At 75.7% G+C, this 52,978-nt stretch carries 12 protein-coding genes and 1 pseudogene; 4 read left to right on the top strand and 9 right to left on the bottom strand.

Features of this window, described 5'->3' with window-relative positions; genetic code table 11:
- From UW392_RS01730 to UW392_RS01690, 9 genes are all read right to left on the bottom strand, one after another.
- A partial coding sequence (locus UW392_RS01730) for a right-handed parallel beta-helix repeat-containing protein (RefSeq protein ID WP_320773024.1) occupies nt 1-2,556 on the bottom strand: 2,556 nt, incomplete at its 3' end.
- 83 nt (nt 2,557-2,639) lie between these two features.
- Nucleotides 2,640-5,570 carry a hypothetical protein gene (locus UW392_RS01725; RefSeq protein ID WP_320773023.1) on the bottom strand — a complete coding sequence of 977 codons (2,931 nt, stop codon included), beginning with the start codon at nt 5,568-5,570 and terminating at the stop codon, nt 2,640-2,642.
- 1 nt (nt 5,571) lies between these two features.
- Nucleotides 5,572-6,939: a type VII secretion protein EccB gene (gene eccB / locus UW392_RS01720; protein ID WP_320773022.1), complete on the bottom strand. Its 1,368-nt coding sequence runs from the start codon at nt 6,937-6,939 to the stop codon at nt 5,572-5,574.
- 11 nt (nt 6,940-6,950) lie between these two features.
- On the bottom strand, nt 6,951-8,351 hold the full coding sequence (gene eccD, locus UW392_RS01715) for a type VII secretion integral membrane protein EccD (protein WP_320773021.1): 1,401 nt from the start codon (nt 8,349-8,351) through the stop codon (nt 6,951-6,953).
- Nucleotides 8,352-8,487: 136 nt separating this feature from the next.
- A complete protein-coding gene (eccCa, locus tag UW392_RS01710) occupies nt 8,488-12,444 on the bottom strand; it encodes a type VII secretion protein EccCa (RefSeq protein ID WP_320773020.1) in 3,957 nt (1,318 codons plus the stop codon).
- A 133-nt stretch (nt 12,445-12,577) separates the two neighbouring features.
- Nucleotides 12,578-13,420 (bottom strand): hypothetical protein, encoded by an 843-nt coding sequence (locus tag UW392_RS01705; RefSeq protein WP_320773019.1) that lies wholly within the window; start codon nt 13,418-13,420, stop codon nt 12,578-12,580.
- A gap of 172 nt (nt 13,421-13,592) precedes the next feature.
- The gene (locus UW392_RS01700; protein ID WP_320773018.1) at nt 13,593-46,574 is read right to left on the bottom strand and encodes a hypothetical protein; all 32,982 of its coding nucleotides are present in this window, start codon (nt 46,572-46,574) and stop codon (nt 13,593-13,595) included.
- The gene (locus UW392_RS01695) at nt 46,574-46,933 is read right to left on the bottom strand and encodes a hypothetical protein (protein WP_320773017.1); all 360 of its coding nucleotides are present in this window, start codon (nt 46,931-46,933) and stop codon (nt 46,574-46,576) included. Before UW392_RS01695 ends, UW392_RS01700 begins: the two co-directional genes overlap by 1 nt.
- Nucleotides 46,934-46,965: 32 nt before the next feature.
- The gene (locus tag UW392_RS01690; protein ID WP_320773016.1) at nt 46,966-47,421 is read right to left on the bottom strand and encodes a YbaB/EbfC family nucleoid-associated protein; all 456 of its coding nucleotides are present in this window, start codon (nt 47,419-47,421) and stop codon (nt 46,966-46,968) included.
- Between the two features lie 228 nt (nt 47,422-47,649).
- Between UW392_RS01690 and UW392_RS01685 the strand changes: the two genes are divergently transcribed.
- The 4 genes and pseudogenes from UW392_RS01685 to UW392_RS01670 form a co-directional block, all read left to right on the top strand.
- The gene (locus tag UW392_RS01685) at nt 47,650-49,269 is read left to right on the top strand and encodes a glycosyltransferase family 2 protein (RefSeq protein WP_414495410.1); all 1,620 of its coding nucleotides are present in this window, start codon (nt 47,650-47,652) and stop codon (nt 49,267-49,269) included.
- The gene (locus tag UW392_RS01680) at nt 49,266-50,267 is read left to right on the top strand and encodes a glycoside hydrolase family 26 protein (protein ID WP_320773015.1); all 1,002 of its coding nucleotides are present in this window, start codon (nt 49,266-49,268) and stop codon (nt 50,265-50,267) included. Before UW392_RS01685 ends, UW392_RS01680 begins: the two co-directional genes overlap by 4 nt.
- On the top strand, nt 50,264-52,075 hold the full coding sequence (locus tag UW392_RS01675; protein WP_320773014.1) for a glycosyltransferase family 39 protein: 1,812 nt from the start codon (nt 50,264-50,266) through the stop codon (nt 52,073-52,075). Before UW392_RS01680 ends, UW392_RS01675 begins: the two co-directional genes overlap by 4 nt.
- Before the next feature lie 173 nt (nt 52,076-52,248).
- Nucleotides 52,249-52,978: pseudogene (locus UW392_RS01670) on the top strand (hypothetical protein); the annotation flags it as partial.

Raw genomic sequence — 52,978 nt, 5'->3', positions numbered from 1 at the left:
CGGGGGTCCGCCGGCCGCCGGGCCGGTGCCCGCCGCCGCGTCGTCCGGGGCGGCTCCGGCGGCGGCCGACGGAGGCTCCGGTGCCGGTTCGGGTACGGTCTCGACGTCCGCCTCGGTGAGCCGGCTCAGCTCGGAGTTGTTGTCCGGCGCGGACATGGCGAGCCGCGACGCCTGCTTGCTGATCATCGTCTCGAAGAGCTGGCGGGCGACCCGGCCGTTGCCGAAGGTGGGGCCCTTGGGGATGTGCTCGAAGTACCGGGCGACCCCTTCGAGGGCTTCGTCCGTCAGCTCGTAGTAGTGCTTGCCGCACAGGCCGCGCACGATGGTGACCAGCTCGTCCACCGTGTAGTTGGGGAACTCCACGGTGCGCGAGAAGCGGGAGGCCATGCCCGGGTTGGAGGCGAGGAACTGGTCCATCTGCGCGGAGTAGCCCGCGACGATGACCACGATCTCGTCGCGGTGGTCCTCCATCAGCTTCATCAGCGTCTCGACGGCCTCCTGGCCGAAGTCCGGGCCGGTGCCCTTGGACTGGTTGGTCAGGGTGTACGCCTCGTCGATGAAGAGGACGCCGCCGAGCGCCCGGTTGAACACCTCGGTGGTCTTGATGGCGGTGCCGCCGATGATCTGCGCCACCAGGTCGGCGCGGGACACCTCGACGATGTGTCCCTGGCTGAGGATGCCGAGTTCGGCGAGGACCGCGCCGTAGAGCCGGGCCACGGTGGTCTTGCCGGTGCCCGGGGGCCCGGCGAAGACCAGGTGCCGGCTCATCGGGGGCATGGGCAGGCCCATCTCCTCGCGCAGCCGGGTCATCTTGTTGAGGTTGATGAGGCCGGTGACCTCCTGCTTGACGCTCTCCAGGCCGACCAGGGCGTCCATCTCGGCGAGCGGTCCGGTACCGGTGTGCCGGGCGGCGGGCGGCTGTCCGGGCGGCGCGGTCCCGCCCTGATGGGCGGCCGCGGGGGTCCGGGTGCCGGAGCCGCCCGTACGGTCCGGGGCCGCGGGGGTGTCGGCGCCGGTCACGTCGAGGACGGTGAGCCGGGCGTCGGAGCGCATCCGGTGCAGGGCCTGGCCGCCGTTGTCGCGGATCTCGCAGCTCTGGACGCGGACGGGTTCCTCGGTGTTGACGCGGATGCCGTCACCCGCGTTGTCGAAGACGACGCAGTGGTCCAGTTCGGCCCGGGAGGTCGCCTGGAGGTGGACGCCGTGGCCGCGGGCGCCGTGCACCCGGCAGCCCATCGCGGTGAGCCGGCCGCCGCCCGCCACCCGGACGCCGTCGGTGTCGGAGCCGCCCGCCTCGGTGTCCTTCAGGTCGAGGTGGGCGTCGGCGCCGACGAGCACACCGGAGTCGGTGAGGACGCAGGACTCGGCGAGGGCCGTCGCCCCGGTCAGTGCCAGGGCGGGTCCGTCGGCGGCGCGCAGCCGCAGTTCGTGCAGGCGGCCGGTGGCGCCTTCGGTCAACTCGACTGCCGTGCCCGGCCGTTCGGTGGACACCGTCGACTCGCGCAGGGTGAGCGTGGCCCCTCCCCTGGCGAGGACACCGGCGGAACCGGCGGTCACCGTAAGCCGTTCCCCCTCGACGACGGAGCCGTCGGCGGCCAGCAGCCCGCGGTCGGTGTCGCCGACCGTCAGCCCGCGCAGCACGGGCCGGCTGCCGCCGTCCGCCAGGACACCGACCGGGGTGCCGCTGACCGTGCACTCCTCCAGGAGCGGCTCGGACGCCTCGGTGATCCGCACCCCGTCCCGGGCGGCGCCGGACAGGGCGCAGCCGCGGAGCACGGGGGACGCGCCGCCCGCCACGAGCACCGACTCGCCGCCCGAGCCGGTGAAGGAACAGTCCGTCAGGGTGGTGTCGGCGGCGCTGGTCAGGTAGGCGTCGAGTGCGGCGCTGCCGGAGACGGCGACCCGGAGCAGTTCCAGCCGGCCGTTCTGCTCGGCCACGACCGCGGGCTGGCCGCTGCCGGTGACCGAGGTGTCCACTACGGTGCCGTGGGCCTGCCCGTTGACGCAGACGCCGTTGCCGCCCGCGCCGTCGAGGCGGCAGTGCCGGACCGTCAGGCGGCCGCGTTCGGTCACCACGATCGCCGAGGAACGGGTCTGCTCGACGGTCGTCCCCTCCACGACGTTGGGCCCGGCGGAGGTCACCACGATGCCCGCGCCACCGGGTCCGGTGACCCGGCACGAACGGGCGATGAGCGTGCCCTGGTGCCAGGCGAGGACAGCCGCCCACGCGTCACCGGAGACCGCGCACTCCTCCAGCGACGCCTCGCCGCGGCGGACCTCCACGACCGGGGTCTGCTCGCCGCCGCCGGTCAGGGTGAGCCCGGAGAGCCGGGCCGCCTCGGCGTCGATCACGACGGCACTCTCACCGGCACCGTCGATCACCACGCCGGCCGCGCCGGCGGCCAGGGTGACCACCCGGTTCACCACCAGTGCCTCCCGGTAGGTGCCCGGGGAGACGGTGATGAGCGCGCCGTCGACGGCCGCGGCCAGGGCCGCGCCGATGGTGCGGTGCGGCGCGGAACCGTCCTGGGAGACCAGCAAGACCTGCCGGCTCATGAGTCGTCCTCGATTCGGGAAGGGCCGAGGGCCAGAGGGAGTGAGGGAGTGAGGGAGTGAGGGGGTGATGGAGTGAGGGGGTGTCACGGGGTGCGGGCCGGGAGGAGGCCCGGTGGTGCGCCGAAGCGGCCCCGCACGGTGTCGGGCAGTTCCGCCGCGGTCGCCGACTCCGCGGTACGCCACACCTGGTGGGCCTGGTCGAGGCCGGACAGGGCGATGTCGTCCAACGGGCCGGTCCCGGCGGCGACCCGGCCGTCGGAGCCGATCTCCGAGGCGGACAGCTCACGCAGCAGTACGGTGCGGCGGCCGCCGCCGTCACCCTCGCCGTCCCGGGCGGCCAGCACCTTGAAGCTGGTGCCGGGCAGGAAGAGGACGCGGTCGGCCGGTTCCGGGTCGAGCAGCGCGGTACGGCGGGCGGTCATCGACCAGATCAGGAAGTCGACGTCGCCCGGGAGACCGGCGGCGGCCGAGGTCAGCGCCCAGCAGAACGCCCACTCCGTGACCAGCCGACGGCCGGCGTACCAGGCCCACGCGGCGTCGTCGAGGCGGGCCCTGAGCAGGGTGGCTCCCCGGTAGGAGGGCAGCCGGCGCAGTCCGGACGTGACACAGCGGGCGAGCGGGACGTGCGGGCCCACGGTGGCGCCGCGGACCGCGGCGTCCAGCGGGTCGCCGTCGCCGCGCAGGTAGAGGCGGGCCGCGACCAGGTCGGTGAGGACGTCCTCGGTGGACGCGCCCGTGGTGCCGCGCAGCCCCGGCTCCTGGGACAGCACGCGGGCGACGGTGCCGGAGGCGTCGTTGTACTGCTGCCGGAACGCCCCGCGCAGCCACTCCCGCTCCCGGGCCAGCCCTCTGGCGGGCGGAAGGGCACAGGCGGCGGGGGTCGGAACGGGCTGGGACCGGGATCGGTGTGCCGGCCGGGGCACGGGTGGGGTCGACCGGACGCCCGGCACGGGGGTCGGCGGAGTCTCCGGGGTCCGTGGGGGTGACGGCGCGGCCACCGGGGGTACGACGTCACCGCCCGGGGCGGCGACGGACGCGCCGCCGCGTACGGGCACACCACCGAGTACGGGCGCACCGTCGGCTACGGGCACACCACCCCGTACGGGCGCACCACCGGGTATGGACACACCACCCCGTACGGGCGCACTGCCGGGTACGGGCACACCACCCCGTACGGGCACGCCGCCGGGCACGGGCGCATTGTCGGGCATGGGCACGGGCACGGGTGCCGACACCAGCCGGAGCGCGGGCATGGCCGGTCCCGGGCGGACGGGAGGCGCGGCGGACTCCGGCACGACCGAATCAGCCCCACCCGATTCAGGAACGGCAGCGGTCGGCACGACGGCATCCGGCTCAACCGACTCCGGCACGACAACATCCGGCACAACCGACCCCGGCACGGTGACGGGCGGCACGGTGACGTCCGGCACGACGGCATCCGGCGCGGCAGGTTCCGGCGCGGCGGCATCCGGCGCGGCGGGTTCCGGAGGAGCAGGCTGGCCGGGATCGCCGGCCGACGCCGTCGCAGCCGCGCCCCCCGGTGGCGACACCGGCACCGGTGGCGACACGGGCACCGGTGTCGGCGCCGGCGCCGGCATCTCCGCCCCGGACGGTCGCACCGCGACCTCCGTGGCGAGGGCCGCGAGGAAGCCCGGCCGGACCGGCGCGGGCACCGCGGCCGACGGGCCCTCGGCGGGCCGCCCCGCGTCCGTACCCGCCGCCGCGCCTTCCGGCCGCCGCCGCCCGGCCCCCGCCCCCCGGGCCACCTCCGCGGCCGGTACCAGCCGGGCCAGCCCCCGGGTGACCGGGTCCAGGCGGGTGAGCAGGTGCTCGGCGAGCGTCCGCATGCGTCCGGCGGTCCGCGCGGCCGTGCCGTGGACGACCCGCACCCGGCGGGGATCGACGGCGGCCGAGCGGACGGCGGCGGCCTCGGCCGGTTCCTCCACGGGCCGCATCCACAGTCCGCCGGGCACGACCTCCAGTACGGCGTCGTCGGCGTAGCGGTAGACGCCGGGGGCGATCTCGGGGAGGTCGGCCAGCACCGGCCGGTGGCTGAGCACCGTGGGCGCGGTCGGGTGGCCGCCCGTCATCCGGGCGGGCAGGTAGCAGAGTTCACGCGCGTACGTGGCCCAGCCGAGCGCCCCGTCCTCGGCCACGGCGTGGGTGCGGGGCGTCTCCCCCGGGGCGCGGCCGACCGGCAGCCCGTTGTAGACGACGACCGGGGAGTCCAGGCGGTCGGCGAGGGCCTGGCCCTCGGCGTCACGGCCGGGGACGGCGAGGGGACCGTACCGGACGAACCGGACCTGGGAGCGGGCGCCGGGCAGGACCGAGCCCCAGAAGCGGGAGACGTCGTCGAGCGGCAGTTCCGGGGTGCCGGGGCAGCCGAGGACGACGGTGAGGAGTTCGCGCTGGCAGGCGAGGCGGCCCTGCAGCGTGCCCCGGTGGCCGGTGAGGGCGGTCTCCTGGGCGCGGGGGCGCAGCCACACGCCGCTGGGCAGGGGGTCGGCGACCGCCCGTTCGCTGGTCTGCCAGGGCCGGTCGGCGACGGAGAACTCCCAGATGGGAATGGGGAAGCGACGGGAGACGGGGACGGCGGGGCGGCGCGGCCCGAGCCGTACCCAGCCGGAGCCGCCGTCGCCGGGGATGTAGAGGACGCCGCCGGCGGCGGGGACGACGTCGCCGTCGCCGATGAGGACGGTGCGGTCGAGGTGGTCGGCGAGCCACTGGCCGAGCGGCAGCACCCCGCCCCGGGGGCGGCGGCCGGTGACGAGCCGCAGGGCGCCGTCGTGGCGGCCGAGCAGCCGGGCCAGCGCGGGCCAGGACGTCTCGGGCAGGTCGGTGGGGAGGTCGAGGACGACGACGTGGTGCTCGGGGTCCTCGGGCAGACCGCGGGCGAAGGCGAGGGCCTGCGGGTCGACGGTGCCCCGGACGTGGACCAGCAGGGCGTGGCCGGCGCGGTCTCCGGCCAGGTGCGGCGCCTCCTTGGCGCGGCGCGGTCCGAGTCCGAGTGCCATCTCAGCCGTCCTTCGCGGCGGAGGGCGAGGGGGTGGGGTCGGCAACGACGGGTACGGGGGTGAGTGCGCCGCGCCGGGAGAGGGTGGGGCCGGTGGGCAGCAGGTCGAGGACGGCGGGCGGGACGGGGCGTACCTGGCCGCCGCTGTAGCCGAGCGCCGAGAGGTCGCCGCTCTCCGACAGCGGGTACTTCACGCCGAGTTCGGTGACGAGGTAGGCGGTGCCGGTACCGGAGGAGGGCAGCGGCAGGGGGGTCAGGAGCAGTCCGGTGCCGACCGGTACGGCGTCGGTGGCCGGGGGTTTCTCCCAGGTGAGGGAGGTGTGCACCGTACTGCCCTCGGTGTGCTGGCGCAGACAGACCGTCGCGTCGTCGCCGGGGCGGGCCACGGGGCCGGAGAGGAAGTCGGGCAGCCGGTGCAGCAGGCCGCGGTCGTCGGAGCCGGGGGCGGCGGCGACGTCGGCGCGGGTCACCTGCCGTCCGGCGCCCTGTCCGGAGGCGGCGAGCAGTTGGTACTCGGTGCGGCTGACCGGGGCGAGGCCGTCGGCGCGCAGGACGTAGTACTGGGCGGGTCCGGTGCCGTCGGCGGCGGTGGTGAAGACCTGGCCGATCTCGGTGGAGCGGCCGCCGATACGGGGTCCCGGGTCGCCGCGGCCGGGGACGGACGCGGCGGCGACGGCGGGTCCGGCGGGCAGCGCGGCCAGCCAGGCGCCGGGGGCGGTGAGCGGGTCCTGGCCGTCGAGTTCGAGGGCGACGAGCGCGGAGCGGCCGTCGATGCGGTGGCGGTGGCCGTTCCACAGCAGGTACGGGGTGCCGTCGGCGTCGGTGACCAGGATGCGGCGCTCGTCCGCCGTGCGGCCCCCGGACGGCGCGAAGTCGGGTGTCTCGCCCGTGCCGCGGCCCGGGGTCAGGCACCGCGACCACTCCCCCGTGAGCAGCGACGCGGCGGCGGGCACGGAGTCGGGTGCGCCGGTGATGCCGACCTCGGCGCCGCGCGGGGAGCCCTTCAGGGAGTTGCGGGAGACGGTGTACACCTTGGTGCCGGCCGGTGAGCCGGCGGCGCCGAGCAGCGCGGAGGAGTAGTTGGCGACCGGGTGGAGGACGCCGTCGAGGTGGAGGAAGCGGGTGCCGGTCTCCTTCTCCACGACGATGGCGCCGGGCTTGGCCCAGGCCGTGTTGCCGCCGGGGCGGATCAGGCCGTAGACGCCGAACCCGGCGCAGACGAGGACGGCGAGGACGACGCCGATGACGGCGCCGACGACGCTGCGGCGGGCCGGGGGGTCGCCGGGGGCGGGTTCGCCGGTCACCAGCGCGGCGGCCAGCCGTCCGGTGGCGAACTGGTACGCGTGGACGTGGTCTCGACGGCTCTGCACGGGAGGTCTCCTCAGCCGGCCAGCGAACGGAAGTACCAGTAGACGTGCAGGTGCTGGAGGAGCAGCGGGACCAGGGCGATCGCGGTGACCATCTCCAGGATGTCGGCGGTGTGGCCCCAGATGGGCAGCAGCCGGACGGTGGGGAGCCGGACGGCGCCGAGCAGCAGCAGGGCGGTGGCGGCCAGCAGAAGAACGGTCAGCGTGACGTGGGCGACGGAGCCGCCGGGGACGAACAGCCACACCAGGCAGAGGACCAGGCCCAGGGAGCCGGCCAGGGCGAGCGCCACCCGCTGCCCGGTCTCGGTGACGCTGCGGGAGCGCAGGGTCACCGCGGCGGACAGGGTGAGGGCCAGCACCCACTCGAACCAGCCGCTCTCCCGGGTGAGCAGCACCAGGGCGGTGGCGTACACCGCTGAGGCGCCGACCGTGAACAGGGTGAGGCCGGCGTCGGCGTCGGCGACCCGCCGGTCCAGGTCCCGCTGCGTACGGGGATCGGTGTCCTCCTGCAACTCGTCGGCGTTGCGCGGCAGTTGCGGTACGCGCAGGCCGGCGAGGCGGAGCACCAGGCGCGGGGCGATCGCGCTGAGCAGGAAGAGGGTGACGGCGACGAGGGTGGTGGCGGTGGTGGCGTCCAGGTCGAAGCCGATGGCGAGGCCGGCGCCGCTCTCCACGGCGAGCGCGACGACGAGGAGCGCGCCGAAGACCCGTACCGGCACCCGGCCGGCGATGAGCAGCACGAGGGCCACCGCGACCGTGCAGGCGCCGCCGGTCAGCAGTTCCCGCCGGTCGGGCAGGGACAGTACGGCCGTCGCGTCGTGGGCGGTCAGTCCGGCCAGCGCGGCGAAGGCCCAGCCGGCCGCGCCCGTGACCAGGACGGCACCGCGGTCCGCGGAGGGCGCGCGGCTGACGACGACGCAGGCGGCGGTCAGCGCGACGGCGACGGCTCCGCACTCCACGGCGGTGTGCGGGCCGGCCGGTGCGGCGAGGACGACGACCGCCAGCAGGAGCAGGACCAGGGCGCCGAGGCCGAGGAAGAGCCGCCGGGTCAGTGCGGGCCGCCAGCGGTCGGAGCGGGCGTTGACGACGGTGGCGACGCCGTCGGCCAGGTCGTCGAAGATCATGGGGGCGAGGGCCTCGTCGGCCCGGCGCAGGTACAGGATGTCGCCGTCGCGCAGGCCGAGGGAGTCGGCGGTGGCGTCCGGGTCAAGCGGCTCCTCCCCCAGCCGCTGGAGGACGTGTCCGGCGCCGCCGGGCTCGTCCTCGTCGCCGAGCCGGTCGGCGAGCACGGGCAGCAGGGCGCCGACGGTGACCCCGCCGGGGACGCTCAGGTCGACGCCGCGCCCGGTGCCGACGACGGTGATGCGGCAGACCGCCGGGGAGTCGGCGGGGGGCACGAGGGCGGAGGAGGTCATGGCGCTCCTGTGGGGGACGGCGGACACGGCGCGGACGGCGGGCACGGCGCGGACGGCCGGTCCGGCGCCGGCGGCCGGTGCGGTGCGGAGGGGGCGGGGGTGCCGGGTGGCGGGGAGCCGTCCGGCCGGCGGCCGGTCACTCCGTGTCCACCAGGCCGGTCTGGACGAGCCGGAGGCCGCGCCGGGTGACCAGCTGGGCGCGGCCGGGGACCAGGGTGCGCGGCCGGGCCTCACCGATGAACTTGCCCTCCTCCTTGGGGTAGGAGAAGAGCAGCGCCGGGTTGCCCAGCTCCCACAGGCGGCGCAGCACCGGGTCCATCATGGCCCGCATGGCGCCCGAGGTGGACCGGGCGACCACGAGGTGCATGGCGATGTTGGCGCCCTGGGCGAACAGCGGGACCAGGGGCGCGAGCGGGCTGTCCATCGAGTTGGTGGCGAACATGCTGTAGTCGTCGACGAGGACGAACAGCCGGGGGCCCTGCCACCAGTCCCGCCGGGCGAGCTGCTCGGGGGTGACGTCGCTGCCGGGCAGCCGCTTGGTCATGGAGACGACGGTGGCGCCGGCGAGTTCCTTCAGGCCCTGGCTGTCGACGGCGTAGCCGACCCGGTACTCCTCGGGGACGACATCGAGCAGGTTCCGTTCGGGGTCGACGAGGAGCACGCGGGCCTCGTCGGGGCCGAACCGGGAGGTGACGGCGCGGGCCATGAGCCGCAGCAGGTTGGTCTTGCCCGTCTCGTCGTCGCCGAACACCAGCAGGTGCGGAGTGGCCGAGAAGTCGTGCCAGAGCGGCTGGAGCCGCTGTTCGTCCCAGCCGACGCAGACCCGCAGGTCGCCCTCGGCGGCGGGCAGCCGGTCCAGGGGCAGCCGGCTGGGCAGCAGCCGGACGCCGGGTGCGGTGCGGCCGGTCCAGAAGGTGCCGATCTCGGCGGCGGCGGTCTTGGTGGCGGCGGTGAGGTCGTCGGTGGCGGAGGAGGAGTCCAGCCGGGGCAGCGCGGACAGGAAGTGGTGGCCGGAGCTGGTCAGCCCGCGGCCGGGCTGCTGCGGTACGGCGCCGGCCGCCCGCGCGCCGACCTCGGACTCCATGGCGTCGCCCAGCCGGAGTTCGTACTTGGTGCTGAGCAGGTCGCGCAGCCGGGGCCGGATCTCGGACCAGCGCACCGCGGAGACCACCAGGTGGATGCCGAAGGAGAGGCCCCGGGCGGCGAGCGCGGTGATGCGGTCGTCGAGTTCGTCGTAGTCCTGGCGGAGCGTGCCCCAGCCGTCGATGACGAGGAAGACGTCGCCGTAGGGGTCGTCCACGGCACCGGTGCGGCGGTGCTGCCGGTAGGCGGCCATCGACTCCACGGCCCGCTCGGTGAAGATCTGCTCGCGGCGCTCCAGGAGCTGGGTGATCTCCTCGACGGTGCGCAGCACCTTGTCGCGCTCCAGCCGGGTGGCGACGGAGCCCGCGTGCGGCAGTCCGGCGATGGACACCAGACCGCCGCCGCCGAAGTCCAGGCAGTAGAACTGCGCTTCCTCGGGGGTGTGGGTCAGGGCCAGGGACATCATCAGGGTCCGCAGCAGTGCCGACTTGCCGGTCTGCGGGGCGCCGGCCACGCCGACGTGGCCGCCGGCGCCGGACAGGTCGGCGACGAGCAGTTCGCGGATCTGCTCGTGGGGCCGGTCGACCATGCCCAGCGGTACGCACAGAGTGCCGAGGAGCGCGGACTCGGCGGCGCTCATGCCGCGCACCGGGTCGGGGACGATGCCGGGCAGCAGCTGGTCGAGGCTGGGCGAGTCGGCGAGCGGCGGCAGCCACACCTGGCGGGCGGAGGGCCCGGCGTCGGTGAGGCGGTCGATGAGGACGTCCAGCAGGCTCTCGTCGCTCTCGGCGGTGCCGGCGGGCGCGGGGGCGGGTCGTTCCTCGGGCCGCTCGGGTTCCCCGGGCGGAGCCTGGGCGGCGGGGCGCTGGTCGAGGCCGAACGGCACGATCTCGTGGACGGCGGTCCCCTCCGGGCGGTGTCCCTCGTCGTCGGGGGTCTGGGGGCAGGGGCCGGAGACGTAGGCGGCCTTGAACCTGACCAGGTTGGTGGTGTCGACCCGCAGGTAGCCGTTGCCGGGCACGGAGGGCAGTTCGTAGGCGCCGGCGACCCCGATGACGCTGCGGGACTCCATGGAGGAGAAGGTGCGCAGCGCGATGCGGTACGACAGGTGACCCTCGACGCGGTGGATGCGGCCCTCGTCCAGGCGCTGGGAGGCCAGGAGCAGGTGCACGCCGAGGGAGCGGCCGAGCCGTCCGATGGTGACGAACAGGTCGGCGAACTCCGGTTTACCGGCGAGGAGTTCGGAGAACTCGTCGACGATGACGACGAGGGCGGGCAGCGGGGCGAGGGGGGCGCCGGCGAGCCGGGCCTTCTCGTACTCGAACAGGGAGGCGTGGCCGCTGGCGCGCAGCAGTTCCTGACGGCGGATGAGTTCGCCGTCGATGGAGTCCTGCATGCGGTCGACGAGGGGAAGTTCGTCGGCGAGGTTGGTGATGACGGCGGAGGTGTGCGGCAGCTTCTCCATGTTGAGGAAGGTGGCGCCGCCCTTGAAGTCGACGAGGACGAGGTTGAGGACCTCGGAGGAGTGGGTGGCGGCGAGGCCGATGACGAGGGTGCGCAGCAGTTCGCTCTTGCCGGAGCCGGTGGCACCGATGAGCAGGCCGTGCGGGCCCATGCCGGTCTGCGCGGACTCCTTCAGGTCGAGTTCGACGACCTCGCCGTCCTCGGTGACGCCGATGGGCACCCGCAGGCGGGCGCTCTGGTCGGTGCGGCGGCGCCACTGGGCCGTGACGTCGTAGGTGCGCGGGTCGCGGATGCCGAGCAGGGTGGTGAGTTCGAAATCGGACTCGAAGGGGTTGTCGGTGAGGTCGATGGTGCCGCTGGTGCGCAGGGGTGCCAGTTGCCGGGCGAGGGTCTCGGCCCGCGCGCGGCTGAGGAAGTCCGCCTCGGCGTCGGCGGTGGCGTCGGCGACAGGGAAGGAGACCCGGCCGTCCTCGGTGGTCAGGCGGAGGACGCCGGCGCCGCCGTGCATGGCGCCGGTGACGTCCAGCAGGACGGTGTTGCGCAGTCCGGCGCCGAGCAGCCGGGAGCCTGCGGGGAGCGCGGTGCGGTGGGCGACGACGACCACGAAGGGTTCGGCGGCGCTGGGGGTGGCGTGCGGGTCGTGGTCGGGGCGGTCGAGGACGTCCGGGCCGAGCAGGTCGGTGAGTTCGGCGTGGTCGGTGGCGACGAGGCGCAGCGGCCCGGCCGCGTCGTACTCCTTGGGGTGGGCGTTGTGCGGCAGCCACTTCACCCACTCCCACTCCTCGCGGCCCCGGTCGTCGGTGAGGACGGCGACGCGGAGTTCGTCGGGCGAGTGCAGGGTGACGAGCTGGCCGAGGACGGCCCGGACCAGGCCGAGGGCGTCCGCCATGTCACCGGCCAGCTCGACGCCGGTGAAGCTGCGCAGGCCGACGGGGACGGGCATGCCAGGCACGGTCTGGAAGGCGGCGGTGAAGCGGCGCAGCGAGATCGCGGCGAGCGGGTCGAGGTCCTCGACGGGTTTGGTCTCCGGAGGGACGAGTTCGAGGGCGGCGCGGCGGGTGCCGAGGCCGATGCGGACCTTGGCGAAGTCGTCGTGGGCGGAGCGGCGTTCCCACACCCGGGGGGTGCTTACGAGCGACCACAGGGTGTCCGGCGGCGGGTTGTCCCACAGGGCGGCGGTGAGCTGCGCCTCGGCGACCTGGCGGGCCTGGGTGCGGAGCTGGGCGAGGTAGCGGAGGTAGTCGCGGCGCTCGGCGCGCATCCGCCGTTTGCGTTCCAGTCCGGCGCGGCCGATCTGCCCCATGCTCATGGAGATCATACCGACGCCCATCATCCCGGACATCAGGTACGTGGAGGACGAGCCGCCGGCGGTGAACATCAGCGCCATCGCGCCGAAGCCGATGCCCATCGGCAGGACCACCATCACGGAGCCGAGGTCGGCGGAGGCGGGTTCGCCGAGGATGGGCGGCTCGGCCAGTTCGATCCGGGCCTCGGGTACCTCGGGCCCCGACACACGCGGCGGACGTTTCACGACCACGGTGTTCATAGGTGTTTCTCCAGCCGGCGACAGGCCTCCACGTGAGGCGAACTTAGGAAGACGGGCTTCCGCCCGGCCAGGACGGACCGGCGGACGTGCCTGGTCGGACACGACCACTGCCCGAACTCCCGGCGGGCCGCGGTCACCCGGTGGTGCGGGCGGACCACAGCACGGTGGTGCCGTGGCGGACGGTGAGGCCGCCGTCGCCGCCGAGGACCAGTTCGGCGCCGTCGTGCCCGTCGGTCCGCGTCGACCACACGGGGCGCATGCCGGGGGCGTAGACGACGAGGTTCCCGTCGCCCTGGAACACCGTCCTGGCGCCCTGTCCGACCGTGCCGGACTGCCAGCGGGGGCGGCCCTGACGGTCGTGGAGGACGAGGTTGCCGTCGTCCTGGAAGGTGAGGACGGCGCGGCCCGCGGTCCAGCTCTGGCCGGGTTCGAGGACGCTGGTGCCGTGGATCACCCCGGCGGGGGCCGTGCGCCGTGCGGGGGCGGGTGTCCCGGTGGGGGCCGCGGGAGTGGTGCGCGGTGCGGTCAGGCCGACGGGGACGGTCTCCGGGCCGGGGGCGGGGGTGTCCCGGGCGCGCGGGGTGGCGGAGGTGTCGCGGCTCGGAGCGGGCGCGGCCGTCGTGGTGGCTTCCGGCGACGCGGCGGGGGGCGGCGGCTGGTCCAGCGTGAGGTCCCCGGTGGTGGGGCCGCCCGCGTCGGGCCGCCGGGTGCGGTCGGAGCCGTCCAGGAGCACGACCGGGACGACGAGGACGAGGAGGCTGAGACCCACCGCTCCGGTGAGGAGGTGCCGGGTGAGGCGTCCACGAGGGGTGGCGGACTCGTCCTCCCCTTCCGTGGCCGGGGGGCTGCTCCCGGGGCCCGCGCCCAGTTCCCCGGCGTCGCCCAGCGGGTCCTGCTGCCACGGCAGTCGGCGCCGCCACACCGAGTCACCCGCGGAGCGCGGGGCGTCGCCGGTGTCCGGTTCCTGCTGTGCCACGTGTGCGCCTCTCTCGGTGGGGAGGGCGCACGGGTGGGTGACCGTGTGCGGTGTGTGCCGGGGCGCCCGCGCGTGATCGTAGGAGCGCGGGCGCGGGGTGGCGGCGGGGCGGCGGGCATCCTGCCCGGAGGGACGGGGAGGCTTCCCTTTCCGCCGTCGGGCGGCGGCAGGGTCAGGCGCGGGCGTCGTCCTCGGCGGTCCGGTCCCCCGGGCCCACCGGGTCGCGCGGCCCGGCCACCGGCCCCACGTCCGGCTCGTCGTCCCGGCCGACGGTCGACTCGGCGGTCGACTCGGCGGGTGGCTCGGCCGGTGACTCGACGGGTGACTCTGCGGGTGACTCGGGAAGGGGCACCGTCTCCGGCGCCAAGGGCGGCACCGTGTTGGGGTCGGTGGCGGTGGCGGGGCCGGTGTTCGTGTCGGAACCGGTGCCGAGGCCGATGTCGGTGCCGAGGCCGATGTCGGGGTCGGGGTCGGGGTCGGGGTCGGGGTCGGGGTCGGGGTCGGGTGGCGCCGACCGGCCGTCGTCCGCCGGGCCGCGAGCAGGCGTCACGTCCTCCCCGGTGGCCGGGCCGCCGGGGCTCGGCACCGTGTCCGGCGCGGCCGCCGGCCCGGACTCCGACGCCGTTCCCCGGACGTCTCCCGGTACGGAAGCAGGCGTCGGCTTCGGGGTGGCTTCCTCGGCCGGGGCCGACGTCGGATCGTCGTGAGGGGCCGGGGTGCGGGAGCCGGGGAGGCGGGTGCGGGTGCCGGTGGTGGGGGTGACCGCGTGCCGCCGCGCGACGCGGTAGGCGCGCAGGCGGGCGCGGAATCCGCCGCCGGACGCGGCGGCCCCGGGCCCGGTCGGCGCGGCGGGCTCGTCGACGGGTGGCCGCTCCGGCGGGGCCTCCGTCGTACGGAGGATCGCCGTGCCGACCACCCACCGGGCGCCGCGCGGCCCGGTGACCCGCACCACGGCGACGGCCCGCACCTGGTGGCCGGTCGCCCCCTGCTCCGCCCCGGCCGCCGACGTGCCGAACTTCAGCACCTCGCGGCGCGGCGCGGACTGGGTCTGGGAGAGCCCGGCGGAGGTGCGCTCTCCGGCGACCGGCACCGTCGGGCCGAGCCGGTCGTCGCCGGTGGCGGCGTTCAGCGGCACGCTCAGGCCGAAGGTGACGGCCGAGGTGGTCGACAGGTCGCCCTGGGAGACGAATCCGTCCGTGGAGATCTCCAGGTGGTCGAGGCCGACGTCGTTCCCGCTCGCGTCGATCCGGGCGTCGTACAGCGACACCTGGAGCGACGTGGCACCGGTGCCGGGCCCGCCGAGGAACGGCGCGGTCGCGGCGGGCGGCAGCAGGGTCAGCCGGCCGCTGCGGGTGAGCCGGGCGAGCCGGACGAGCATGCCCTCCGCCGAGGTGGAGGTGGGCAGGTCGCTCTCCCGGCCCAGGGAGGGGTCGACGGCCCGCAGCGCCTCGGCCAGTTGGGGCAGGGCGTCCAGGTGGTACATCGAGATCGGCCGGGCGGGGACCCAGGCCCCGCCGGTGAGCCGCGCGCGCAGTGCCGCGGAGACCTCCATGTCGACGACGGTCTCCCCCGGCCGGTCCGCCGGCGGCACCGTCGGGTCGCTCTCGTACACGGCCGGTTCCGCGAGGACGTCCGGTGCGACCGGCACGGACGGTGTGTCCGACCCGTTGAAGTGCAGCACCACGTCGGCGAGGACGCTCCCGGTCACCTTCCGCACCGGCTGGGGCAGATGCCGCGCCGACTCCGCCAGGGAGGTGCGCACCTGGTCGGGCAGCAGCCGCGCCACCTGGCCCGCGGCGAGGTCGAGACCGCTGTACAGCGCGCGCAGGGGCACGCCGGTGACCAGTTCGTCCATCGCCCGCGCGGTGACGGTCGCCGTGAACCGGTAGCGGACCTCGGCCTCGGTGATGTCTCCCGTGCTGCGCTGCCAGACCCGCCGGTCGCGGGCGGAGGTGGCCGTGTCGGTGGCGTTGGACTGCCGGGTGAGCGCGAGCGTCGGCCGGTAGCGGACGTCGCTCTGCTGGATCACCGGTGAGGCGTCGACCGTGTCGGTGACCGTGCGGGACCGGGACTGCCGGGTGCTGCCGGGGACGGGCAGGGTGCTGCCGTCGCCGTTGCTGTGGCCGAAGACGTTGTCCATGCCGTGGTTGCCGAGTGCGCGCCGCCCCCGGACGCCGCCCAGGTCGTCCTCCGGTACGGCCTCGAAGGCGACCTCCACCAGCATCGGGCCGAGCCAGGAGCGGTGGACGAAGTGGAAGGCGGTGCGGCTGCCGGGGCCGAGACTCGCCAGCGCCCGCATCCCGAGGGACGTGGTGTGCTCGTTGATCCGGGAGCGGACACCGGGCAGGTAGGCGGCGGAGCCCGGGAGGGTGCTGCCGGGCGCCACCCGCTCGACCAGGTCGTGCGCCGTCCGCTCGAACGCCGACCGGGGTTCCGCCTCGTCGGCCGGGCGCACCTCGGTCACGGCACCGAAGCCCAGGCGGCCGCCGCTCTGCGTGTAGGAGGAGGGCAGCGCCCGGTCGGAGGGGGCCGTGACCGGCTTCGCGGGCACGGTGTCCGGGTGGAGGTCGGGATAGTTGGTCAGATCGTGGTCGCTCAGCAGGAACTCGACGCCGTCCGGGACCTCGACGATCCGGGTGTCCGTGTAGCGCGGCCCGCCGGACAGCGTCCCGGTCACGACGTTGCGCAGTCCCGCCCGGACCGTGACCTCGTAGGTGGCGGTGCCCACGAGGCGGTGGACCCGCTCGCCGTTCTTGGTGACGACCCGGAAGACGGAGGTGACGTCGTTGACCGTGGTGCCCTCGGTGACGGCGCTGCGGTGGACGTAGTGCCCGGACGGGGCGATGGTCCTGCCGCCGGCCCCGTAGTCGGCGGCGAGGGTGACGCCCGCCGCGTGCGCGCGGGTGGTGCTGCGGGTGTCGGCGGCGGCGTCCATGGCCTGGTTCCACTGCTCGTAGTCCATGACGCCGGGCCGTGGCAGCGGGCGTACGCCGGTGAGATGCCCCTTGATTTCGATGAGCAGGTCGAGTCCGGCCAGGGGGCCCGAGGTGACCGCGCCCTCGATGACGTAGGTCCCGTTGAAGACGCGGTAGGAGTGTGTGTTCAGGTGGTGCGGGGTGAGGCTCGCCTCCACGACCTCCTGGGCGACGCTCGTGGCGTCCTGCATCGGTCCGCCGGTCGTCTGGGTGTTCACCCAGCGCAGCGCGCCCGCGGCCCGGTCGGCGACGGCACGCGCGACCCGCGCGGCACCGCCGGGGGGACCGGCCACCCGGCCCACGACGGACGGCACGCCCCCCACCGTGACACCCGCCTCGCCGTCCGTCCGCGGTGCCGGCTCGGGGGCCGGCCCGGCCCACGCGCCGGGTATCGGGCCCAGCTCGATGCCCTCCTCCGTCTCGACAGGTGGGGCCGTCTCCGCGGGCGGAACAGCATTCGTCGGCGTCGGCGGAACAGCCTCCGTGGGCGGAACAGCCTCCGTGGGCGGGGCTGCCTCCGCGACCGCCGCGGCGGTCTCCTCGGGCCGCGGCGCGCGCCCGGCGGCGACGATCATCTCGTTGACGGCGTCGCGCAGTTGCCGGCTGCCGCCCACCCGGTCGACGAGGGCGGTCTCGGGCAGCCGCACGGCGTCCGCCGCGAGGGCGGCGTCGGCGTCCGTCACCGGCCGGGGCCGCGGCGGATCGGCCGGAACCCGGTCGTCGGGCCGCTCCAGCGTCCGGTAACCGGGCACGGCCAGCGTGGCGTGCCCGTCCGCCTCCCCCGGTTCCATCGCCTGGCCATGGGTGTCCGACATCGACGTGCGGTAGGTGACGGGCAGGGTGTGCACCCGGACGCCGTCGGCGGCGGGGCTGAGAACGTAGTACTCCTGCCCGGTGCTCGCGCTGGACCCGGTGGTCGTCGCCGACTGGCGGCTGTAGGTGTACTCCGGGGTGAGTCCCTGCATCCACAGGTTGCCGTGGCCGTCGAAGGGGTTGGTCAGCGACCCCTGCAAGGTGCCGCTGAGCGCCAGCGGCACCTTGGTGAGCTGTTCGTCGCCGGCCACCGTCGCACCGGTGTAGTTGTACGTCTGCACCGCGCTGAGGTGCCGGTCGTGGGTGACGCCGCCGTACTCGTCGTCCGCCACGTACCGGCGTTCGGCGGTGATCCGGAACGACACCCGCCGCACCCCGGTGAGGGTGGGCAGCTCGAACCAGACCGGGTGGCCGCCGGACGTCATCTCGTCGAACCCGGCGCGCAACCCCAGGTCCGAACGGATCTGGTCGAGTTTGCGCAGGTTGTTGAGGCGCTGGAGGCCGGCGGCACCGCTCAGCGGCCCCTGGTACCAGCCGGCGGCCCGGCCCCGGCGGGGCGGCAGGAAACCGTGGCCGTCGAGCCAGGTCTCCAGCGCGTCGAAGAGCGGCCCGGTACCCCGGACCGCCAGCGGGGTCACGGTGGCGCCCAGGTCCCGCAGGTGCAGGATCTCCGGCGACAGGTGGACCGGTGCCGACTCGGGACCGGTGACCGTCTCCTGCGACGGCACCCGCAGGATCAGCGGGTACGGCTGCCGCAGGGCCAGCGGGGAGCCGGGCGCGGGGCGGTCCTCCAGTCCGTCGGGCCGGACCAGGGTGACCTCGAACACCGCGTCCGCGCGCACCCGCAGCAGCGGCGCGCCGGTGCGCAGCGAACGGGACATGCGGGCGGAGCCCCCGGCGACCAGGGTGTGTGTGACCTGCTGCTGCACGGCGGCCTGTGCGGTCAGGGTGAGGCCGGTCGGTTCCGTGCCGGTGACCTCGTCGGGGACGCCGACGGCGAAACCGGCGCTGACGCCGAGTCCGAGCCCAGCGGCGTTGGCGACGGCGGCGCTGCCGGACATCTTCACCGACCGCAGGACGTGACTCTGCAGGACGACGTTGCGCGTCGGGGGTCCGGCGAGCGCCTCGGGGCCCTGGCGCTGGACGACCTCCGAGCGCAGCCGCAGCATGCCGATCACGGAGCCGTTCTCTGCGTACAGCGTCGGCGAGCTGTGGTGTCCGCCCCACATCAGGGGCAGGTTGCCGCGCAGCACTCCCTCGTCGAGGTACTGGCGCAGTTGGTCGCGGGACGCCTCGGACAGTCCGGTCAGCTCGCCGGCGAAGGACCGCAGGACGTCGGCGAGGAGCCGGTCGGCGTGCGGTGCGGCCTCCGTCGCGAAGAGCGGTACGTCGTTCAGGAGGGTGGGCATCGGCGCGGGCTTGAGCGCGGGGTCGTCGCCGGTCAGGGCGGCGGGGTCGGGTTCGTCCTCCATCAGGTGCTTGGGGAACCAGACGGTGAGCGGGTCCGGGGCGGCGTGTGCGGTGGGCTGCCACCGCTCGGCGCCGGGTGTGCCGGTCACCCGGATCTCCGGGAGCAGGGTGTACTCCATCGGCCAGGACCTCTCCCGGCTCTGCATGATGACCTGCGGCTGCACCGTCGCGCTGGTGGTGACGGAGGTGGTCGTCTGGTTGTGCGTGTACGTCAGTTGCGGGGCGAACGTCAGGCGGCGGAACCACCCGGTGTGCGCGAAGGGCAGTGTGCGCCCGTGGCTGACGGAGAGCGCGCGCAGGTCGCCCACCGAGTCGGTGGTGCCGGCCTCGCTGATGCCGAGCGCCCAGCGCTGAAGGGTGATGGGCGGGCCGTCGGGCATCTCCTCGATGCGGGGGTCGGCCCGGCGGGGGCGCTCCAGGGTGAACCGCAGGCTGGTCGTCCGGGTGGTGCCCCGGTAGGACGCCCGCAGGGACAGGCCCTCCTCGCTGAACAGCTGCGGCCACTCGCTGCTGAGCCGGGCCTGGGTCAGCTCGGCGTCGATCGCCGCGCGGAAGACGGGGTCCTCGGGCCGGCCGTCCAGGACCAGCGCGACGACCTGCTCCGTCAGCCAGTGCACGGTGGTCATGGGCACCGGGGCGACGTGGACGAGCCCGAGCGATCCCGGGCGGTCCGCGCCGAAGGTGGCGACGGTGCTGCTGAAACGCTCCGCGGGCACGGCCACGGGCACGGGCACGACCACGGGGTCGGCCACGGGGTCGGCCGGGGCGGTGGTGTTCAGCCGGTGCAGGTCGCTCGCCGCCGCGTACGCCTCGTCCTCCGCGCGGGCGGCGGCGACCGGGTTGCCGGGGGGCGCGGTGTCGGGGCGGTCGCCGTACAGCCTGCCGAGCAGCCGGGCCAGTTCCGGGTCGTTGGCCCGTACCCAGTCCGCGCCGTTGTGGCGGTTCCGGCCGGTGTAGGGGTCGCGTCCCCGGTTGGTGCCGAGGTAGGCGTTGCTGGTCTGTGCGAAGTACTCCTCCGCGTTCGTGGACGCGTAGTGGTCGGCGGGGTGGCCGTCGGTGTGCCGGCGCGGTCCGTCGGCCCACTCGGCGTCCGGGCCCGCGGCCAGCCGCTCCTCGTAGGCGGCCCGTACACGGGCGCGGTCGGCGTCGTCCAGACCGAAGAACCAGACCAGGTGGGCGAGTTCGTGGGTGACGGTCGAGTAGCCGTCCGCGTGGCCCGCGGCGCCGTCGAGGTCCGGGTCCTCGCCGAGCAGGTTCTCCTCGGCCACCACCACCAGGCGCCGCGCGACGTCGGTGAGGCCGCGGCCGTCGTCCGCGCGGCCGTGGGCGGGCAGGTCGCTGAGGTCCGCCGCGCCGGGCAGGTCGGTGAGGCGGGTGCCGCGGGGCAGCAGCAGGACGCGCACGCCGGAGGCGGCGACGCGTGCGGTGACGGCCGGGTCGTGCAGTACCCGGGTGAACTGCCGCAGCAGTTCGGTGCGGGCGGCCACGGGGCGGCGTACGGCGTCGGGCACGTCGATGAGACCGGCGGCGAGGGCGACGACGGCCGAGTCGGGGGCCGGGGCGTAGAAGTCCGGTGCGGTGGAGGGGCGTTCCGTCGTCGGCTGCCCCGCCGCCGTGGCCGGTGGCGCGCCGAAGGCGGACTCAGGCGCCTGTGCCGGTGCCGGCGCCAGTGCTGGTGCCGGTGCTGGTGCCGGCTGTTGTGCCCGCGCCCCGAAGAGGTGCGGCAGGGACTCTTCCAGTCCGCCCGCCGGACGGCCCTCGGCGTCGAGGGGCAGCATGGCGTAGAGGCCGCCGGGTACCGGAACGCTCAGGGCCCGGCGGGCGCCCTCGGACGGCTGGATGCGCAGCGTTCCGCTCAGGAGGTAGTGGCGGTAGTCGCGGGTGGCCTCGCGGTTGTTCTCCCGGGTCTCGCCCGCCTCGAAGCCCTGTTTCAGCTCCGTGCCGCGGTCGACGACGTCGGCGGTGACCCGCTCGTACAGCCGGTGGCCGTCCGGCATGCCGCCGGTCTCCGGACCGACGGAGAGCACACCGCCCCGGGACCGGCTGTCCTCGCTCTTGGGGCTCTCGTGGTCCTGCTGGTAGCGGCGTGCCTTGAACGGGGTGCCCGCGGCCGGTCCGATCGGCTCCGCCGACGTCAGTTCCAGCCCGACCGTGACGGTGCGTCCGCCGACCGGCACCCGGTAGCGGTGCTGGAGCAGCGCCACGACGTTGGCGCGGAGCATGCCCGTCGACGTGTGGTGGTCGTAGCGGACGCCCGCCATGCCGAGCGGGTCGGGGCCGGGCACGTCCCGGGCGCCTTCCCGGGTGAGGTCGGGGGCGGTCACCGGTTGGTGCGACGCGACCCTGGCCCAGCGCCGCACGGCGTGGGCGGCGGGCACGTCCCAGGGGTGCAGGAAGTCGGTGAGCGCCGCGGGCGGTTCGGGCGCGTCGAACGGGGCCGTCCACCGGGGTGCGGTGTCGACCGCGGGCGGGACGACCCGCGGCGGTGCGGGCAGGTCCGACTCGACCGTGAGGTGCGCGGGGACGAGCAGCCGCACCTCGGCGGGGACGCTCCGGCCAGCGCCGAGGCCGTCGTCGTGCCGGACGCCCCAGCGGACCGGCTCGGAGAGGCGGGGGGCGTGGTCCGCGCGCAGGGTCCGCGCCAGCCATCGGGTCGCCTGGTGCGCGGCGCCCAGCGGTACGGCGAGCGCGGTGGGCGGTTCGGTCGCCGTGCGCAGCTCGATACGGACGTCCAGGGGGTGCTCGAACTCCTCCGACGCCTCACGGGTGTTGGCGCGGGCGATGTCCAGGACCTGCCGGGCCACCTCGTGCGCGTGTTCCCGGCCCACCTCGTAGACGGCTTCCAGTTCGGTGCCGCCGTGGATGTCGTGGGTGCCGAAGCGGGTGCGGACACCGAGGCCGGCACCGGCCTTGAAAGACTTCTCGGTGCCGGTGACGTCCTCGGTGATCCCCTCGGAGCGCAGGGTGAACTTGATCTCCTTGCGGGACCGGTGGGAGGTGGCCGGGCCCACGTCGGCCGTCACCCTCACCCATACGTAACGGGTGGTGCCGAAGGGGCCGGCGACCGGGAACCAGCGGGCGACGCCGGTGCCGGTGAGCGCGGTGAACTGCGACTGGAGCGCGTCGGAGGAGAAGGTCGCGCGCAGGGCCCGGCGCAGTTGGTCGCGGGCCGCGCCGGTGCCGGTCAGCACGCCGTGCGCGGTGAGCCGGTGTTCGATCTCGCGCAGCACGCCGTCGGCGCGGAGCACCTCCGGGTGAACGGCACCGGGCAGCGGCCGACCGAGAAGATGCCGACGGCCAAGCACCGGCTGCCCGGAACCGGAGGCCACCCCCTCGGGGGCGGAGGCCATCGCCTCGGGCGCGGGAGCCATCCCCTTGGGCGCGGAGGCCGCCGCCTCGGGGACGGGGGCCATCGCCTCGGAGGCGGGAGCCGTCGCTTCGGGTGCGGGAGCCGTCGTCTCGGGGGCGGGCGGGGCAGGCGTGGGCGGGAGCAGGTCCTCCAGGCGGCGTTCCGGTACGAGGATGTCCAGGCCCTTCTCCACGCGCAGGTACCTGACCCACTCCTCGCGGCGGTCGCCCTTGGCGCGCACCACGGTCACCTCGAAGACGGGCGACGCCCGGACGACGTGCGGGGTGCCCGCGTAGGTGGCCCGGCTGATCTCCACGACGCCCGCCACCTTGCCGCGGCCCGAGCCGCGGGCCCACTTCGCCTCCGCCTGGGCCAGGGCGACCACCCGCGCTCCGGTTCCGCCGTGCCCGGACCCGCCGGCTGTCGTCCCGTGAGCCCCTACGCTCTCCTCGCCCTCCTCGTGCCCCGCACCACCGTGTCCGGTCTCCTCGGTCCGGGCCAGGACCGCCGCGCCGTCGTCGCCCTGCGCGCCGTGCTCGCCGTGCTCGCCACCACTGACGCTTCCGCTTCCGCTGCCGCTGCCGGCGAAGGCGCCCACGCCGAACTGCGGGCCGACGGTGGCGGAGAGGCCGGCCCGCCACGTGGTGCGTTCGGTGCGGCCGGACTTGTCGGCCGTCTGCGCGTACTGCTCGATCTCCGTGGGCCCGGCCGTCGGGCCGAGGTCGCGGGGCGCGTCGGCCCGTACCCGCAGCAGTACCGAGTAGCGCCAGCCGTCGCGCTTGGGCAGGACGGCCTCGTACACGTCGGTGGTCAGGGCGCCGAGGCGGGCGGCGAGCACGGACGGCTGGGTGGCCTCGGCGAACTCCTCGGGCCAGTTGCCCGGGTCGGCGGTCCACTGGCGGGGCAGTCCGGCGAGTGCGGCGTACCCGCCCGCGATCAGGCGGGTCAGCTCCGGCACCACGAGGAACGCCGGGTAGAGGCCGCCGGTGCCGCCGCGGGCGAAGTCGAGCCGCGGCCGCGAAGCGGCGGGCCAGTCCCGCTGGTAGGTGACCCGCCCCAGTTCCGCGACGGTCGACGCGTCGACCGGGGCGGCCGGCACGTGCTGACGTGGCACCACTATCTGGGTGACGAGCCGGTCGGCCGGGTCGAGCCACCAGGTCCCGGCGCCGGAGCGGCCGGGAGCCGCCGCGTCCGGACGGCGCACGGACAGCTCGTACACGGTGTCGTAGACGTGCTCGTCGACGGTGCCCTCGGTCTCGGTGCGGCGGTAGCCGGCGTGCGCCGCCGTGAACTGGTCGTCGCGGCTCCGCTGGACGCCGCCGCGGACGGTGACCCCGCCGAGCCGCAGCCGCCAGCCGTCGCCGACGCGCAGGATCGCCCCGCCGCCACCGCCGACCGTGGCGCCCCACTCGGTGCTGCGCTTGCCGGTGACGGTCTCGGTGCGGGCCGCGCGGGCGTTGACCGTCATCGGGTAGCTGTCGCCCGCCAGCCGGTCGCCGAGGAGGGCGCGGGCCGACAGCCGGTACCGGGTGCCGCCGACGGTCACCGTGTGCGAGATCCCGGCGAGCACGGACGGCAGGTCGGCCTCCAGCACCGGCCGGCCGAAGAACAGGTTGACGTCGGCCTCGACCGCCGTCCAGTCGGTGCTCCGCCGCGCGGCGGGACCGGTCAGTTCCCGCAGCCGCTGGAGCAGTTGCTCGCCCACCAGCTCCGACCCGGGCATGGCCAGGGCCATCGCGAAACCCTGTCCCCGGCGCGCGGCGAGGGCCGCGGGTTCGGCCGGGTGCGGGGTCCGTGTCCGGCCGGGCGCCATGCGCTCCGGCCGTTCCGGCAGCCGTGCCGGGGCGGTGCCCGACTCCCGCAGCAGGGCCCGTACGTGGGGGTGCGCGGCGACCGGTGCGGGCAGCACCGACGGTGCCTGTGGCACCAGGCCGGGGGTGTGTACGGCGCCGAGCACCCGCCGTTCGAAGGCGGCGGCGCCCGCTCCGTCGCGCCACAGCACCCCGATCTCCCCCTCGACGACCTGGGAGACCGGTGCGACGCGCCACCGGCCGTCGGTGCGGACCTCCACGGTGACGCGCAGCCGGGCCCGGTACCTGGCCTGGTCGCCGCGCATGTTCAGGACCGTGTGGTTGAGGGTCTGGGAGGTGACCGTCACGCCGCTGCCGGACCCGCCCTCGATCCCGACGCCGAGCAGGGGCAGCAGGCCCCTCGCCCCGGACCCCGCCGCGCCGCCCTCGGTGACCGGCATCGAGAACCCGTACGCGTTGTAGCCGAAGGAGACGCCGGCCTTGTCGCTCGTCGCGCGTCCGGTGCCCCGGGCCAAGCCGCGTCCGACGTCGTCGCGGGTCTGCACGTTCTCGCTCACGCCGGCGAACTGGAGGCTGTCGATGCCGGCCCGCACCGTCAGGCGCGCGCTCGCCGACCGTCCGGCGGCCAGCGGCACCTCGATGACGCCGGAGGTGTCGCCGTTCGTGAGCCACCAGCGGCTGCGGGTACGGGCGGTGCGTTCGTTGAGCATCGCGCGCGCCTCGGTCATGAACCGCTCGGCCGCGGGGGCGTCGAGGCCGGACTGGCGCAGCGCGCCGTGCAGGGCCGCGACCACCGGACTGACGTCCACCGCGTTGAGCACGGGCCGGTCGAGCCCGTACGGGGTGGGGGCCTGTGGGACCGGGGCCTGTGGGACCGGGGCCTGTGGGAGCGGAGCGGGGGTCTCCGTCACCGGTGCCAGGTCCGGGCGCGGCGCGGCGGGGCCGGTGTACTCGACGGGGAACTCCACGCGCAGGCCCCGGCGGACGGTGACGTCGGGGGTGTGCTCGGTGCCGTCCACGAAGACGCGGACCCGCAGGTCCGCGGTGAACGGCCGGTTCCCGGCGATGAACAGGGTGCGGCCCGCGATGACGTTGCGCCGCAGGACGTCGGTGGTCTTGGCGGACGTGGCGGCGTGCAGCTGCGGCAGGCCGAGCAGCATCGACGACGCCACCGCGGAGGCCGTGCTGAAGCCCAGCAGGGTGGCGGCCTCGACGCCCAGGCCGCGCTCCCGGACGTGTTCACGGGAGGCGGCCGTGGTCGCGAAGCGGACGCCGTACTCGCGGACGCCGTCCGCCCGTTGCCGCTCCGGTACGGGGCGGGGGTCGGCCAGCACGGGCCGGAGCCAGACCAGGTGGCCGTGGGCCGTCAGGGTCGTGCCGTGGGCCAGCAGGTCATCCCAGGCGTGCCGGCCGGTGGTGAGCAGCATGGTCCGCAGCGCGTCCGTGATGCTTCCGGCCAAGGGGGCCAGTCGCGCGGGGAGCCCGTCGGCGACCGCCCCGGCCGCCAGGTCGGCGTCGTGGGCGCCGTAGCCGACGGTGGAGGTGACGGCGGCGTGACCGAGGAGACCGTGGTCGACGTACCAGGGGTGTTCGGATGCGTGTTCGGGTCCGTGCTCCGGCCTCTGTTCCGGTCCGTGCTCCGGTCCCTGTTCCCGTCCGGCCGCGGTGGCCCGCGCGTCCGTGCGGACGGCTGCCGCCTCCGCCTCGCGGCGTTCCTGACGGGCGAGGAGGACGTCCAACTCCTCCTCGCCCACCACGGCTTCCCTGGGCAGGAGTACGGGCCGGTCCCGGTCGGTGCGCGGCAGGGGCCGCAGCTCGACGCCGTCCGTCCCGTCCGCCCCCTCCGTCCCGTCCGGGCGGTCGGTGCCGGCCGGGCCGCGCGTCCGCCGGAGGTAGCGGTCCAGCGGGCCTGCGCCCAGCAGAGCGGGACGCTCGCGGAGCCGGGCGTCCGTAGGGGTGGGGTGGGCGAGGTTCCCGGCCGCCTCTGCCCCGTCCAGCACCTCGGCCAGCCGCCGCTCCGCGCCCTGTGCCTGCCGCCGGGCCTGCCGCACCGCGTCCCCGGCAGCCGCGATCTCCCGGCCGAGAGCGGCCGAGCCGGCGGCGCTGGAGTGGGCCTCCCGCGCCTCCAGCGCCGCGAGGGCACGCTCCGCGTGGTCGAGCGCGGCCATCGCCTCGGTGAAGTCCTGCCCGGCGCGGGCCTCCGCGTCGGCGTCGCCGTCGTCGTCGTGCGCCGCGTCCGACCCCGGCTCCGGCTCCGCCTCCTGGTCGGCGTCCGCCGCCTTGCGCTTGCCCTTGTCCTTGTCCGTGCCCTCGGTGTCCACCGGCGTCGCGGCCGTATCCGTGGACGCGACCGTGTCCGTGTCCGTGTTCTCCGGGCCCGGGGCCGCCTCGTGCAGCAGCGTGGCCAGGCGGTCGGCCGGCACGTAGAGCACCGCCGCCTGACCGGTCACGATCGCCCGTACCGCGCGCGGCGCACCGCTCGCCGGCCGCAGGACGAGGTGCCAGGTGACCGTGTCGGCCTCCAGCCGGGCGAAGCCGCGGCCGGGGCTGCGTCCCGGGTCCGTGAGGACAAGTGTCTCGGCGTCGCCCCGCTCGTCCTCCGGCGCGGCGGCGCCGGTGCCGCGCGGGCCTCCGAGGCGCACCTCGGCGCCGGGGCGCCCGGCCGGGAGGAGGACGGAACGGGCCAGGTCCTTGACGACCGTGTCCGGCAGTACGTCGGCGGCCGTGTCCGGCAGTACGTCCGGGGCCGTGTCCGGCAGTATGTGCGCGCCGGGGGCGGACGCCGGCACGCGCAGCCCCTGGACGTGCGCGGAGATCTCCAGCCGGGCGGCGAGGTCGCTGCCCGTTCCCGGGACGGTCACGGGTTCGTGCAGCGTGCCGCCCGCGGCCAGTTCGAGGAACGCCCGGTGGAGGTAGGGCGGGCTGAAGACGGCGGCGATCTTGGAGTGGGTCAGGAACAGCCCGCCCTGCCAGGAGTGGGCGGCGTACGACGCGCCGGTACGCGGGTCGTGGCCGCTGAACAGCGACTCGGCCGCGCGGCGCAGCCCCCGCAGATCGCCGACGGTGCCGACGAACGCCTCGCGGAGCACGTCCGCGGGGAGCGCGGGACCGGGCCGCCGCCACTCCACGGGCGCCGGAGCCGGCACGGTGGCGGGGCGGGGCGCCACCGTGGTGCCGGGCCCGGTGAGCCGCTCCTCGTGGCCGAGGCGCAGGGCGCCCGGGAGCAGCCACTCCCCCAGGGGCTGCCGGTCGCGCCGGCCGACCAGGGGGGTCATCATGCCGAGCGGTGTGGGCACGGCGGCGAACGCGCGGTGCGCCTCGATCTCGGCGGTGAGCCGTACGTCGAACGCGGTGACGTGCGGGCGCAGGACACGGAGCACACCGGCCCCGCGCCGGTCCTCGTCGCGGGTGTGCCGGCTGTCGGTGTGCGAGGACGCGGACTTGAGGACGTCGGGGCCGAGACCGGAGACCAGGTCGACCTGGTCCGAGGTCTCGCCGGCCGTCGTCCGCCCCTCGTAGCCGGTGGTCCGGGTGGTGGTCCGCACCCGCTCGCGGGCCGCCGTGTCCGCGCGCTCCAGCACGTACGCGCCGTCGGCCCGGCCGGCGGAGCGGGGGGCGAGGAGTTCGGCGGTGAGGGTGACGCGGGCCATGGCGGTGCTGTAGCCGTTGCGGTGGGGCACCAGCAGCGGCAGGCCGGTGAGCATGGTCTCCAGCAGGGCCGCCGTGCCCTGCCGGCCGGTGACCTTCCGTAGCTCGGTCTCCACCGCGTCGGCGTGCTCCCGGGAGAGCAGGTCGAGTGCGCGCAGCCGGGTCAGTGCCTGGTGGACGGCGGGGCCGAGGTCGGGGACGGAGAGGACGACGGCCTGGTCGAAGCCGTCGCCGCGGAGGACGTTCGCGGGGGCGACGAGGTGGGGTGCGGCTTCCGCACCGGCCCGGTCCGCCGTCTCTGTCGTCTCCGCCGTCTCCGCGGTCTCCGCGGTCTCCGCCGAGGGGTCGAGCAGTCCGCGTTCCCGTGCCGCCTCCGACGGCAGCAGCGCGAGGCCCGGTACCCGCAGCGGGGTGTCGACGGCCTCCCGCGGGCCGTGGCGACGGGAACTGAGGCCGCCGAGAAGGCCGAGCGGCGCCTCCTCCCAGCGGCGTGCGGTGAACTCCAGCTCCACCGGGGCCTCGGCCCACACGTGGCGGCCGGTCCTGGTCTGCGTCCGGTCGTTGCGCCCGCTGACGGTGCGGCCCGACGTGACGGGCGCGCTGTGCCCGAATCCGAGGGTGAGCCGGGTTCCGCCGCTGCCGGGAAGCGGCGCGGTGTCGTCCTCGGTGGCGGCGCCGACGGCGGCGTCGGCGTCGGTCCGGAGCGCCCGTTCGTCGGTCCCGGTGTCGCGGAGCAGCGCGGTGGCGGTCGTGTGGTCGTAGTGGAAGGCGTGGTCGCTCTCGCCGATCGCGGTCAGTCCGGCCGTCCTGGCCCGCACGGTGATCTCCATGCGGGCGGGCCCGCCCAGGACGGAGCGGCCCAGCGGCCGGCCGAAGACGGGGTAGGGGGCCTCGCCGAGGTCGCCGACGCGGGCGGCCAGGCCGGTCAGGGAGGTCCGCAGGGCGGCCTCGTCCGCCGGGTCGAGCCGGGGGACGCCGACGCGTTCCAGGAGGGCGGCCACCCGTGGGAACAGGTGGTCGGTGCGGATCATGTGCAGGGCGTCCTGCGGGAGCCGTTCGCCGGCGGCCGGACGCCAGGAGCGGCGGGGCGCGGGGGCGGGCGTACGCGGCACGCGGTGGGCCGCCTCCGGTCCGTCGGCGCGGGTCTCGAACTCCAGGGTGCTGCGGTGCTGTCCGTCGGGGCCGCGTTCGAGGGCGAGGTCCTCGGGGACGACCAGCGTCGCCTCGGCGGTCACCGGCTCCGCCTCCACCGGCGGCGCGGCGGCGTCGTCCGGTACGGCGACCGGCGCGGCGCTGATGTGGAACGTCACGGGGCCGCGGAACTCGGCGAGCCACAGCGCGCCGCCGCCGAGCGCACCGGCCGCGGAGAACCCGCCGGTCTCGTCGACGGAGCGGCTCCAGGTCACCTTGGGCACGATGCGGCCGGTCAGCCGGGAGAGTGCCTCGTCCCCGTCCCCGTCCCCGTCGCCGTCGGCGTGGTCGAGGTCGAGGCCGAGACCGGCGGCGGCCTCGGACCGCCGCAGCGCGGAGCTGAGCAGGTCGAACGACACACCGTGGACCACCTCCGTCTGGCCGGGCCGGGAGCGTGTGTAGGTGAAGTCCGACTGTTCGAGGGCCGCCCGGACGGTCACCCGGAGCCGCTCGGTGCCCGGCCCGCCGGGGCGGGTCAGCTCGACGGAGTGGCCCTGTCCCGTCAGCAGGTGGGCGTGGCGGGCGAGGGCGGCCGGGCTGAACGCCTGGGCGAGGGCGAGGTGGTTGGTGACGTGGTGCGGTGCGGTACGGGCCCCGGTGGGGGCGTTCTGCTGCGGCCGGGGTGTCAGGTAGCCGGGGAAGCGGTCATGGACCAGGTCGAGGCCGCCGCGCAGGACCCGCCCGGCGCCCGCCGGGTCGATCTCCGCGACGCGGCTGGTGGGCGGCAGCCACCCGTCCGCGGAGGGCGGCAGCGTCAGGAGCCGGCCGGGGGCGGTACGCACCGCCGTCTCCGGGTCGGTGACCGGAGTGCGCGCGTCGGCCACCGGAACCGGAACAAAGCCGGCGGCGCCCGCCGGAACCGGAACGAGGCCGGCGGCGCCCGCCGGAACCGGGACAAGGCCGGCGGCGCCCGCCGGGACCGGGACGAGGCGGGCGGCGTCCGCCGTCAGCATGCGTATCCGGGCGGTGATCCGGGCCGTGGCGCCGGGGCGGCCCGACAGTGCGCGGGTCTCCACCCGGACGTCGAACTCGACCACGCTGGTGGGTTCGTCGGTGTGCCGCAGCCGGCGCACCTCCAGGCCGCCCGCCTGCTCTCCGGGCCGGGTGTACCGCACGGACCGGGCGAAGGTGAGCCGGGGCAGCGGGACCTGCGCCGGGACGCCGACGGCCGCGGCGGCCAGCGCGACGGCGGGACCGGCGCCCGTACTGGTGCTGTCGCCCTGGACGGACGCCGCGCCGGCGGTGCCCGAGCGGACGTCCTCCACGTCCACGCGGGCCAGTTCGTCGCTGTCCGGTACGGGCCGGGGGTTGTACAGGGCGGCGTCGACACGGATCGCGTCGGTCCGTCCGTCGAGCGTCACCAGCGGCGCCGAGTGGAGTCCGCCCGCGGCGGCGTCGTGCAGCCCCGACAGCAGGGACCTCACCCCGGCGAAGGCGTCCAGCGTCTCGTGGGAGGGCGCCGCCGGGTCGGCCAGGGCCGGGTCGGCCGCGGCGGTCACCGCGGCCCGGTACTCGCCCGCCCCGGTGACCGAGTCCACCCAGGACAGCGCCGGGAGGACGACACCGGCACCGGCCACCGCCGGGTCCGGTGCGGCGGTGGCCGTCGCCGGGGCCTGGGCGGAGGTGGCCGTCGCCGTCTCGTCGGAGAGCGTGGTCCAGGAACCCGCGGTGGCGTGGCGGGTGCCGGCCGGGCCGGGCAGCCCCCGCACGGAGCGGCGCGGGTAGGTGGCGACGAGCGCCCGCTGGACGGCCGTCTCCGTGCGCCGCGCGTCCTGGCCGGGCCGCCGCACCTCCAGCTCCGCCTCGACGTCGTAGAGGAAGCGGACCTCCCGGGGCGCGGAGGCCGGGCGGACGGTCCGGGTGTGGCCCAGCGAGGTGACGGTGCTGTAGTCCGTCTTCTTGGCGAGGGCGCCGAGCAGGGTCCGGGCGAGGGACTCGACCTGCCCGGCACCGGGGACATGGGCGAGGGCCTGGGAGAACGGCAGCGTCAGGTAGGGCCGCAGGCTGTGGTCGACCGTGCGGTCCGCGGCGGTGCTCTCCCGCCAGCTCCTGGCCTGGCCCGTGGCGGGCCGCCGCGTCAGGTCGCGCAGGACGTCCTCGGCGCCCGGCGCACCGGCCGGCTCGCCGCGCGGATCGGTGAGCTGCGTCCAGTCCCCGGGCCGCAGCCGCACGGTGACGGCGAGCGGGCCGCCGGACGGGCGCAGGACGACGGTCAGCCGGTCGGCGACGGCCTCGCGCAGGGCGCCGTCGAGGTCGGTGGCGGAGAGGTACGCGTCCCACTGCCGGCCGGTCTCCTCCCGGAGCGCCGGCGGGACCAGGCCGAGCACGCCGTCCCGGAGGGCGGCCGGCAGCCGGTCGCCGACGAGGGCGTAGCTCTCCGTACCGGCGCCCCGGCCCGCGTCCCGGGCCGTGGCGTACGGCGGCGGGGCGAAGACCAGTCCGGCATCGCGTTCGTCCCGGCTCCGCCGGTCCGTCGCGGCGACCGGGGTGACGGGCTGCTCCCGTACGGGGCGCCGGTCGGGCGGGACGCCGAGGTCGAGGCCGGTGAGCAGGCCGGTGAGGCTCGGCAGGGGCGGGCGGGCGGGGCGCGGCTCCAGGAGTCCCGCCCCGGGGAGGTCGCTGCTCGACGAGTTCGCCGAGGGGTTCGGCGCGTTCACCGGTGACAGGTCCGGCGGGTTCGGCACGGAGGAGAGCGAGAGGGTCGGCTCGGCGTCCCCGGGCGCGTCCCGGACCTCGGAGTCGCTCAGCGCGGTGAACCCCTGGAACTCGGTCGTCCGCTCGCCGGGCCGGGCGGTCCGCCAGCCGGCCACGCCGCCCGAGGGCACCAGGAAGGTACGGCCGAAGCCGATCTGGAACGCTCCCGTCGGCCCCGTGACCGGCAGGCCGAGCCCGTCGGCCAGGTGCTGGACGTATGCCGTCGGACGGGCGGCCGTCGTGGTCGCGGCGTAGCAGGTCACGACGATCAGGGCGCTGTCCGTACGGCGGGCGGCGCCCGCGCGGAGGGCGCGGAGACTGGCGCGGCGCCGCAGGACGGACGCCACCTGGTCGCCCGTGAAGGCCAGGACGCGGCCGTCGCGGGTCATCAGCTCCGTGTGCGGCGCGTCGGGCACGCCGTGGGCGACGAGGAGGTGCCGGGGGCCGGTGCCGGTCCACGGGTTGACGCCGGTCAGGCCGTAGCGGGCGCCGCGGTCGGACACGACTTCGTAGCGCTCGGTGCGCGGCAGGGTGGCGAAGGCGGTGTGGAAGGGGGCGAGTTGACCGTCGGGCAGTGAGGTGTGGCCGATCAGCCGTCCCTCGGGGTCGGCGAGGGGGGTCAGCGCGAGGGCGCGGACGTGGGTCCGCTCACCGGTCACGGACGTGACGTAGTACTCCGGCCCGGTCTCGTCGGCGGCGTCGACCCGGTCGGTCCCGTCGGCACCCTGCGTCCCGTCGGCCGTGCGGTCGGTCTCGGGATCGACGTACACCCAGCTGCCCGCGGCGGAGTCGTCCCGGGCGCTGTCGACGGCCCGCACCTCCAGGTCGCCCCATGGCGTCTCGAAGAAATCCACCTGGCCGGTGTGCGCGTAGACCCGGGCGCCGGTCCGGTCGGCCACCACCCTGGCCAGGTCGAGGCCGAACCGGGCGGCGTGCGAGGCGACCAGCCAGACGGGGCCGGGCTGGAACCGGTGGCGGGCGACGAGGTCGGCGAAGGCGTGCGGGGTCACCCGCAGCGGCTCCCCGCCCCGGTAGGCGAGGACGGCGGGCGCGGTGGCCGGGGGGACGCCGGGGTCGTAGTCGAAGCGCCAGACGGAGCCGCCGTCGGCGGACCGGACCTGCCGGGTGCCGCTGTCGGAGGTGGGGACGAGATCGAACCCGGCGAGCCGCCCCGCGCCGTCGAGCAGGCCGCGCAGGTCGAGGTCGTGCAGGGACACCGTGCCGGCCGGGGCAGGCGAGACGCGCCGCGCGGTCGCGGGCGCGGTCACGGGCGCGGTCACGGGCGCTCCGTGGTGCCGGTCCGCCGTGGTTCCCGCGTCCCGGCCGGTTCGCCGACCGCGGGGACCGGTGGAGCTCATGCGCAGCCGGGCCACCCCCGCGGGCAGGGTGCCGGTGTCCCGTGCGCCGGGGTCGAGGCCCAGCTCGCGCAGGGCCCGCCCGGCCTCCTCCACCTGGCCCTGCGCCCTGGTCAGCGCCCGCGCCGCGTTCCTCGCCGGCCGCGCGGCGCCGTACTCGGTCAGGGCCGCGTGGTAGGCGGCGAGCGCGGTCGTCAGCCGCGTCAGCGCCGGGTCGGTGACCAGGGGCGGTACGGCCGACTCGGCGGCGCCCGCACCGGCCCTGCCCTTGCCCCTGGTCGCGATGGCGGTGGCGGCGGGTACGGGGGCGGCCGTGCGCCGGGCCGCCGCTTCCCGGACCAGCTCGGTGGAGGTCACCAGGGCCGGTGCGTTGAGTACGGCGTCGAGTTCCAGCGGACCGTCCACGTACCGTCCGCCGTGTCCCTCCCACTGGTACCTGTTGCCCTGCCGGGAGGTGCTGAGGGCGTAGACCAGCGTGTCCACCCGGCCGTCGGGGGCGAGGACGTGGGCGAGGGAGGCCCCGCCGCTGCCGCCGTCGAGGTGGACGTGGAGCGCCTTGTTGGCGTGCACCGCGTTCTCCCGGGGGCGGCGCGCTCCGGACGCCACCTCGCTCAGCACCCGCAGCCGGTCCGCGGAGAGCCGGTCGGGGCGTACGTGCGCCGCGTGCACCAGGCGTCCGCTGTACTCCCAGGTGCCGCTGTCGTGCGGGGCGAAGCCGGTCAGCCGCCGCTCCACCTCGGCGGCCTCACGGGCCCGTTCGGCGTCGCGTTCCGCGCGGGCGCGGGTCCACACCGTGCGCGCCGCCTCGGTGACCCGGGCGTGGTCGTTGCCTTCGAGGACCAGACCGAGACCGTCCAGCCAGCGGTGGAAGTCGGTCTCGAAGGCGACGAGGGCGGCCTCGGAGGTGCCGAGGAACGGCGCGAAGGTGTAGTCGCGCCACAGCGCGGGGTCGTTCCTGAGGTCCTCGACGACGGTCGGCGCGCCGAGCAGCAGGGGCAGCAGTTCGGGGTGGCCGGACAGGGCCTCGGCCAGCCCGGTGCTCCCCGGGTCCAGCAGCAGTTCGGCGGCGTCGGGCACGGCGGCCAGGGCCTCGGCCCAGACCGAGGTGCGGGCGGTCCGGTCGGCCGTTCCACCGGCCGTGGCCTCGGCGCGCTGCCTCGGACCGGCCCCCTCGCGCCGCCGGCCGGGCGGAGCGGTCGCCGTCGTCCGGCCGGGCGGAAGGGTCGCCGCCGCCCGGCCAGGTGGAACGATGGCCGTCGCCCCGAGGGATGGCTCGGCGGCCGTCGCCCCGACGGATGGCACGGTGGCCGTCGCCCCGACGGGTCCGGTGTTCTCGTCGAGCGCGCGCAGGAGCGGCTCCGGTGCGGGCGCCGTGGCCAGTTCGCGCAGCCTTCCGTCCCGTGCCAGGGAGCGGAGGGTGCCGGTGGTGCGGGGTTCGCGCACCGCGTGCTCCAGCCAGGCCGGGGTGGCCAGGAACCGGGCGGTGAACTCGGGCTCGTTGTCGAGGAAGCCGGTCAGCTCGGTGTCGGAGAGCAGCCGCCGGGTCCCCGCGGCGTCCAGCCCGGTGGGCGCGGAGCCGTGTGCGACGACGGCCGACAGCAGCGTCCGGCGGTGGGCGAGGCGGCGCACGAGCGGGGCGGTCAGCGCCTCCGAGAGCACCCGGTCGGCTCGCGCGGCCCGCCACAGGCCGCTGTCGGCGCGGGCCGCGTCGAGCAGGCGGTGGCTGCGCAGCAGCGCCTCCGTGAGCCACGGTGCCCGCTGGATGTCCTGGCGGAGCCGCGGGAGTTCCGTCATCGCCTCGGGCAGGCCCCGTACCGACTCCAGGGCCCGGCGCAGCCCGGAGCCGGTGCCGGCCAGCCCGTCGGCGAGGTCAGGGTGGTCGCGCAGCAGCCGGTGGACGGCCGGCCGGCGCCGCAGCAGCCGGGCCACGTCCTCGTCGGCCGCCAGCGCCGCCACGACGTCCGGGGCGGCCGTGGCGGTCTCCGCCAGCGCTCTGTCCCCCAGCACGACCGGGATCTGGGCGCGGTGCCGGATGAGCTGACTGGCCAGCGGCGGGTTGTCCAGGAGCTTCCGGTAGCCCTCCTCGGTGGTGAGGGCGTCCGGGCTGTCGGCGAGGGCCTCTGCCAGTCCCGGCACCGCCCCGAGGACGCTCAGCAGGTCCGGGCGGCTCGCCAGGGTCCGCAGCAGCGGCAGGCTGCTCACCGTGGCGCGGACCACCGCCCCGCCGCCGGGCCTGGCGGCGAACCGCGCCAGGTCCTGGCGGAGTTCGGGGTTGTCCATCAGCGTGTCGGAGACCGGACCGCCGTCGGCGACGGCGCGGACGAAGTCGTTGCTCCTCGTGATCAGCGTCTCGTCGGCGGCGCTGGAGAGCCGGCTGGTGAGGTGGCCGTGGTACAGCGTCAGCCGGGCGAGGTCGGGGCTGTTGACGTACCGGGCCAGCAGGTGGGGGTTGTCGGCCAGCCAGAGGCGGTTGCGGCGGTCGGTGACGAAGAGGCGGTAGAGGTAGTCGTTGGTGCGCAGGGCGTGCGTGAACGACGCCTCCGCGTGGATCAGCGCGAGGCTGAAGTCCGCAGGGTCGGCGACGAGGTCCAGGAGCGCCTTGCGGTCGCGCAGGGCGGGCAGCAGTTCGGCGTTGCGGAAGAGCGCGGCGCCCAGCGCGGGCCGGGCCCTGGCGAGGTCGAGGAGACGCGGGTGCCCGCGGGTCTCGCGGTTCACCTCGACGAGTGTCGCGAGATCGGCGGCGTCGTTCCCGAGCCGGGTGCGCAGTGCCGTCTCGGCCTCTCGCTCGGTGAGCTGGAAGAGGCCCGCGAGCCAGAAGTCGTGCCGCTGGAAGACGATGCCCTCCACGGACACCGTGGGGTCGCCGAGGGCGCGGACGGCGCCGAGCAGGTCGTTGATCCAGGCGCGGCTCTTCTTGTTCTTCGCGGACCTCTTGGTCTCGGCGACCCGGGCGAGTGCGTCGTCGAGCTGCCCGAGGTGCAGGGCGAGGGCGAACGTGGGCCGGACGACGGCCTCCGCCAGCGCTTCGGGGGCCGCGAGCAGCAGTTCCCGGGCGTCCCCGCGGTTGCCGAGTACGGTCGTCGTCCGCCGGTCGCCGTACAGGCGCCTCCAGTGCTGCACGGACAGCGGCAGTCCGGGCCGTCCGGCCAGCTCGCGCACGAGCGACGGATGCGCGCGGAGGTGGGCGAGGAAGGCCGGCTCGGTCAGGGCGGCGGCCGCGCGGCTGTTCCTGACGAACAGCGTCAGCAGCGCTCCGCCGTTCTCGACGACGGCCTCCGCCAGTTCCTCGCGGACGTCCCGCAGCGCGTTGAGCATCACCTCGCTGCCGGGCACCCGCATCAGGGCCGGCAAGCGGTCGTCGGTCCGCATGCGTGACTCCAGTCCGGCGAACGGCCGGTGGAGGAAGTCGACGGCGGAGAAGGAGTCGACGGTGTTCGCCAGGCTCGGGTTCCAGTAGACGGCGTCCCGTACGGCCGGGCCCTTGGCGAGGAACGCCGCCAGCCGCCGTATGACGCGGGGTCCGCCCGCGCCGACCGCGGAGCTTTCGAGCACGGAGTGGCGCAGGACGGTGTTGAGCACGCCCGGCGCGAACAGCTCGGGCTCCGTGCCGCCTGCCACCAGGGCGCGCAGCCGGGCACTGCCCGGCCGCAGCAGCCGACGGTACTGATGGGGCTCCGGCAGCAGACCGGGGTGCCGGGTCAGCGCCGCCGCGAGACCCCTCTCGCCCTCCAGGACGCCGACGAGGTCCCGGTCGGCGAGCACGGTGTCCGCGACGGGGTCGACCGCGCGCAGCGCCTCCGGCGCCGAGGTGTCCCGGGTGATGTGCGCGGCGGTCCGGGGCGACGTCCCGGGTGGGTCGGTGGCCTCGGTGAGAGCGGCTGCCAGCCGGTCGTCGGGGACGGCGTCGAAGGCCCGCGGGTCGTGGGAGAGCGTCCGGGCCACCGCGGGGTTGCCCGCCGCGGCCTCGATCAGCTCCCTGGACCGGGCGATCCGCGCCCCGAAACCGGGCACGTCCGGCAGGAGGTCGACGAGCCGCTGGTCCCGGGCCAGCACGTCGAGTACGGAGGTGTCCCGCAGCGCCGTCGTGAGCAGGCCCGGGACGTGGAAGAGGGCGTACGCCTGGTCGGCGTGCGAGCGCAGCGCGGTGCGGAGTCCCTCGTGGGCGAAGAGCTGCCGGTAGTCGACGGGCGGCGCCGGGACGGGCCCGGTGACGGCCGACAGGAGCCCGGTCAGCAGGGCTCCCTCCTGTGCGAGCACCTCGGCCCGCAGCACCGGCCGGTCCGCCCTCGGCAGCGCCTCGGCGACCTCCGGGACGCGCGCGGTGAGGGTGGCCAGGGCCAGGGACGTCGCGGACGCCACGGTGCGCAGCAGTTCCGTCTGGCCGGAGAGCCGGTGGGCCAGCTCGGGCAGGTCGAAGAGCCACTCCGTCCACTGGGCCCCGGACTCGATCGCGTCGAGCACGTCGCGGCGGCCGGAGGGGGTCTTGGCCACCAGGGCCGCCAGGTAGGCGGGTTCACGGCCGAAGATCCCGGTCTGGTGCGGCTGCCGCTGCGGCAGTTCGGCCAGTCTGCGCAGGAAGGCGGGTGAGGAGGCGAGGACGTCCGGCATGTCCGGGTGGGCGAACAGGAACGTGTTGAGCCACGCGTTCCCGGCGGCCTGCTCGACCAGGTGGACGGCGTCGGGCTGGAGCGTACGGAGCACGAGCGGGCGGTGGGTCTCGTCGGTCCACCGCTGGTCCAGGTGGACGAGGGTGGTCAGCGCCGTGACCGGCATCTGGTCGTGCCAGCCGGCGCTCTGCACCAGGTCGGTGACCCACCTGAGCACCTTCGCCCGGTCGTAGGGGGACGTCGCGGTGAGGGAGGTGACGGCCCGGTCGAGTCGGGTACGGACGGCCTGCGTGAGCGGGGCGGGCTGGGCGAGCGGGACGGGCTGGGCGAGGGGCGCGGGCTGGGTGAGCGGGGTGGGTTGAGCGAGGGGGGTGGATTGGGCGAGGGGGGTGGATTGGGCGAGGGGGGCGGTCCGTCCGGTCTGACCGAGCTGTCCGTCCCTGCTCGTCTCACCGGTCCGGCTGCTTCCACCGGCCCGGCTGCTCTCACCGGCCCGGCTGCTCCCACCGGCCCCGCTGGCCTCAGCGTCCCGGCTGGCCTCACCGGTCCGACTGCTCCCACCGGCCTGGTTCTGCGGCGGCGCGGTGGACCGGGGCGTCTGCCTGCGCTTGGGGGCGCCCGCGCGCAGCCGGTCGTCGGCCGCCCGCAGGTCCGGGTTGTCGGCCGCCAGCCGGTCCGCGAGGCGCTCGGCGGCCTCGGGACCCTCGGTGTGCAGGGTCTCGGCGATCCGGACCAGGGCGACCCGGCGGGCGGCGCGGCGGGCCTCGGCCGCAGGTTCCCGGCCGATCTCCAGCGGGGCGGAGAGATGGTCGCCGGCGGCGACGAGCAGAGCTTCGGCCGTGTCGGTGGGGACACCGAGCCACGCGGCGACGTCCCGCACCTCACCGGTGGGGACGGCGGCCTCGCCCTCCGGCCGGACGGCCGTGTCCGTTTCCCGTACGGTGTCCGGCCCGACGGCGACCGTCCCGGCGGGGCGCGACCGTGCGGCGGCGGACCGGCCGGCGCTGAACGAGTCGGCGTACGCGGCCTCGTGCGCGGCCCAGGAGGCGGACAGCGGCTGGGGCGCCCAGAGCGAGGTGTAGGCGGCGAGGACGTCGGCACGGAACCGGGCGGCGAGGTCGTCGAGCCGGTCGCCGTCGTACTCCCGCTCCGCGCGGAGCGCCTCGAAGGACTCCGCGACACCGGTCAGCATCGGTCCGACGCCGCTCTCGAAGGCGAGGTGCGCGGGCAGCGTGCGGGTCTGGTCGGCCAGGACGGCCCGCCAGCGGCGCAGCAGTCCGGGCAGGTCCTCGCGGGTCACGGGACCCGCGGTGAACAGGGCGTCGTAGGCGGACAGCAGCCGTTCGTCCAGGCCGGCCCGGACGCGGGCGGTGTCCGCCTCGGTGAGGACCGTGCCGGGACGGGCGGCGCGCCACCGCCGGAGCTGCTCGTCGAAGATCCGGCCGGCCGTCTCCGTGACCCCGTCGCGGGCGTGGCGGACGGTCAGCCACGTGTGCAGCCGCTCCGGGTCGGTGAGTTCGCCGTACGCGGTACGCCACTGCTCGGCGCGCCGGGCCGTCGGGACGGGTCCGGGTGCGGTGACCACGGTGTCGAAGCGGTGGCTGACCGCCGCGGCGACGGTCGTCTCCAGTTCCCGCAGGTGCAGTTGGCGCAGCTGGGCGAAGTCGACGCGGAAGTGGTCGAGGAACGCCTGCCCCGCCCCGGAGTCCGTGGCGGACCAGGACGCGGCGGCCCGTTCCACCGCCTCCCCGGAGCGCACGATCTCCGCCTCCTGGACCGCTTGGACCACCAGCCGCGAGGGCAGTGCGTCCAGCAGGCCGGTGAAGCGGCTCCGCCACTCCGCGGGCAGTGCGCGGCCCCCGGAGACCGTCCCGGCGGCGGCGCCAGGCACCGGGAAGATCCGCTCGAAGTCGTCGACGAGTGCGCGGGCGGCGGTGTCGAGGACGCGGGCGAGTCCCGGTGCGGACACCTGAACGCCTCCGGATTCGCCTCCGGACCCGCCCCCGGCCACGCCCGTGACCCCACCCCTGACCTCACCCCTGACCTCACCCGCGTCCTCGTCCGTGTTCTCGACACCGAAGGCGGAGAGCACCTCCCGCGCCTCCGCGTCCAGCCGGCCGGACAGGCCCGCCGCCAGGTCCGCCGCCAGATCCGTGGCCGTCCCGTGAAGCCGTTCGAGGTGTCCGTGGAGCAGGACGTGGTGGTCGAGCCGGCCGGGCACCGCGTCGAGCAGGGTGCGCAGCCGCCGGGCCGCCTCCCGGTACGCGCCGGGCAGTTCCGTCCGGGCCGTCACCGGGGTGAGCGTCTCCCGCAGCGCCTCGTCCCACCGCGCGCGGAACTCCCGGCGGACCTCCTCCTCGGCCGCGCCGACGAGTTCGGCGCTCAGGGCGACGGGCGCCCGGTCCGTGGCGGTGACGTTCCGGCGCCACGTCTCCGTGACCTGCCCGCCCCACACGGTGCGGAACGTGGTGTCGAAGGCCGCCTCGCCCCGGGCCGCGCCCAGTTCCCACGCGGCGGCCGTGTCGAGGGCGAGCCGGAGCGCGTCGTCGTTGTCCGAGACCGGGTCGGCCCGTCGCTCCGCCGCCGTGAAGCGGCCGAACTCCTGTAGTGCCCGGTCGTGGACCCGGATGAGCTGTTCGTCGGTCAGCCGCAGACCGGACTCCCGCGACCACTCCTGGAAGGCGGCGTCCGCGCCACCGGCCTCTTCGGCGTTCTGCTCGGTGAGTTGCTCGGCGAGTTGCTCGTCGCTCTGTTCGGCGAGTTGCTCGGCGTAGCGCCGGTACAGGTCCTGCTGGGCGTCGCGCCAGGCGGGCACCCGCCAGTCGTCCGCCGCCGCGTGGCCGGGCGCGGCGACGAGCGGTGCCGGGACGGTGGTGTCCTCGGCGGCGAGGGCGGCCTCGGCCGTGCGCGTGTACTCCTGGCGGAGCGCGTCGATCCGGTCCCGGGCCCACCGGGCCGTGTCCTCGTGCGCGAGTGTCAGCCGCGTCTCGGACCGCTCTCCCGTCAGCCCCGCGAACTCCTGGTGCGTCAGGTGGCGGGTCCGGGCGACCTCGTGCAGGGCCTCCAGCTGAGCGGTGAGCCGCTGCAACGCCTCGGTCCGGGCCTGGGCGGGCAGGAGGTCGAGCCGTCCGCGCAGGGGCTCGGTCAGTTCGCCGCGCTGCCGCTCGTACCACCGGGTCAGGCCGGCGTCCCAGTCCCGGCCGGGGGCGAACCCGGCGGTGCGGTCCGCGAACGCCTGCTCCAGCAGTACGGCGGTACGGGCGTGTGCCTGCTGCGACAGCACGGCCTGGCGGGTGTCCTCGTCCAGTTGTCGCAGCCGCTCCCCGCGGACGGTCTCGTCGGCGACGGTCATGATCTCGGCCCGCTCGGCGGCGTACTCGCCCCGCATCTGGGCGAGTTGCCGCGCGTACCAGCGGCGCTCGGGGCCGGTGGAGCGGGCCCAGCCGTCGGCGAGGTCAACCCGGCCGCCGGCGCCGTCCCGGTCGCCCCGGTCGTCCCGGACCAGCAGGGCGTTGTCGAAGGCCGCGTGCGCCCGCCGCTCCGTCTGCCACGCGCGGTGGGCCTCGGCGTACCGCTCCCGGTACTCCTGGACCACTTGCGGCGGCGCCTCTTCCCCGTCCAGTGCCTCGTGGAACCGGTCGGCGAGTGCGACGGCCGCCGTGGAGTCCGCGAAGGCCGGGGCGGACCGGTCGGACAGGACCGTGGCGACCTCGCTGTCGAAGACCAGGCGGCTCCGGCCGCGCGCGGCCAGGTCGGCCCGGACCGACTGCAGGCGCGCGGCGAGGTCCTCCAGGGCGCGGGTGCGGCCGGGGGTGAGGCCGGCCGGTCCGGCGGTACGGTCCTCGGTCCAGGCGTCGGCGAACGCCTCCCGTACGGCGGTGACGCGGTCCGCCGCGGTGGGGGAACGCAGTTCGGGGTGGTCGGTGAGGCGGGCCGCGAACTCGCCATAGGCGTGGTCCCGGGTCCGTACGGCGTCGCGCAGGTCCGCGAGCGCCTCGGTGGCCGGGGCGTCGGCGGCGCGGGTGGCCGCGGCCGGGCGGGGCGCGGGGGCAGGGGCGGGGTCGGTGGTGGCGCGGGCGGCGGTGGGGGTCTCCTCCGGCCGGTTCAGCAGTTGCTGCGTCTGGGCCTGGTCCGGGGTGTCGCCGCCGCGGGCCGCCGTCCCAGGCCCGCCATGGGATTCGGGCGGGCCTGAGGATTCCGGCGAGGTGCGGCTGATCTCCAGGCGGGTGAGGTCGAGGGTCCAGGACGGTTCGCGGTCCCGGGCCGTGTACGCCTCGTCGCGCTCGCGGGTCTGCCGGGCCAGCGTCTCCCAGCGGTCCCGGGCCGTGCTGCCGAGGGCGTCGCGGGCGGCGGCTTCCTCCTCGGGTGAGGTGTTGCGGGCGGCGGCGTCCCACTCGCGGGAGAACCACGACCGCAGCTCCGCCAACTCCCGCTGGTACTCCTGGAGGACGCGCGGCGTACGGACCTGACCGGCCGGTATCTCGGCCTGTCCGGCGAGTTCCTCCAGTACGGCGCTCTTGCCGAGGAAGCCCTGGAAGTTGGCGACGACCTGGCCCCGCCAGGCGGCGTTCTCCTGCCGGGCCGCCTCGCGGGCGGCGTCGGCGCGGGCCCGTTCCGCCGCGCCGAACGGCCGTTCCGTCTCCTCCCGCAGGGCGTCCCACTCGAGGCGCACGGTCTCGCGGAAGGCGTCCGTGTGGTCGCGTTCGCGCTCCAGCCAGCCGCGCACGTCCCGTTCGGAGGGGCCGTAGAGGTCGTGGTAGCGGTCCGTCCAGTCCTGCCGGAAGTCGTCGGCGAGGCGGTCGTACGTCTCCTCCGCCACGTCGAAGCGGCGCCGGGCGCGTTCGGTCAGTTCGCTGCGGTGGGCGGTCAGGCCGTGGAACCGTTCGCCGCCCTCGCGCAGCGCGCGTTCCATGCCGTACTCCAGCCGGACCCGGTCGGTGAGGGAGTTCCGGGCGAGCGGCAGGTAGTCGCGGAAGAGGACGGTCTCGCCGTCGGCCACCCGCTCCCGCGTCCAGGTGCCGTCGTCCGCGCGGCCGGCCAGTTGCCCGAAGACGCGTGTGACGTCCTCCTTCAGCCCTTCGCGGGCGCGCCGCGCGCCGGGTCCGTCCGCGTCGAGGCGGTCGGCCATCAGGTCCGCCTCGGCGAGGCCGCGTTCCAGTCCGGCCTGGAAGTCCAGCCGGGCCGGGAGTTCCTCGACCAGCCGGTGCTGGGCCTGCCGCATGTGGAAGGAGTACGCCCGCCAGTCCTCGGCGGACAGCTCCCGGGCCCGGCGTCCGCCGAGGAACTTCTCCCCCTCGGCGGCGAGGTCGGCGCGGTGCCCGGCGACGACCGCGTCCGTGTCGATCCCGGCGGTCTCCCCCGGGTCCCGCCCGTTCGAGGCGAGCCACTCCGCGCGCGCCGTCCCGACGTGCTCGGCCGTCTCCGTGCGCAGGCCCTCCTCCACTGCCAGGGCGCGCAGGCGGGCGGTCCAGCGGCCCGGCGCGTCCGCCAGCCGCGTCTCCATGGCGTCCCGGTGCTCCACCCACTCGTCGTGGGCGGCCCGGCGGCTGATCCGGTTCTCGTCACCGGGGAGGGTACGGGTCAGCTCGTCGAACTCCGCGCGGAACTCCTCGCGGGCCCGGTCGACCCAGGAGGCCGGAGCGTCGTCGTCGCCACGGGCCGTCGGGCGTTCCACCCGGGCGGCGTCCACGGCCCGCAGGAAGAGGTCGTCGGCGGCCGCCTCCAGTTCGAGACGGGTCCGCAGGCCCTGGTCGAGTTCGCGCATCCCGGTGTCGAACCCGTCCCGCAGCCGGTTCATGTCCAGGCTCTCGAAGGCGTCGCCCTCGTCGGCCCGCAGGCTCTCGGCGACGCGGTACACCTCGCGTGACGCGTCCGCCGCGAACGCGTCCCGGGCGCGTGCCCGCACCTCCTCGGGGAAGTGCGCGTAGGCGCCGTCGCCGTCCTGCGTCGCCTTCCGCCGTCGCTCCAGCACCGTGTCGGGTGTGTCGCCGTCGGCGGCCCGCAGGGGGGCGAGGCCGGTACCGGCCAGCCGGTCGAACGACCGGAGGGCACCGTCGTGCGCGAGCCGTGCGGCGGCGGTGATCTCGAAGTCGTCGCGGAGCCCGGCGGAGAGGCGGTCGAACCGCGTGACGAACTCCGAGCGGGCGATGTCGCCGCGCTGGTACGCCTCGAAGTCGGGCCGCCAGCGCTCCTCGAACCACGACGCGACGTCCTGCCGCCACGCGTCCCCGCCGTCCCGGCCGGCGGGTGACGGTGGCTCCTCACCGGCGGCGAACACGGACTCGCCGCCGGCGCTTTCGGGGTCGGTGTCCGCCGGGGTCTCGCGTCCGGACCGTGTGACCGTCCGGCCGCCGCTGCCGTCCGGCGCGGCCGCCGTGTGCGGACCGGGGAAGACCCGTTCCGGATTGCCCAGATGGGCGTCGAACGCCTCCCGCACCCGCCGGTGCGCCTCCTGCTCGACCTCGAACCGGGTGCGGTGGTCACCCACGACGGCGTCCTGCGCCTCCCGCCAACGGCCCGCGAGTTCCGGGTCGTCGCCCCGGAAGACGTACGGTTCCGCCGGCCTCCCCCCGACGGTGTCGGGAGCGACGCCGGGTGCCGGGGGGTCGTCGCCGTCGAGACGGTCGAGCCCCGGCCGGGCGTCGGCGGCCACCCCCGCCTCGTCATGAGCGGAGCGCAAGGCGTCCTCACGAGCACTCCCGGCTCCGGTGCCCCGGTCACCGGGGGGCGAGGTCTCGGTGCGGTTGGTGGGGGCGTCGGTGGTGTGGGCGGTGGGGGTGTCGGTGGTACGGGGGGCGGCAGTGTCCGTGGCACGGGGAGCGGGGGTCTCCGTGGCGCGAGGGGCAGGTGTGCCCGGGGCGGTACGGGCCGACGCGTCCGAGACGGTACGGGCGGTGGTGGCCGTGGGGTCGGGGGCGCCGGTGCCAGGTCGTGGCGCGGGAGTGGCCGTGGGCGTGGCCGTGGCCGTGGTTCCCGTGCCGGGGCGGGGATCGGGTGCGGTGGCCGTCTCGGCGGTACGGCCCGGACCGGACACGCCGCTCATGTCGCCCGCACCGGGCCGGACGGGGCCCGCGGTGGCCGCCGTGCCGCCCGCCGGGCCCGAACTCACGCCGCTCACCGCACTGTTGGCCGGCCGTGCGGCAGCGGCCGGTGCGGTCGTGGAATCTGTACGGACGACGGGCGCGGGACCGGCCTCACCCGTACCGGCACGCACGGCTCCCGGGGCGGCGGGCGCCGGAGTGGCGGTGCTCGGGGTGGCGGTGCTCGGGCGGGGCTGCGCGGTGGTCGCGGCGGGAGCGGACGTCGCCGAGGTGTCCTGCCGGACCGGACCGGGCGCCGCCGCGTCGGCCCGCCCGGCGGCGGAGACCGGGGTACCGGTACCGGTGCCGGTGCCGGTGCCGGTGCCGGTGCCAGTGCCGGTGGCGACCGGTTCCCCGGTCCCGCCGGTGGTCCCGAACGGCCCGGACGACTCAGCGGCACCGCTGATCCCGGACGACCCGGACACCCCGGTGGTCCCGGCACCCGGATCAGCCGCCCGGACCGGCGCGTCGGTCCCCGGGACCGCTTCCCCGCCCCGGACCGGGGCGGGAGCGGCGGCCGTACCGGAAACGGACCCGCCGTCACCGACGTCCGCCGTCGTGGCCGCGCGCTGCGCGGTGTCGGCGCCCGGCGTCGTCGTGACGCCCGGTTCCGCGGTCCGGACCGGCCCGGCGCTGCCGGGTGCCGGGCCGGTCGTGGACTCGACGGCGCCCGCGCCCGTGTCGGCCACGCGGGTGCCCTGACCGCCCGTACCGGAAGGCGCCGTCACGGCGTCAGGAGTGCCGGACCCGGTCACCGCCCTGCTGCCGTCTCCTGCCGTGGCGGTGGACGGCGGTGTGCCGGTCCCGGCGTCCGGCCGGACCGTCGTGCCCTCGGGTGCCGCCCCCGACTCGAAGCCGGGGAGCCCGTCCCGCGTCGGCCGTGGACCCCCCTCAGCCGTACCCGCCGTACTGGACACACTGGTACCGACGGGGCTCGTCGCCGTGCGGGAGCCGTCGTCGCCGGTCGCCCGCGTCCCGCCCGGTGCGCCGGGGCCGACCTCGGCCGCGCTCGCCGCCGAGCCCACCGCCGGCCCGGCGGACCTCGTGGTGACCACCGGTCCCGTCGAAGCGGTCGACACGGTCGACACAGTCGTCGACGTCGACGTCGATGTCGGTGTCGGTGTCGGTGTCGACGACACCGGCGCCGCGTCGCCCCCCGTCCCCTTCCCCGGCGTCACCACGAGCGAGTCGGCGATCGGCGTGCCCTTCTGCCCGCCCGCCCCGGACGTCCCGGATATCCCGGACGTCCCGGACGTCCCGGACGTCCCGCCCGCCGCGCCCGTCCCCCCGAGGGACGACCCGTCGTCCGGCAGGGACTTGACCACATCCGCGAGGGCGCCGTCCGGGTCCGCGCCGTTCGACCGGCGGCCCCCGCCCGTTCCGGGCGAACCGAGCGCCGCGCCCGCCGCGCCGCCCAGGGCCGCGAGGCCGAGGTCCATCTCGCCGCCGATGGCCGCGTTGGTGGCCGCGCCGCCGACCACGCCCGCCGCGCCGCCGATGACGGCCCGGCCGATGAAGGTGTTGGAGCCGCGCGGCGCCACCACCCGGCCGATGCCGGACAGCGCGCCGAAGGCGGCGCCACCGATCGCGCCGCCGATCGCCATGTCACCGATGGCCTTGAGGTCGATGTTGTGACGGTGCCCCTGGAGCATCTCGATCACCTGGAGCAGGGTCTCCAGGCCGGCCATGACACCGGTGCCCACCGCCGCGGACAGCAGCAGCCGTTTCAGGATCGCCAGGACGATCTGGCGCACGCCGGTGATCACCGCGGGGATGGCGGCCATGCCGAACAGCGAGTTCATCAGGAACGCGAGTTCCACCAGCATCCACGACAGCATCGCGATGACGAGGTTGGTGGCGTGCTCGACCTGGAGGGCGAAGTCGTCGCTCATCACCCGCAGGTTGTCCGCGGCTTTCGACAGCGCCGGCAGGGTGCTGTTCAGCTGCCGCATGTAGTCGGCGAACGCCTCCTCGGAGCCGCCGCTGAGATGCGTCTGCACCTGGGCGCTGACGGTGTTGATCTCCCCGACGAAGGAGACGACCTGACGGCCCAGGTCGGCCCAGATCTCGCCCTGGCGGCGCAGCCCGTCGGGGTCCGCCTCCGGCAGCTTGGTGCCGGTGAGGTACGCGGCCCAGCGCAGCGCCTCGGGTACCTCGGCCACTAGCGGCGGCCCCCGCCGCCCGAGTTGCCTCCCTCGCCGATCGTGGTGCCGAGCCGCGAGGTGGACCGCGTGGCCTCCAGTTCGGCGGTCGTGAACGCGGCGGCGGTCTTCCGCAGCCCCGTCTGCGCCTCGGTCAGCGCCTTGCCCACGCCGGTCGTCCCGTCCAGGACCAGCAGTGCGGAAGGATCGTGCTTGCCCTTGAACTGCTGGCCGAAGCTGTCGTTGCCGGCGGGGTCGCCGAGCGCGTTGAGCTGGCGTCCGACGCCCTCGGCGAGCACCCGCAGCTTCTCGGCCAGCGGCTCCATGACCGCGGCCACCCGCTCCAGACCGTCGGTGTCGACGCGCAGGATCTCCGGCACGAGTGCACTCTCCAAAAGATCGGGGCTGGGTGTCAGCGGTGGGCGATGCGCGGGCCGTCGCCCGTGTCATGGGCGATGCGGCCCTGTTCCACGTACGCGCGGACCGCGTCCGGCATGGCGGGGTCGGCCGGCAGGAGCTTGCCGACGTCGGCCGTGCCGTCGAGCAACCGCTCGGCCTCCACCTCGTCGGGCAGGTGCGGGTTCAGCACCTTGGCCAGCTCGCCGGTGGCCTTGGACCGGGCCTCCTGGACGGTGGAGACCAGCAGGTCGGCGAGTTCCTTCGGGGCCATGCGGCGGTAGGCGTTGGTGGGGAACTCCACCGACAGCAGCTCGCCCTGCGGCCCCACGGTCACCTTCATCGCCTGGGCCTTGGCGGTCGCCGTGCCGGTCACCTCGCGCATGCGGCGCTGGAGGTCGGCGACCTGCGCCAACTGTGCGCGGTAGGTCTCCTGCAGTTGCTCGATCTGCTCGTCGAACGGCGTGGACACCCGCTCACCCCTCCCGCGACCCGTCCGGTTCGGTTCCGTCACGACAGTCGACCCGACCGGCACCGCGGACGGAAACAGCAGGTCGCGGCCGCTGCCCGCATGAACGCCGACTCTGTCCGAAGGGACGGCGGCCGGGCACGGCGTCCGTCGGTGCACACGTCGTGTCCGGAAAGGCGGTGCCCGGCCCGGACGGGCATACCGCGCGCCTCACGTCCCTAACGTGACCGCGTGCGCGCTCCCGCCTCCCCCGCCTCCCCCACCGGCCCCCTCGGCCGCCACACCGGCCCCACGGGGCTCCTGCCCACCCCTCCCGACGACCGGGAGAAGTACGCCTACGTCGCGCGCCACACCTGGCTGCTGACGACCACGTCGTTCCTGGGCTTCACCTGTGTCCTCTACAGCCAGGTCGACTCCGCGCGGCACGGACCGTGGATCTGGTTCTTCGCTCCCGTGCTGCTGTTGTCCGTGCTCGGGGTCGTCGTCTCGCTGCGGCTCGAACTGTTCAGCCGCGGCTTCGACCTGCGGGCGCACCGCGCGCTGGTGCGGGCCTGGGCACCCCGGGAGTACCCGTCGGTCGACGTGTTCCTGCCGGTGTGCGGCGAGCCGATCGAGGTGCTGCACAACACCTGGACGCATCTGGCGCGGCTGGCGGAGGCGTACCCGGGGGAGGTGGTGCCCCTCGTGCTGGACGACTCCGACAGTCCGGAAGTGGCCGCCATGGCGGAGGACTTCGGCTTCCGGTACCTGGTGCGGCCGGACCGGGGCTGGTTCAAGAAGGCGGGCAACCTGCGGCACGGGTTCGCCCACTCCGACAGCGAGTTCATCCTGATCCTGGACGCGGACTTCGTGCCGCGCACCGACCTGCTCGCCGAGCTGCTGCCGTACATGGACGCCGATCCGCGTCTCGGGATCGTGCAGTCACCGCAGTACTTCCGCGTCCTCGACCAGCAGAACTGGATCGAGCGCGGCGCGGGCGCGGTGCAGGAGCTGTTCTACCGGTCGGTGCAGGTGTCACGGCAGCGCAGCGACGGCTCGATCTGCGTCGGCTCGTGCGCCGTGTACCGGCGTACGGCGCTCGCGGAGATCGGCGGCACCAGTCTGATCGAGCACTCCGAGGACATGCACACCGGTTTCGACCTGCGGGCGCGCGGCTGGGACCTCAGGTACGTGCCGCTGGCGCTGGCGACCGGGCTCTGTCCGGACACCGTCGGCGCGTACTACAACCAGCAGTACCGGTGGTGCATGGCGTCGATGAGCATGCTGGGCAGCGTCCAGGAGTTCTGGAAGGTGCGGATGCGGTTCGCGAGCCGCCTGTGCTACGTGTCCGGGTTCGTCTACTACATCGAGTCGGCGCTGATCCTGTTCACCGGGCCACTGATCGTATGCGTGCTGCTGCTGTTCTTCCCGGAGCAGGTGAAGTTCACCGACATGCGGCTGCTGCTCCCCGGAGTGGTCTACCTGGTCCTCGTGTACCCGCTGTGGCACCGGGCCCCGTACCGGCTGGAGGCGTGGGCGGCGCGGGTGCTGTACAGCTGGTCGCACCTGTTCGCGATCTGGGACGTGGTGCGCGGCCGGGCGATGGGCTGGCAGCCCACGGGCTCGGGCGGCGCGCGCCGCGACAACACGCGGCGGCTGTGGATCGGCCTGTGGACGTGGACGGTGCCGGCGACCGCGCTGTGGGTCGGGGCGGCCCTGTGGCGGATGGCCACGATGGTGCCGGAGGACTTCGCACTGCCGTTGGCATCGGGGCTGTTCTACGCGGCGGCCGTGCTCCGCGTGGTGATCGTGCCCAGGCCGGAGGAGACCGAGGAGGCCGACGCACCCACGGCCCGGGGGGTTCTCGTATGACCCCGCCGGGCCGCCGGGGGATACTGCGCTGGGCGCTCGCCACCATGGCCTCGACGGCCACCGCGGGCTGCGCGCCGAGCCGTACCGCGCCGATCGGCGCGGGCGGGGAGGGTGCGGAGGGGCGGACGGCGCCGTACGTGCCGTTCGACGTGACGTGGCTGATCCGGCCCCGGGGCGGCCACAAGTACCTCGGTGTCTCCTTCGCCGGGGCGTCGGTGACCCCCGGCTACCTGGACCTGTGGTCGCGGAAGGCGGGCAAGGCGCCCAACCTGCTGGCGCAGCGCTTCTCCTGGGACGAGGAGTTCCCCGCGGACCGGGTCGCGGCGGTGTGGCGGCAGCGGATGCTGCCGTACCTCGCCTGGGAGCCGAGCGGACGGACGCTGCGCCGGATCGCGGCGGGCGGGGACGACGGCGGGATACGGCGGACCGCCGCGACCGTCCGGGACCTGAACGTGCCGGTGGCGCTGGCCTTCGCGCCCGGCTTCAACGAACGCGACCGGCCGTGGGGCACGCGCGCGGCGAGCGCCGGGGAGTTCGTCGCCGCGTGGCGGCGCGTCCACGACCTGTTCCAGGACACGGGGGTGTCGAACGTGGTGTGGGTGTGGAGCCCGACGGTGACCGCGCGGCCGGAGGTGGCGCTGGAGCCGTACTGGCCGGGCGACGCGTACGCCGACTGGCTCGGCCCGGTGGGGCGTTACCCCCGCAAGGGACCACACACCTTCGACGGGCTCTTCGGCACCGTGGTGAAGGAGGCGCGGGCCTTCACCCGGGCGCCGGTCCTGGTCGCGGAGACGGCCGCGCCGCCCGGCGGGAGCAAGGCCGCGGTCGTGCGGGAACTGACCCGGGCCGTGGCCACCCGTGACGACGTGGTCGGCTTCGTCTGGCTGGACGCGGCCGACCGCACCGACTGGCGGATCGACAGCGGCACCGGGGCGCTGGACGCGTTCCGGCGCGGTGTCGCCGACCCGCGGTTCGGCTTTGACGTGAGGCGCCCATGACCACCACCGAGGAATACCCGGCCCCGGTCTCGGGGCACACCCCCGGGACGGGGAACGCCCCCGGGACCGGGACGGGGAACACCCCCGGGACGGGGAACGCCTCCGAGACGGGGAACGCCTCCGAGACGGGGTACACCAAGACCGGGTACGACCCCGAGACCACCCTGCGGCTGCGCGTGCCGGTGGCACGCGGGCCGCAGCCCGCCCCCGGGTACACCTTCGACGAGATCACCCGCGCCGACTGGGTGCTCGGCCGGGTCCCCGACCGCGGCTGGTCCGCGGCGCCCTCGCCGCGCCGCACCCGGGTGAGCCGGGTGCTGCTGGCCTGTCTGCTGCTGGCGCAGGCGGTGCTGTCGCTGCGGCTGCACAACAGCGCATTCGAGGACGAGGCGCTGTACGTGTACGCCGGGCACGCCATGATCGACCACCTGTTCCACGGGGCCCCCGACTACGGCGGCTTCGACACGTACTTCTCCGGGTCGGCCGCGCTGTACCCGGTGCTCGCCGCGTGGGTGGACTCCGCGGCGGGACTGACCGGCGTACGGCTGGTCAGCCTCGCGTGCATGCTGGGCGCGACGACGCTGCTGTACTCGCTGACCCGGATGCTCTTCAACGAGCGGTCAGCGCTGCTCGCGGCCGGCGTCTTCGCGGTCGCCCAGTCGACGCTGTTCCTCGGCAACTTCGCCACGTACGACGCGATGGCGCTGTTCCTGCTGGCGGTGACGGCTTGGCTGCTCGTGCGGCACGCCACCGGTCACTGGGCGCTGCCGCTCGCCGCGTCCGGGGTGGCCGCGCTCACGGTGGGCGTGAAGTACGCCTCGGCGCTGTACCTGCCGACGCTGGCACTGCTGCTGATGCTGGTGGCGTACCGGCGGCTCGGCGCGCGGGAGGCGGTGCGGCGCGGCGCGGTGTTCACGGCGGGCACGGTGGTGCTGCTCGGTATCGGCCTGGTGAGCACGGACTACCTCCAGGCGATCCAGTCGACCACGACCGAACGGGCACACGGCACCACGTCGGTAGGGCTGCTGGTCCGGGACAGTGTCCGGTGGGGCGGGACGCTGTTCGCGCTGGCCTGCCTGGGCACGGTGCTGCACACCCGGCGACACGGCCTCGGCGAGATCCCCGGCCACCGGACCGGGGACACGCCACCGCGTGGGTGGCGGCTCGCGCTGGGTGTCGTCCTGACGGGCACGGCGCTGCTGGCCCCCGCCTACCAGATGCACCTCCAGACCAGCATCTCGCTGCACAAGCACATCGGGTACGGGCTGCTGTTCGCCGCGCCGATGGCCGGGGTGGGCCTGTCCCGGCTGATGGGCGCGCACGTCCGGTTCCCGCAGGCGGTCATCGCCGTCGGCGTGCTGGCACTCACCTTCGGCATGTCGCAGTCCGCGGAGAACTACGGGGTGTGGCCCGACACCAAGTACCTGATCCCGGAACTGGCGAAGAACGTCCGGCCGGGCCAGAAGTGGCTCGGCCAGCCGCACGAGGGCCCGGTCTACTACCTCTCCGACCAGGGTCTGACGGACTACACCCTGTGGACGTCGATCTTCTACATCGACTACGCGGGCCGCGAGGACGAGGGACACCTGAGCGGCCCGGAGGGCTACCGGGCCGCCGTCCAGGACGGCTACTTCGACGGGGTCGTCCTCGACTGGTCCGACCGGCCCGGCGACGTGCAGACCCTGGTCCGCCGGGAGATGCGGGCCACCGGCCGCTACCGGCTGGCGAGCGCCCTGACGTACCGGACCTCCGTGGGCTCGGGCCACTTCGAGATCTGGCTGCGGCTGCCCGCCGCGCACAAGTCGTGACGGCCGTCCGTGCACGGAGGGGCACAGTCCCTTCCCGCGCGGGCGGGGACACGGCCGGCGATGCCTGTTCTTCCTATGATCGACCCGACCCGGACAGCGGGGTTCCAGCACGCAGTCAGCACGCAGTCAGCACGCAGGACGAGCACCTCAGTACGAGCACGGAGATGCCGCGCATGAGCAACCGGGACGGCGGCGGCACGGCCGGCCGGAGACGGCCCTGGCGGCCGTCGCGGAACCGCCCGGCACCGCCCCCGGAGACCGTCCCGACCGATCCCACTCCCGATCCCACTCCCGATCCCACTCCCGCTCCCGATCCCGCTTCCGGGGGCGTGACCTCGCTGATGACGGTCGCCGAGCCGTACGGGGTGCGGCGGGTGGGGAACGCCTGGCTGGTGCATCCGGCCGCCGGCGCCGACCGCCAGTCACTGCTGTTCGCCGCCGGGCTGGCCGCCGACCCCGAGTACACGCTGGTGGTGGTGGACCTGCCGCCGTACGCGCCGCTGGACCCGGTGGAGGAGGCGCTGGGCCTGCATGTGCCCGTCGGACTCGCCGGGCTGCGGGTGGTGTTCGGCCGGACGCCCGCGCAGGGCGCCGCGCCCGCGGGACGCCGGCTGGCGCGGCGGCTCGGGCAGCCCGTGGTGGTACCCGACGGGATCGTGCGTCCCTCCGCGGGCGGCACGCTGTTCATCGGCGCCGACCGGGGCCGGGGATGGGTGCGGTGCGCGCCGCACGGTGAGACCCGGTACCTCTCGCGCCGCTTCCCGCGTCCGGCGTGGGACGGGTACCTGCCCGACCGCCCCCGTCCGGTGGGCCCGTCGGCCGTCGCCGAACCGCTGGGCGCCGGGGTGTGGGTGCGGCCCGTGCGCGAGGACGCCGCCCAGCACCGGCACCGGGGGCGGCTCG

The organism is Streptomyces sp. CRN 30 (assembly GCF_034105845.1).
This window is presented reverse-complemented; position numbering and strand designations above follow the sequence as displayed.

Excerpts from the sequence above, each read along its gene's own strand:
- UW392_RS01725 (WP_320773023.1), bottom strand. The coding sequence starts at position 5,570 with ATGGCACTCGGACTCGGACCGCGCCGCGCCAAGGAGGCGCCGCACCTG.
- eccD (WP_320773021.1), bottom strand. The coding sequence starts at position 8,351 with ATGACCTCCTCCGCCCTCGTGCCCCCCGCCGACTCCCCGGCGGTCTGC.
- eccCa (WP_320773020.1), bottom strand. The coding sequence starts at position 12,444 with ATGAACACCGTGGTCGTGAAACGTCCGCCGCGTGTGTCGGGGCCCGAG.
- UW392_RS01680 (WP_320773015.1), top strand. The coding sequence starts at position 49,266 with ATGACCCCGCCGGGCCGCCGGGGGATACTGCGCTGGGCGCTCGCCACC.
- UW392_RS01675 (WP_320773014.1), top strand. The coding sequence starts at position 50,264 with ATGACCACCACCGAGGAATACCCGGCCCCGGTCTCGGGGCACACCCCC.